The organism is Pseudochelatococcus sp. B33 (genome assembly GCF_053570585.1).
In genome coordinates, this window is record NZ_JBSEFH010000026.1 from 1 (window position 1) to 54,823 (window position 54,823).

General features: G+C 67.8%; 54 protein-coding genes and 1 riboswitch. Of the genes, 22 read left to right on the forward strand and 32 right to left on the reverse strand.

Annotated elements, in window-relative coordinates; all coding sequences use genetic code 11:
- Positions 1-194 precede the first annotated feature (194 nt).
- Positions 195-1,382, reverse strand: a complete 1,188-nt coding sequence (locus ACUSIJ_RS23605; RefSeq protein WP_449310874.1) for an ABC transporter substrate-binding protein — start codon at positions 1,380-1,382, stop codon at positions 195-197.
- Positions 1,383-1,585: 203 nt separating this feature from the next.
- Between ACUSIJ_RS23605 and ACUSIJ_RS23610 the strand changes: the two genes are divergently transcribed.
- Together ACUSIJ_RS23610 and ACUSIJ_RS23615 are read left to right on the forward strand one after the other, a co-directional pair.
- Positions 1,586-2,476, forward strand: a complete 891-nt coding sequence (locus ACUSIJ_RS23610) for an alpha/beta hydrolase (RefSeq protein WP_449310875.1) — start codon at positions 1,586-1,588, stop codon at positions 2,474-2,476.
- A gap of 206 nt (positions 2,477-2,682) precedes the next feature.
- On the forward strand, positions 2,683-3,108 hold the full coding sequence (locus ACUSIJ_RS23615; RefSeq protein ID WP_449310876.1) for a DoxX family protein: 426 nt from the start codon (positions 2,683-2,685) through the stop codon (positions 3,106-3,108).
- A 123-nt stretch (positions 3,109-3,231) separates the two neighbouring features.
- On the opposite strand, the gene ACUSIJ_RS23620 is transcribed toward ACUSIJ_RS23615, so the two are convergent.
- Positions 3,232-4,140 carry an alpha/beta hydrolase family protein gene (locus ACUSIJ_RS23620; RefSeq protein ID WP_449310877.1) on the reverse strand — a complete coding sequence of 303 codons (909 nt, stop codon included), beginning with the start codon at positions 4,138-4,140 and terminating at the stop codon, positions 3,232-3,234.
- 149 nt (positions 4,141-4,289) lie between these two features.
- On the opposite strand from ACUSIJ_RS23620, the gene ACUSIJ_RS23625 reads away from it, so the two are divergent.
- The 5 genes from ACUSIJ_RS23625 to ACUSIJ_RS23645 all read left to right on the forward strand — a co-directional run bounded on the left by ACUSIJ_RS23625 (position 4,290) and on the right by ACUSIJ_RS23645 (position 9,024).
- Complete coding sequence (locus ACUSIJ_RS23625; RefSeq protein WP_449310878.1) at positions 4,290-5,567, forward strand: ABC transporter substrate-binding protein; 1,278 nt, start codon at positions 4,290-4,292, stop codon at positions 5,565-5,567.
- 195 nt (positions 5,568-5,762) lie between these two features.
- Complete coding sequence (locus ACUSIJ_RS23630) at positions 5,763-6,644, forward strand: branched-chain amino acid ABC transporter permease (RefSeq protein WP_449310879.1); 882 nt, start codon at positions 5,763-5,765, stop codon at positions 6,642-6,644.
- Positions 6,645-6,646: 2 nt separating this feature from the next.
- Positions 6,647-7,528, forward strand: a complete 882-nt coding sequence (locus ACUSIJ_RS23635) for a branched-chain amino acid ABC transporter permease (RefSeq protein WP_449310880.1) — start codon at positions 6,647-6,649, stop codon at positions 7,526-7,528.
- Positions 7,529-7,531: 3 nt separating this feature from the next.
- Positions 7,532-8,311, forward strand: coding sequence for an ABC transporter ATP-binding protein (locus ACUSIJ_RS23640; protein ID WP_449310881.1), 780 nt, complete (start codon positions 7,532-7,534; stop codon positions 8,309-8,311).
- Positions 8,311-9,024, forward strand: coding sequence for an ABC transporter ATP-binding protein (locus ACUSIJ_RS23645; RefSeq protein WP_449310882.1), 714 nt, complete (start codon positions 8,311-8,313; stop codon positions 9,022-9,024). Before ACUSIJ_RS23640 ends, ACUSIJ_RS23645 begins: the two co-directional genes overlap by 1 nt.
- A 24-nt stretch (positions 9,025-9,048) precedes the next feature.
- On the opposite strand, the gene ACUSIJ_RS23650 is transcribed toward ACUSIJ_RS23645, so the two are convergent.
- The 8 genes from ACUSIJ_RS23650 to ACUSIJ_RS23685 form a co-directional block, all read right to left on the reverse strand.
- Positions 9,049-10,176, reverse strand: a complete 1,128-nt coding sequence (locus tag ACUSIJ_RS23650; protein WP_449310883.1) for an iron-containing alcohol dehydrogenase — start codon at positions 10,174-10,176, stop codon at positions 9,049-9,051.
- 50 nt (positions 10,177-10,226) lie between these two features.
- Positions 10,227-11,048, reverse strand: coding sequence for a shikimate dehydrogenase family protein (locus ACUSIJ_RS23655; protein WP_449310884.1), 822 nt, complete (start codon positions 11,046-11,048; stop codon positions 10,227-10,229).
- Entirely contained in the window at positions 11,045-12,619 is a 1,575-nt protein-coding gene (locus ACUSIJ_RS23660; RefSeq protein WP_449310885.1) for an aldehyde dehydrogenase (NADP(+)), read from the reverse strand. The genes ACUSIJ_RS23655 and ACUSIJ_RS23660 overlap by 4 nt, the downstream gene beginning before the upstream one ends.
- A 49-nt stretch (positions 12,620-12,668) precedes the next feature.
- The gene (locus ACUSIJ_RS23665; protein WP_449310886.1) at positions 12,669-13,847 is read right to left on the reverse strand and encodes a fumarylacetoacetate hydrolase family protein; all 1,179 of its coding nucleotides are present in this window, start codon (positions 13,845-13,847) and stop codon (positions 12,669-12,671) included.
- A 115-nt stretch (positions 13,848-13,962) separates the two neighbouring features.
- Complete coding sequence (locus ACUSIJ_RS23670) at positions 13,963-14,757, reverse strand: transporter substrate-binding domain-containing protein (protein WP_449310887.1); 795 nt, start codon at positions 14,755-14,757, stop codon at positions 13,963-13,965.
- A 73-nt stretch (positions 14,758-14,830) separates the two neighbouring features.
- The gene (locus tag ACUSIJ_RS23675; RefSeq protein ID WP_449310888.1) at positions 14,831-15,571 is read right to left on the reverse strand and encodes an amino acid ABC transporter ATP-binding protein; all 741 of its coding nucleotides are present in this window, start codon (positions 15,569-15,571) and stop codon (positions 14,831-14,833) included.
- Between the two features lie 75 nt (positions 15,572-15,646).
- Positions 15,647-16,291, reverse strand: coding sequence for an amino acid ABC transporter permease (locus tag ACUSIJ_RS23680; RefSeq protein WP_449310889.1), 645 nt, complete (start codon positions 16,289-16,291; stop codon positions 15,647-15,649).
- Between the two features lie 72 nt (positions 16,292-16,363).
- Positions 16,364-17,047 (reverse strand): amino acid ABC transporter permease, encoded by a 684-nt coding sequence (locus ACUSIJ_RS23685; RefSeq protein ID WP_449310890.1) that lies wholly within the window; start codon positions 17,045-17,047, stop codon positions 16,364-16,366.
- A gap of 201 nt (positions 17,048-17,248) precedes the next feature.
- Here ACUSIJ_RS23685 and ACUSIJ_RS23690 point away from each other — a divergent pair, with 201 nt between their 5' ends.
- The 4 genes from ACUSIJ_RS23690 to ACUSIJ_RS23705 all read left to right on the forward strand — a co-directional run bounded on the left by ACUSIJ_RS23690 (position 17,249) and on the right by ACUSIJ_RS23705 (position 21,243).
- Complete coding sequence (locus ACUSIJ_RS23690; protein WP_449310891.1) at positions 17,249-18,787, forward strand: UxaA family hydrolase; 1,539 nt, start codon at positions 17,249-17,251, stop codon at positions 18,785-18,787.
- Positions 18,784-19,797, forward strand: coding sequence for a GntR family transcriptional regulator (locus ACUSIJ_RS23695; protein WP_449310892.1), 1,014 nt, complete (start codon positions 18,784-18,786; stop codon positions 19,795-19,797). The genes ACUSIJ_RS23690 and ACUSIJ_RS23695 overlap by 4 nt, the downstream gene beginning before the upstream one ends.
- 211 nt (positions 19,798-20,008) lie before the next feature.
- Positions 20,009-20,884, forward strand: a complete 876-nt coding sequence (gene yghU, locus ACUSIJ_RS23700; protein WP_449310893.1) for a glutathione-dependent disulfide-bond oxidoreductase — start codon at positions 20,009-20,011, stop codon at positions 20,882-20,884.
- Positions 20,885-20,922: 38 nt separating this feature from the next.
- Positions 20,923-21,243, forward strand: coding sequence for a 4a-hydroxytetrahydrobiopterin dehydratase (locus ACUSIJ_RS23705; RefSeq protein WP_449310894.1), 321 nt, complete (start codon positions 20,923-20,925; stop codon positions 21,241-21,243).
- Positions 21,244-21,247: 4 nt separating this feature from the next.
- Here the strand turns inward: ACUSIJ_RS23705 and cysG are convergent, their stop codons facing one another.
- From cysG to ACUSIJ_RS23750, 9 genes are all read right to left on the reverse strand, one after another.
- The gene (gene cysG / locus ACUSIJ_RS23710; RefSeq protein ID WP_449310895.1) at positions 21,248-22,681 is read right to left on the reverse strand and encodes a siroheme synthase CysG; all 1,434 of its coding nucleotides are present in this window, start codon (positions 22,679-22,681) and stop codon (positions 21,248-21,250) included.
- On the reverse strand, positions 22,653-25,289 hold the full coding sequence (locus ACUSIJ_RS23715) for a nitrate reductase (RefSeq protein WP_449310896.1): 2,637 nt from the start codon (positions 25,287-25,289) through the stop codon (positions 22,653-22,655). The genes cysG and ACUSIJ_RS23715 overlap by 29 nt, the downstream gene beginning before the upstream one ends.
- Positions 25,290-25,300: 11 nt before the next feature.
- Positions 25,301-25,636, reverse strand: coding sequence for a nitrite reductase small subunit NirD (gene nirD / locus ACUSIJ_RS23720; RefSeq protein ID WP_449310897.1), 336 nt, complete (start codon positions 25,634-25,636; stop codon positions 25,301-25,303).
- 5 nt (positions 25,637-25,641) lie between these two features.
- Positions 25,642-28,092 (reverse strand): nitrite reductase large subunit NirB, encoded by a 2,451-nt coding sequence (gene nirB / locus ACUSIJ_RS23725; RefSeq protein WP_449310949.1) that lies wholly within the window; start codon positions 28,090-28,092, stop codon positions 25,642-25,644.
- Positions 28,092-28,895: an ABC transporter ATP-binding protein gene (locus tag ACUSIJ_RS23730; protein ID WP_449310898.1), complete on the reverse strand. Its 804-nt coding sequence runs from the start codon at positions 28,893-28,895 to the stop codon at positions 28,092-28,094. Before ACUSIJ_RS23730 ends, nirB begins: the two co-directional genes overlap by 1 nt.
- Before the next feature lie 14 nt (positions 28,896-28,909).
- Positions 28,910-29,800, reverse strand: a complete 891-nt coding sequence (ntrB, locus tag ACUSIJ_RS23735) for a nitrate ABC transporter permease (protein WP_449310899.1) — start codon at positions 29,798-29,800, stop codon at positions 28,910-28,912.
- A gap of 50 nt (positions 29,801-29,850) precedes the next feature.
- Positions 29,851-31,161 carry a CmpA/NrtA family ABC transporter substrate-binding protein gene (locus tag ACUSIJ_RS23740; RefSeq protein ID WP_449310900.1) on the reverse strand — a complete coding sequence of 437 codons (1,311 nt, stop codon included), beginning with the start codon at positions 31,159-31,161 and terminating at the stop codon, positions 29,851-29,853.
- A gap of 390 nt (positions 31,162-31,551) precedes the next feature.
- A complete protein-coding gene (locus ACUSIJ_RS23745; protein WP_449310901.1) occupies positions 31,552-32,700 on the reverse strand; it encodes a CmpA/NrtA family ABC transporter substrate-binding protein in 1,149 nt (382 codons plus the stop codon).
- Positions 32,697-33,290: an ANTAR domain-containing response regulator gene (locus tag ACUSIJ_RS23750; RefSeq protein ID WP_449310902.1), complete on the reverse strand. Its 594-nt coding sequence runs from the start codon at positions 33,288-33,290 to the stop codon at positions 32,697-32,699. Before ACUSIJ_RS23750 ends, ACUSIJ_RS23745 begins: the two co-directional genes overlap by 4 nt.
- Before the next feature lie 208 nt (positions 33,291-33,498).
- On the opposite strand from ACUSIJ_RS23750, the gene mobA reads away from it, so the two are divergent.
- Positions 33,499-34,128: a molybdenum cofactor guanylyltransferase gene (mobA, locus tag ACUSIJ_RS23755; protein ID WP_449310903.1), complete on the forward strand. Its 630-nt coding sequence runs from the start codon at positions 33,499-33,501 to the stop codon at positions 34,126-34,128.
- Between the two features lie 35 nt (positions 34,129-34,163).
- On the opposite strand, the gene moaA is transcribed toward mobA, so the two are convergent.
- From moaA to ACUSIJ_RS23790, 7 genes are all read right to left on the reverse strand, one after another.
- Positions 34,164-35,165 carry a GTP 3',8-cyclase MoaA gene (gene moaA / locus ACUSIJ_RS23760; protein ID WP_449310904.1) on the reverse strand — a complete coding sequence of 334 codons (1,002 nt, stop codon included), beginning with the start codon at positions 35,163-35,165 and terminating at the stop codon, positions 34,164-34,166.
- Positions 35,155-35,295, reverse strand: a riboswitch (molybdenum cofactor riboswitch). It overlaps the preceding gene by 11 nt.
- A 72-nt stretch (positions 35,296-35,367) precedes the next feature.
- Positions 35,368-36,567: a molybdopterin molybdotransferase MoeA gene (locus ACUSIJ_RS23765; protein WP_449310905.1), complete on the reverse strand. Its 1,200-nt coding sequence runs from the start codon at positions 36,565-36,567 to the stop codon at positions 35,368-35,370.
- On the reverse strand, positions 36,564-37,082 hold the full coding sequence (gene moaC / locus ACUSIJ_RS23770; protein WP_449310906.1) for a cyclic pyranopterin monophosphate synthase MoaC: 519 nt from the start codon (positions 37,080-37,082) through the stop codon (positions 36,564-36,566). The genes ACUSIJ_RS23765 and moaC overlap by 4 nt, the downstream gene beginning before the upstream one ends.
- Positions 37,079-37,615: a molybdenum cofactor biosynthesis protein B gene (gene moaB, locus ACUSIJ_RS23775; protein WP_449310907.1), complete on the reverse strand. Its 537-nt coding sequence runs from the start codon at positions 37,613-37,615 to the stop codon at positions 37,079-37,081. Before moaB ends, moaC begins: the two co-directional genes overlap by 4 nt.
- Positions 37,616-38,074: a molybdenum cofactor biosynthesis protein MoaE gene (locus ACUSIJ_RS23780; protein WP_449310908.1), complete on the reverse strand. Its 459-nt coding sequence runs from the start codon at positions 38,072-38,074 to the stop codon at positions 37,616-37,618.
- A gap of 3 nt (positions 38,075-38,077) precedes the next feature.
- On the reverse strand, positions 38,078-38,353 hold the full coding sequence (locus ACUSIJ_RS23785) for a MoaD/ThiS family protein (RefSeq protein WP_449310909.1): 276 nt from the start codon (positions 38,351-38,353) through the stop codon (positions 38,078-38,080).
- 243 nt (positions 38,354-38,596) lie between these two features.
- Positions 38,597-39,010 carry a VOC family protein gene (locus ACUSIJ_RS23790; protein ID WP_449310910.1) on the reverse strand — a complete coding sequence of 138 codons (414 nt, stop codon included), beginning with the start codon at positions 39,008-39,010 and terminating at the stop codon, positions 38,597-38,599.
- 347 nt (positions 39,011-39,357) lie between these two features.
- On the opposite strand from ACUSIJ_RS23790, the gene ACUSIJ_RS23795 reads away from it, so the two are divergent.
- The 5 genes from ACUSIJ_RS23795 (at position 39,358) to ACUSIJ_RS23815 (ending at position 43,113) form a co-directional block, all read left to right on the forward strand.
- On the forward strand, positions 39,358-39,699 hold the full coding sequence (locus ACUSIJ_RS23795) for a winged helix-turn-helix domain-containing protein (protein ID WP_449310911.1): 342 nt from the start codon (positions 39,358-39,360) through the stop codon (positions 39,697-39,699).
- Positions 39,700-39,894: 195 nt separating this feature from the next.
- Positions 39,895-40,659: a molybdate ABC transporter substrate-binding protein gene (modA, locus tag ACUSIJ_RS23800; RefSeq protein WP_449310912.1), complete on the forward strand. Its 765-nt coding sequence runs from the start codon at positions 39,895-39,897 to the stop codon at positions 40,657-40,659.
- 9 nt (positions 40,660-40,668) lie between these two features.
- Positions 40,669-41,349: a molybdate ABC transporter permease subunit gene (modB, locus tag ACUSIJ_RS23805; protein ID WP_449310913.1), complete on the forward strand. Its 681-nt coding sequence runs from the start codon at positions 40,669-40,671 to the stop codon at positions 41,347-41,349.
- 26 nt (positions 41,350-41,375) lie between these two features.
- Positions 41,376-42,458, forward strand: coding sequence for a molybdenum ABC transporter ATP-binding protein (gene modC, locus ACUSIJ_RS23810; RefSeq protein WP_449310914.1), 1,083 nt, complete (start codon positions 41,376-41,378; stop codon positions 42,456-42,458).
- Between the two features lie 61 nt (positions 42,459-42,519).
- A complete protein-coding gene (locus ACUSIJ_RS23815) occupies positions 42,520-43,113 on the forward strand; it encodes a nucleotidyltransferase family protein (RefSeq protein WP_449310915.1) in 594 nt (197 codons plus the stop codon).
- Between the two features lie 4 nt (positions 43,114-43,117).
- On the opposite strand, the gene ACUSIJ_RS23820 is transcribed toward ACUSIJ_RS23815, so the two are convergent.
- Entirely contained in the window at positions 43,118-44,125 is a 1,008-nt protein-coding gene (locus ACUSIJ_RS23820) for an XdhC family protein (RefSeq protein WP_449310916.1), read from the reverse strand.
- A gap of 154 nt (positions 44,126-44,279) precedes the next feature.
- The gene (locus ACUSIJ_RS23825; protein WP_449310917.1) at positions 44,280-45,728 is read right to left on the reverse strand and encodes an aldehyde dehydrogenase family protein; all 1,449 of its coding nucleotides are present in this window, start codon (positions 45,726-45,728) and stop codon (positions 44,280-44,282) included.
- Positions 45,729-45,865: 137 nt separating this feature from the next.
- Here ACUSIJ_RS23825 and ACUSIJ_RS23830 point away from each other — a divergent pair, with 137 nt between their 5' ends.
- The 5 genes from ACUSIJ_RS23830 to ACUSIJ_RS23850 all read left to right on the forward strand — a co-directional run bounded on the left by ACUSIJ_RS23830 (position 45,866) and on the right by ACUSIJ_RS23850 (position 50,803).
- On the forward strand, positions 45,866-46,654 hold the full coding sequence (locus tag ACUSIJ_RS23830; RefSeq protein ID WP_449310918.1) for an SDR family oxidoreductase: 789 nt from the start codon (positions 45,866-45,868) through the stop codon (positions 46,652-46,654).
- A gap of 127 nt (positions 46,655-46,781) precedes the next feature.
- Positions 46,782-48,440 (forward strand): thiamine pyrophosphate-binding protein, encoded by a 1,659-nt coding sequence (locus ACUSIJ_RS23835; protein WP_449310919.1) that lies wholly within the window; start codon positions 46,782-46,784, stop codon positions 48,438-48,440.
- 15 nt (positions 48,441-48,455) lie between these two features.
- Positions 48,456-48,788: a cupin domain-containing protein gene (locus tag ACUSIJ_RS23840; RefSeq protein WP_449310920.1), complete on the forward strand. Its 333-nt coding sequence runs from the start codon at positions 48,456-48,458 to the stop codon at positions 48,786-48,788.
- Between the two features lie 78 nt (positions 48,789-48,866).
- Positions 48,867-49,538 (forward strand): GntR family transcriptional regulator, encoded by a 672-nt coding sequence (locus ACUSIJ_RS23845; RefSeq protein ID WP_449310921.1) that lies wholly within the window; start codon positions 48,867-48,869, stop codon positions 49,536-49,538.
- Positions 49,539-49,624: 86 nt separating this feature from the next.
- Positions 49,625-50,803, forward strand: a complete 1,179-nt coding sequence (locus ACUSIJ_RS23850) for a diaminopropionate ammonia-lyase (protein WP_449310922.1) — start codon at positions 49,625-49,627, stop codon at positions 50,801-50,803.
- Between the two features lie 82 nt (positions 50,804-50,885).
- Here the strand turns inward: ACUSIJ_RS23850 and ACUSIJ_RS23855 are convergent, their stop codons facing one another.
- Genes ACUSIJ_RS23855 through ACUSIJ_RS23870 form a run of 4 tightly spaced genes read right to left on the reverse strand, consistent with a single transcriptional unit; the run spans position 50,886 to position 54,661 of the window.
- A complete protein-coding gene (locus tag ACUSIJ_RS23855; protein WP_449310923.1) occupies positions 50,886-51,527 on the reverse strand; it encodes an SRPBCC family protein in 642 nt (213 codons plus the stop codon).
- Positions 51,528-51,578: 51 nt separating this feature from the next.
- Positions 51,579-52,850 carry an ArgE/DapE family deacylase gene (locus ACUSIJ_RS23860; protein WP_449310924.1) on the reverse strand — a complete coding sequence of 424 codons (1,272 nt, stop codon included), beginning with the start codon at positions 52,848-52,850 and terminating at the stop codon, positions 51,579-51,581.
- Between the two features lie 60 nt (positions 52,851-52,910).
- Entirely contained in the window at positions 52,911-54,230 is a 1,320-nt protein-coding gene (locus ACUSIJ_RS23865) for a TRAP transporter large permease (RefSeq protein WP_449310925.1), read from the reverse strand.
- Positions 54,230-54,661 carry a TRAP transporter small permease gene (locus ACUSIJ_RS23870; protein WP_449310926.1) on the reverse strand — a complete coding sequence of 144 codons (432 nt, stop codon included), beginning with the start codon at positions 54,659-54,661 and terminating at the stop codon, positions 54,230-54,232. The genes ACUSIJ_RS23865 and ACUSIJ_RS23870 overlap by 1 nt, the downstream gene beginning before the upstream one ends.
- Between the last annotated feature and the right edge of the window lie 162 nt (positions 54,662-54,823).

Genomic DNA, 54,823 nt, shown 5'->3' on the forward strand with positions numbered 1-54,823 from the left:
GCATCGCGGGTTCACCGGCCCTATTGCATCGAACCAGAAAACGGGCACCGTTTTTGGTTTGATTTGATGCACAAACAAGCAGCTAGAGCAAAATATTGATTAATGTTCAAAGCATTTTGCTCTCGTCATGGCCTGCTGGAAGCAGCCGCGGCCGGAGGGACTTTCCCCTTCCGGCCGCGATCGTCATGCGGCGATCACAGCTTGCACTGGGAGGCGTAATTGTCCTGATAGTCTTCAAAGATCTTCTCGACGATCTCGGTCGCGAATTTGCCGTCCTCGCGCTTGACCACCTTCACCAGATAGAAATCCTGGATCGGATAGTGGTTGTGGCCGAAGCGGAAATTACCGCGCAGCGACTGGAAATCCGCCTTCTTCAGCGCCTCGCGCAGCTTGTCCTTGTCGTCGAGCTTGCCGTCGAGCGACGTCACGGCGGCATCGATGGCGAGCGCCGCGTCATAGGCCTGGATGGCATAGAGCGCCGGCACGCTGCCGTACTTCGCCTCGAACGCCTGCACGAACTCCCGCGACTGCGGGTTGTCGAGGTTCTGCGCCCAGTTCGCGCCGCCGAAAAAGCCGAGCGCGGCGTCCTGCTGGGCGGGCAGCGTGGTCTCGTCCACGGTGAAGGCGGAGAGGAAGGGGATGTTGTCGAGCCCCGCCTGCCGGTATTGCTTCACCAGATTGACGCCCATGCCGCCGGGCATGAAGGCGTAGACCGCATCCGGCTGGTCGGCGGCGATCTGCGCCAGTTCGGCCGAGAAGTCGAGCTGGCCGAGCTGGGTGTAGATCTCGTTCGTCACCTCGCCCTTGTAGGAATGCTTGAAGCCGGCGAGCCCGTCCTTGCCCGCCTGATAGTTGGGTGCGAGCAGAAAGACGCGCTTGTAGCCCTGATTCTCGGCATATTTGCCGAGCACCTCGTGCATCTGGTCGTTCTGGTAGGAGGTCACGAACAGATTGGGGTTGCACTCGGGACCCGCCAGATTGGACGTGCCCGCGTTGGTGCTGATGAGGAACGCCCCCGCCCCCGTCACGGGCTTGACGATGGCGTTGAGAACATTGGAAAAGATCGGGCCGACGACGAAGTCCACCTTCTCCCGCTCGACGAGCTCGCGCACCTTGTTGACGGCGATGTCGGGCTTCAACTCGTCGTCGACGACGACGATCTCGGCCTCGAGCCCGCCGAACTTGTTGCCGAGCTTCTCCGCCGCCAGCAGGAACGCGTCGCGCGACTGCTCGCCGAGCACGGCGGAAGGGCCGCTCAGCGTGTAGAGAAGGCCGATCCTGATCTTGCCGTCCGCCGCCTGCGCGGTGTGGGTGGCGATGAAAGACGAGGCCATTGATGCAACGGCGACCAACCCCGCAGCCGCTATCCGGTTCGACAACATGAAACGTTCCCCCTGGTCAAGCAACGATCCCCGCCCGCGGCGGACTGCGAACGACGCCGCCACGTGCCGGAAACCCTCAAGTTCTCTTATAGTTTGGTGCTTTTGCCGACAAGGAATAATCCCTCGCGCCGCAAGCTCCGACGTTGCGGAAACGGGCCTTTCGTCGTAGACAGCGGTTTCATGCCAATGCCGCTCGATGCCCCATGTCGTTGAATCAGCCCCTCTATCGCGGCCTGGACCGGGAGACGCTCGACCGCGAGTACAACGCGCGCGCGAGCGTGCCGTCCTTCGCCGCCGAGCATGCCCGGTACGTGGCCGAGAGCGCGCGCGTGAAACGGGAGATTCGGCACGTCGCCGACATCGTCTATGACCCGCTGAGCGGCCAGAGGCTCGATTTCTATCCGGCCCATCCCGGCGCGCCCGTCTTCGTCTGGATCCACGGCGGTTACTGGCGCGGCGGCTCGAAGGAGGACAACGCCTTCGTCGTGCCCGGCCTGAGAGCCCACGGCGTTTCCGTCGCGGTCATCGACTATGCCCTCGCGCCCGCCGTGTCGCTCGATGAAATCGTCCGGCAGGTCCGCTGCGCGATCGCCTATCTGCATGCCAACCGGGAGCGCCACGGCATCGCCGCCGGACCCATGGCCGTGGGGGGATCGTCGGCCGGCGGCCATCTCGTCGGCATGCTGCTCGCCCAAGGTTGCCACGGCGAAGACTGGCACGGCGAATGGAACCTGCCGCCCGACACCATCGGTGTCGCGCTCGCCCTGTCGGGCCTCTATGACATCGAGCCGCTACGCCACACCCATATCGACGCCTGGCTCGGCCTCGACGATGCCTCGATCGCGCGCAACAGCCCGATCCTTCACGTTCCGCGGCAATCCGCGGCCTGCCTGCTCGCCTCCGTCGGCGGGCTCGAAACAGGGGAATTCCGCCGCCAGACGACGGCCTATGCCGAGGCCTGGGAAAAGGCTGGCCACACCGGCCGCGTCATCGACATGCCCCGCCACAACCACTTCGATATCGCCCTCAGCCTGAGGGAACGGGACGGTGTCCTGACGCGGGCGGTGGCGCAGGCCATTCGCGAACGGCAATAGTCTTACGTGCAACGAATACGTGTACACGCAAACCTGTCGGCGGGGTGGTACTCCCTGCTTTACGGTGAAAACATTGCAAGAGCTTGTCTATATTTGAAGAGAGGAATTGAGCGGGACGAGGAGGCATGAAATGATGCGCCACGCTGCTCGAACGGCGGAGGAGGAAGCGCGCATCCTCCGCCGAAGACTTCAGAGGGGTAGTCCAAATGGAACGTGTTTTCGCTACGGGCTGGTTCGGGGTTATCGCCCGCGTAATTCTTACATTCATGTTCTGGGCAAGCGGCCTTGCCAAGTCGATCGACTTTTCCGCCGGAATGGCCGAGATGACACACTTCGGCCTGGAGCCGGCGGTGTTCTTCAATGCCGCTACCATCGTCGTGCAGCTCATCGGTTCCGCCCTCATCATCCTGAACATCTATGCCTGGGTGGGTGCTCTGGCGCTCGCTGCCTTTACGGCGGCGACCATTCCCATCGCGCATACCTTCTGGAGCATGGAGGAGCCGATGCGGACGCTTGAGTTCTACGTCGTCATGGAGCATATCAGCATCATCGGCGCCCTGCTGGTCGTCGCATGGGCCACGTCGCGCAAGGATCGGCTCAGCCGGGCGCCGATTGCCTGGAAAGCGGGCTAGGGTGCAACCGCTACGACCAAACCGAATGACGGGAACCCGCCGCGCTGCGGCGATGATCCGGTGCGGCAGCGTGTCCGTCTGGCGGGCGGGACTTGTCGGGCAAGCAAGCCTTCCGGCGGCGGATCAGGGATCGATGATGCGGTCGGGCCAGGGGTTGCGCCCCTCCTTCAGCCACAGCAGCGCATCGGTCCAGAACCCGCCGGCGTGGCTGTCATGGAAAAGGTTGAAATGGCCGATGGCGTCGCGGCCGTAGTCGGCCGGGGCGAGCATCACCGCCTGTCGTGGCGCGCCCGTGTAGTAGCGCAGCGTGCGGCGGATCGCCGGCACGGTACAGAACTCGTCGTCGCTGACGGACACGGCCAGGATCGGCGCCGTCACCGCCGCCATGCGGGCGACCGCCGAGGCCCGCTCCCGGCGCGGATGGCTGCGCTCGAAACGGGGCCCGCGAAAACTCCATTCGTTGGCGATCCCGGCCGGCAGGTCCTCCAGCCAGCCGAGCCTGCGGCCCGGAAAGTAGCCGCAGACCATCGTGGCGGCGGGCATGGCGACATGCCATTTCAGGAACAGGTCGAGCCTGCGGCGGGGCGCGTAATCGGGCCACCACGCGTATTGCGCGCCCACAGTCAGGATGCGGTTCACCGATGGGGCGCTTTCGGCGAGCCCCGGCAGGAAGCCGCCGATGCTGTGGCCCACGACGATCAGCGGCGCGTCCGGCGCCCGCGCGCGCATGAAGCGCACGGCGGCGTCGAAATCGCGCTCGCCCCAATCCCGCCAGCGATAGCCGCAGCCGCGCAGGCGTTCGGGCCGCGACAGGCCGATGCCGCGATAGTCGTAGGTGAGCACGTCGAAGCCATGCGCCGCCAGAAACCGCGCATAGCGATGGTAGTATCGCGCGAGAACCCCGGTCGCGGGGTTGACGATGACCCCGGCGGGCGCCTCGTCCGCGCCGCTCCATAAATGCCCGCCGAGCCGCACGCCGTCGCGGCAGGGAATCGCGACCGCCTGTCCATGTTCCGTCGAGAGAGGGCGCATGAGTTCGTTCATGCCGGGGACAATAGCGGCTGCCCATGACCATGTACATGCGTCTGCAACCGATCGGCGCCCGGACGAAAGCGGCTGCCTGATCCTTGGCCTCCCGTCCTGATCCATGTTTGCGCAAATGTCTTGACGGAAGGCAGCGGGTGATCGACAACGATGATCCGGACGCGATTTTACGTCCCGTTCCGGCGGCGGCCTGCCTCGATATCGGGCAGATGCACGCGCTGCCCGGAAGCGGCTTCCACAACCAGACCGACCCTGGGGAGAGTTCGATGCGGTTCATGAGATCGGCGATCGTTGCGCTTGCTGTCAGCGCCGGCGCTGTGGCGGCACAGGCGGCCGAGGTCAAGCTCGGCGTCGCGGCGGCGTTGAGCGGCGGGGCCGCCCAGTATGGCGCGGCGATTCGCAACGGCTTCGAGCTCGCCGCCGAGGAGATCAACGCTGCCGGCGGCATCAACGGCAACACCATCCGGCTCGTGATCGAGGACGAACAGGGCAAGAAGGAAGAGGCGATCAACGTCTTCAAGAAGTTGATCTTCCAGGACAAGGTGCTGCTGGTGTTCGGCCCGACACTGTCCAATTCCGGCTCCGCCGCGCATCCCGTCGCGCAGGGTGCCAAGACGCCGGCGTTCGCCACCTCCAACACCGCCGACGGCATTACGGCCGTCGGCAACTACGTCTTCCGCAACTCCGTCACCGAGGCCGACGTGCTGCCCGTGACGCTGCGCAAGGTGGTCGAGAAGGAAGGCGTCAAGAAGGTCGCCGTGCTCTACGGCAACGACGACGTGTTCACCAAGTCCGGCTACGACAACTTCGCCAAGGCGCTCAAGGATCAGGACATCCCCGTCACCACGACGGAGACCTTCGCCAAGGGCGACGTCGATTTCAAGGCCCAGCTCACCAAGATCAAGGCGAGCGAGCCCGACGCCATCGTCCTCTCCGCCCTGCTGGCCGAGGGCGCGCCCATCCTCGTGCAGGCGCGCCAGCTCGGCATCGACCTGCCGTTCATCGGCGGCAACGGCGTCAACTCGGTCAAGATCTTCGATCTCGCCAAGGGGGCGTCCGACGGTCTGTGGGTCGGCAGTCCCTGGTCGGCGAGCAACGATGCGCCCGAGAACGCGAAGTTCATCGAGGCCTACACGAAGAAATTCGGCTTCCCACCGGACCAGTTCGCCGCGCAGACCTATGACGCCCTTCACATCGTCGCGGAAGCGCTGAAGAAGGTCGAGCTTTCCGGCGATCTCGCCAAGGACCGCGCGGCGCTGCGCGACGCCCTGCCCGACGTGACGTGGACCGGCGCGACCGGCCCCTTCAAGTTCCGCCAGGCGCAGGACCGGAGCGGCAAGCCGGCCGGCTACGACGCCGATCAGGAAGCGATCGTTTCGGTGACGAAGAACGGCGTCTACGAAATCGTCAAGTGACCGGCCGCGCCCGGCATTATTGCCGGGCGCGCCTTCCCTCAAGGATCATCCCCTCGGCACGGGCCGGCTGCAGTATGACCCCAGAAGTGGGTATCGCTTTTGGGAAAAGATCGTGCTCATCGAATGGATGGATCAGGAGGGCTTTCCGGCGGAAAGTCGTCCCGATCCATCCCGGCCGCGGAAACTTTTTTGACGATGCTTGCCCAACAATTCATCAATGCGTTGTCGCTCGGCAGCGTCTATGCGCTGTTCGCGCTGGGGTTCACGCTGATTTTCGGCGTGCTCGGCGTCATCAACCTCGCACACGGGGCGGTGTTCATGGTCGGCGCCTATGCGGCGCTGCAGACCGTGGTGCTGGCCGGGCTGCCGATCTGGGCGGCGCTCGTCGCGGCCTTTGTCGTCAGCGGCTTCCTCGGGCTCGCCATCGACATCCTGGTCCTGTCGCCGCTGCGCAAGCGCGATGCGCCGCATCTCATCCCCATGATCGCCACCATCGGCGTCGCCATCGTGCTCAACAGCGCGACGCAGGGCATCTTCGGGGCCGACAACCTGCGCTTTCCGCCGGGCGTGGTGCCTGAGGCATCGATCGAGGCGGCGGGGCTGCATGTCACCGTGGTCGAGATCGGCATCGTCGCGCTGACGCTCGTCATCATGGTGACGCTGCTCGTGGGGCTGCGGCGCACCGCCGCCGGCAAGGCGCTGCGGGCGGTGGCCGAGTCGCCCAGGGCGGCGGCGCTGCTCGGCATCGACGTCGAGGGCCTGTTCCGCAAGACGTCGTTTCTGGCCGCCGCGCTCGGCGGGGTCGCGGGCGTCATGATCAGCCTCTATTCCAACGCCGTCTACCCGCTGATGGGTCAGCCGATGCTGCACAAGGGCATCGCGGTCATCATCCTCGGCGGCATGGGCGACATCCGCGGCGCGCTCATCGGCGGGCTGTTTCTCGGCTTCGCCGAGGTGTTCGCGGTGGCCTATGTCGGCTCGACCATGCGCGATGCGGTGGCTTTCGGCCTGCTGTTCCTGATCCTGCTCGTGCGGCCCACCGGCCTGTTCGGCAGGGCGAGCGAGCGGAAGGCCTGACCATGGATGGATTCTCGGGCTGGGACGCATTCCTGGTGTGGTTCGACGAGTTCTGGGCCGTCTATTCCAACCTCGTGCTGACGCTCGGCATCAACGCGCTGCTGGCGCTCTCCATCTGGCTGACGCTCGCCTGCGGCGTGCTGGCGCTGGCCAACGCCGCCTTCATGGGGCTTGGCGCCTATGCCGGGGCGCTGGCGACGATGAACTACGATTCGCCCTTCACGCTGTCGCTCGCCGTCGCGATGGCGGCGCCCTCGCTCGTGGCGCTCGCCATCGGCCTGCCCGTGCTGCGGCTCGGCGGCGTCTATCTCGCCATGGCGACGCTCGGCTTCGGCGAGGTCGTGCGCGTCGTCATCCTCAACACCGATAGCATCACCGGCGGCGCGCTGGGGCTGAACGGCATTCCGCAATATACGCAGTGGTGGCACGTGGCGCTCGCGCTCGCCATCGTGGTGTTCGTGCTGGCGCGTCTCCACCGCTCGAAGACCGGCCGCGCGTTCGAGGCCATCAAGGTGGACGAGACGGCGGCGAGCCTGATGGGCGTCGACCTGCGCGCCCACAAGCTTCTCGCCTTTGTGCTGGGCGCGGCCATCGCCGGGCTCGCGGGCGCGCTCAACGCCCACCTCACCTTCTTCATCGGCCCGCAGGAATACGGCTTCGACCGCGGCGTCGAGATCCTGACCATGGCGATTCTCGGCGGCATCGGCTCGCTCATCGGGCCGATCATCGGCGCGGTGTTCCTCACCCTGCTGCCGGAGCTGCTGCGCGGGCTCGCCGACTTCCGGCTGATCGTCAACGGGCTCATTCTGGTGACCGTGGTGCTGTTCCTGCCCACCGGCCTGTGGGACCCGGCGCGCCTGCGCCACTGGTTCGGCGGGAGGTAGGCGATGCTCGAACTCACCTCCATCTCCAAGTCCTTCGGCGGTCTCAAGGTGCTGGACGACGTCAGCCTGAAGGTGCCGCAGGGGGCGATCTTCGGCCTCATCGGCCCCAACGGCGCTGGCAAGACGACGGTGTTCAACCTGGTGACGGGGCTCATTCCGCCGACGAAGGGCACCATCGCCTTCGGCGGCACGGACCTCGCCGGGCTTCCCCCGCACCGCATCACCCGGCTCGGCATCGCGCGCACCTTCCAGAACATCCGCATCTTCAAGGAGATGTCGCTGCTGGAGAACGTGCTCGTCGGCCGGCACCGGCATATCGACTACGGCATCGTCCAGATGCTGTTCTCGCTGCCGGACTACCGGGCCCAGGAGGCGGCGGCGCAGGCGCGGGCGCTCGAACTGCTGGACTGGGTCGGCCTCGGCGCCAAGGCGGGAGAGATCGCCGACACGCTCTCCTATGGCGAGCAGCGCCGGCTGGAGATCGCCCGCGCGCTCGCCACCGAGCCGCGCCTGCTGCTGCTCGACGAGCCGGTGGCGGGCATGAACCCGAGCGAGAAGACCGACCTCATGAAAGTGGTGCGCGCCATCAACGAGCGCGGCTACACCGTGTTCCTGATCGAGCACGACATGCGCTTCGTGATGGGCCTGTGCGAGGAGGTCGCCGTGCTGAACTTCGGCCGCATCATCACCAGCGACAGGCCCGAGGCGGTGCGCCGGAACCACGACGTCATCGAAGCCTATCTCGGGCGCGACGACGACGCCGACACGCGGGAGACGGCCTGATGGGCGCGCTTCTGGAGGTCGCCGGCCTCAAGGTCAACTTCGGCCATGTCGAGGCGGTCAAGGGCATCGATTTCGTGCTGAACGAGGGCGAGATCACGACACTCGTCGGCGCGAACGGCGCCGGCAAGTCCACGACGCTGCTGGCGCTCTCGGGCCTCGTGCGCAAGGCGGCGGGCAGGGTCGTCTTCGCCGGGCGGGACATCACCCGTCTGCCCTCGCACCGAATCGTCCGTCTCGGGCTGTCGCAGGTGGCGGAGGGGCGCGCCATCCTGACCAGGCTCACCGTGCGCGAGAACCTGGAGCTCGGCGCCTGGCATCGCAGCGACCGGGAAGCGATCGCGGCCGATTTCGAGCACGTGCTCGGCCTGTTCCCCCGCCTCGGCGAGCGGCTCGACGGCCTCGCCGGCAACCTCTCCGGCGGCGAGCAGCAAATGCTGGCGATCGGCCGCGCGGTGATGGCGCGCCCGCGCATCCTGCTGCTCGACGAGCCGTCGATGGGCCTCGCGCCGCTGATCGTGCAGGAGATCTTCCGCATCATCAGGACGCTCAACGAGGGCGGGCTGACCATCTTCCTCGTGGAGCAGAACGTGCGCCAGGCGCTGAAGATCGCCCACCGCGCCTATGTGATCGAAACCGGCGAGATCGTGCTCAACGGCACCGGCGAGGAGCTGCTCGACCACCCGCGCGTGCTGGAAGCCTATCTGGGCATCTGACGGCGGTGCGCCTCGCGTCCTCGTTCAGGCCAGCACCGATTGCAGGATCGCCCGGTAGTCGTCCAACGTGGGCGTGCGCGGATTGGTGGCATGGCTGTGGTCGGCGAGCGCACGTTCGCAGACGAGCGGCACCACCGCCTCGGTCACGCCGAGGTCGGAAAGCCGCGCCGGTATGCCGAGCCGCTCGTTCAGGGCCTCCAGCTCCGCCGCGAGATCCGCAGTCGCATCGAGCCCGGCGGCGGCGGTCAGGCGCGCGATCTTCCCGGCGGCCACCGGCGCGTTGAAGCGCAGCACCTGCGGCATCAGGATCGCGTTGAGCGTGCCGTGATGCAGCGCCGGCTCCTTCAGCCCGCCCAGCGCATGGCTCAGGGCGTGAACGGCCCCGAGCCCCTTCTGGAAGGTGAGGCCGCCTTCGAGCGCCCCCATCATCATTTCCGTGCGCGCCTCGACATCGCCGCCGTTCTCCCACGCAGTCGGGAGATTGCGCCAGATGCGGGCGAACCCGTCGAGCGCGATGGCCTCGGCGGGGGGATTGAAGCGCGGCGACAGATAGGTCTCGATGCAGTGCGACAGGGCGTCGAGACCCGTCACCGCCGTCAGGAACGGCGGCAACGCCAGGGTGACGTCGGGATCGCAGATGGCGAAGCGGGGAATGAGGTGCGGGCTGATGAAGCCGAGCTTGCGCCCGTCGTCGAGCGTGATCAGCGCCGCCCGCCCGACCTCGGAGCCGGTCCCCGCGGTCGTGGGAATGGCGATGAGCGGCGCCACTCCGGGCGTGATCCGCCCCACGCCGCCGAGGATCGCCGCATACCCCTCGAGCGGCCCCGGATGCGTCGCCAGCAGGGCGACGCCCTTGGCGAGGTCGATGGGCGAACCGCCGCCGAAGGCGACGATGCCGTCGCAGGCGTGCGCGCGGTAATGCGCGAGCGCCGCGAGCACCGCCGCCTCCGTGGGGTTGGAGGGCACGTCGATGAAGGGCGGCACCACGGCCGGCAGGAAGGGCGTCAGGCGGTCGGGCAGCCCGAGCCGCGCCAGCGCCGCGTCGGTGACGACCAGCGGGCGGCGCACGCCGAGCGCTTCCAGCGCGGCACCCAGGGAGGACAGCGCCCCGGTACCGAAATTGATGGTCGTCAGATATTGGATGACGTGCATTTCTTCTCCTCCCGCCCGGCTTATTCGGCTGCTTCGCACCCGTCCGGGTGTCAAAGACCGAAGAAATCGGCCATCAGCGACAATTGCCGGTCCAGCATGGGGCGGCCCGGGTGGATCCGGCACCCCTTGTCCCTGGCGATGTCCAGCAGGGGCGTGATTTCCGGCTCCATGACGACCTCGGCCACGGTCATGTCGGGGGCGAGGCCCGCGCCGTCGAGGGGCAGCGGATCGCCGGGGCGCATGCCGAGGGACGTGCCGTTGATGACGAGATCGTGGCCGGAAGGGTCGGCGCCGCCGATGCGCACGTCCGCGCCGGGGTGTCCGGCCAGAATGCGCCCGCGCAGGGCCGCGGCCTTGTCGCGGGTGCGGTTCGCCAGCGTCAGGCGCGCCACGCCCGCGTCGACGAGCGCGAAGGCGATGGCGTTCGCCGCCCCGCCCGCGCCGACGAGATAGGCCGAACGCCCGCCGACGTCGATGTCCGCCGCCAGAAGACCGGCGACGAAGCCGATGCCGTCGAGCGCATCGCCGACGATGAGCCCCTCCGGCGTGCGCCGGATCACGTTCACCGCCCCCACCGCGCGGGCGGCGGGGCTGATGTCGTCGCACAGCCGGACCGCTGCCGTCTTGTGCGGGACGGTGACGATCCCGCCGTCGAAGTTCTTCAGGCGGCGCAACGCGTCGAACGCCCCGGCGAGGTCCTCCGGCGCGACCTCGAAGGGCACCATGACTGCGTCCTTCCCGCGCTCGCGCGCGATGCGGTTGATGGCCGGCGGCGCCTTAACGTGCACCACCGGATCGGCCAGAATGGCGAGGACCCGCGTGCGGCCGGTGACGCCGGCCTTGTCGGCCGGCAACGCAAGGTCCGCACTCACAGCCGCACCTTGCCGTCGAAGCGGCGCGGCACGCCGTCGGGCCCCTCGCCTCTCAGTTCCGGCGGGAGCAGATCGTCGGGCAGATCCTGATAGCTGACCGGGCGCAGGAAGCGGGCGATGGCGAGGGTGCCGACGGACGTCGTCCGGCCGTCGGAGGTCGCCGGGAAAGGCCCGCCATGCACCATCGCAGGGGCGACTTCCACGCCGGTGCCGAAACCGTTCACCAGAATGCGGCCGACCTTCTTCTCCAGCACGGGGATCAGGCCGGCGGCGGCGGGATAGTCCTCCGGCACGATGTGCAGCGCTGCGGTCAATTGTCCGGCGAGACTGTCGACGACGCGGCGCACCTCATCGAGATCTGCGGCGACGACGACGAGAGCCGCCGGCCCGAACACCTCCTCCTGAAGGGAAGGATCGGCGAGGAACGCCGATGCGGGCGTCCTGAACAGCCGCGCCGACGCCTTGAGCGGCGCTTGCGCACCGGCGGCCGCGACTTCGGTCACCGCCGCGTGGCCGGCGAACGTCGCGGCGCCCTCGCGATAGGCCTTGCAGATGCCCGGCGTCAGCATGGTCGCGGGCGCAGCCTCGCGCACCTTCTCGGCGGCGGCGGCGAGAAACGCGTCCAGTCCCGGACCTTCCACGGCGATGACGAGGCCGGGATTGGTGCAGAACTGCCCCACGCCCAGCGTCAACGACGCGACGAACGCGTGGCCGATTTCCGCCCCGCGCGCCGCCAGCGCGCCGGGTAAGAGGATTACCGGATTGATGCTGCTCATCTCCGCGTAGACGGGGATCGGCACCGGCCGCGCCGCGGCGATGGCGGCGAGCGCCAGGCCGCCGGCGCGCGAGCCGGTGAAGCCCACGGCGGCGATGCGCGGATCGGCGACAAGGCCCTGCCCGATGCTCCGCCCGCTGTCGAACAGGAGCGCGAACACGCCCTCGGGCAAGTCCAGATCCCGCACGGCGGCCTGCACGGCCGCGCCGACCAGCGCCGAGGTGGCGGGATGCGCCGAATGCGCCTTGACGATGACCGGACATCCGGCAGCGAGCGCCGAGGCCGTGTCGCCGCCGGCGACCGAGAACGCCAGCGGGAAATTCGACGCCCCGAACACCGCGACCGGCCCCACGGGGATATGGCGCAGCCGCAGGTCGACGCGCGGCAGGGGCTTGCGGTCCGGCTGGACGGGGTCGATGCGCAGATCGAGGTATCCCCCGTCGCGCACCACGGCCGCGAACAGCCGCAACTGGCCGACCGTCCGCGCCCGCTCGCCCTCGAGCCGGGCGCGCGGCAGGCCGGTTTCGCGGGAGGCGACCTCGATCAGCTCGTCGCCGATGTCGAGGATGTTCTGCGCGATGCGCTCCAGAAACGCCGCCCGTTCCTCGCGCGGACGGGCGCGGTAGTCGTCGAAGGCTGCCTGCGCCAGCGCGCAGGCACGGTCGAGCTGGTCCGCGGACGCGCCGGAGAACGTGATTCCCGACGGCTCCCCGGTTTCTGCGACGATGGAACGGATCGTCCCGTTGGTGCCGACGATCCGCTCGTGGCCGATCAAAAGGCCGTCCTCAACAGTCATTGCAGTCTCCTTGACAGGCGAAATTCCTTACAACAGACGCGCTCTAGATCTAGAGAAGACCCCTCCGGGCGAGATTGCGCATCAGGTGGCTGACGCCGAACGTCCATGGCGGGCACTGGTCCGTCGGCCGCACGCGGTTGGCGAGCGCGCCGAGCCGTGCGCTGGCGATGCGCACCGCGTCGTCGGTTCTGTGGGTGAAGCCGAGACCGGGGCCGTCGCGGTCCTGGGTGGGAGCGAAGAGCGTGCCCAGAAACAGCACCAGCCCGTCGGGATAGGAATGGTGCGCGTTGACGGCCTGCGCGACGATGTCGGCCGGATCGCGGCTGATCTGCGCCATGTCGGACGCGCCCTCGAGACGGAAGCCGTCGGGCCCCGTCACCGTGAGCTCGACCTGCGCCGTGCGCACGTCGTCGAGCGAGAATCCGCCGTCGAAAAGCCGCAGGAACGGGCCGACGGCGCAGCTTGCGTTGTTGTCCTTGGCCTTGGAGAGCAGCAGGGCCGAACGGCCCTCGAAATCGCGCAGGTTGACGTCATTGCCGAGTGTCGCGCCGACGATGCGGCCCGAGGACGCCACCGCGAGCACGATCTCCGGCTCGGGATTGTTCCATGAGGAATCCGGCCGCACGCCGATGTCCGCGCCCCAGCCCACGGCCGAGAGCGGCTGTGCCTTGGTGAAGATCTCCGCGTCCTTGCCGATGCCGACTTCGAGATACTGGCTCCAGATGCCCTGCGCGGTGAGCACCTCCTTCATCCGGTCCGCCTCTTCGGAGCCCGGACGCAGCCGCCGCAGATCGTCGCCGATCACGGCCGCGATGTCGCGGCGGATGGCGACGGCGGCGGCCGGGTCGCCCTTGCAGCGTTCCTCGATCACGCGCTCCAGCATGGAGACGGCGAAGGTCACTCCCGCCGCCTTGATCGCCTGCAGGTCGATGGGCGCGAGCAGCCACGGCCGGCCGGGATCGCGGCCATCGGGCGGGGTATTGGCGAGCACCGGCGCGAGCGGGCCGATCGCCTCCCCGGCCGCGCCCGCCAGCGCTGCCGGCGGGTCATCCGTCTCGCACAGGTCGCGCACGGTGGGGAACGCGGCTGTGATGTCGACGAGTTGCCCACCGTCGAGCCTCACCACCGATGGCCCCTCCCGGTCGGGGCGCCAGATGCGCCCCACGAGCGAGGCCGCGGCGTGGTCGGAAGGGAGGATGTCGGCGATGGATGCTGTTGCTTCAGTCATGTTTCCTCTTTCCTCCCGTCCGGACCGTGCTCTAGCTGTTTGATTTAGCGCGTTTTCTTCACGCAAACCGGTGTCCACTTTGCTTGAAAACGCTTTAGAAGATACCGGCCGGCGGTCAGTCCGCCAGATCGGCCGGCAGGGATTGCCCGAAATGTTTCTCGTAAATGGCGTTCAGCTTGCCGTTCTTCAGGTTGGCCAGCACCCATTCGTCGAAGGCCTCGCGCAGCTCCGGCTCGTTCTTGCGCAGGCCGATCGCCATCGGATAGGCGGCCATCTCGATGCGCACCTTGAGGCCGCGGTTGGGGTTCTGTTCCGCGACGGAGTTCGCCGTGGACAGGGCCGCCGCGAACACCCTCTGCTGGCCGGTGGCGATCGCGGTGTTGGTCGTCGCCTCGTCCTCGTAGCGGACGATGTTGGCGGACACGGCAGCCTCCTTCACGGTGCGGGTCAGCTCGATGTCGGCGGTGGTGCCGCGGGCGACGGCGATGGCCTTTCCGGCGAGATCCTTCGGCTCGGCGATGCCTTCGCCGTCGGGGGCCGTGATCACCACGGGCACGACGCCGTAGGGGCGCGAGTAGTCGATGACCTTCTTGCGCTCTTCCGTGATGGAGAACGAGGCGATGATCGCATCGACCTTGTTCGACAGCAGGAAGGGAACGCGGTTCGCGCCCGAAACTGGAACGAGCTGCAGCTTGACGCCGAGATCGTCGGCCAGGAGCTGCGCGGTTTCCACGTCCGATCCCGCCTCCTTGGCGGCCGAGTCGAGATATCCGTAAGGCGGATGGCTGACGTCGACGCCGATGATGATCGTGCCGCGCTGCTTGATGTCCTCAAGAGCGTTCGCGTTCGCGATACCCGTGCCCAGGGCGAGCGAGAGCAGCGTCGCGCCCAGCATGCGTGCAAATTTCATACTTTCCTCCCGATTCGATAATAACGATGTGCAGGTGAATATCCATTCGTATGACGCAGACCTGGAGTGCTCCTCAGAGGCCGTTGCCGACGAATTGCTGGAGTTCGGGTGTCGTCGGGGACACGAGCATCTCGCCGGTGCCCGTTTCCCAGATCTTGCCGTGATGCATGAAGACCACCTTGTCGGCGACGGAGCGCGCGAAGGCCATCTCGTGCGTCACGATCATCATGGTCATCCCGCCCGCCGCCAGGCGCTCGATGGTGCGCAGTACCTCGCCGGTGAGCTCGGGATCGAGCGCGGAGGTGACCTCGTCGAACAGGATGAGCTTCGGCTTCATGGCAAGCGAACGGGCGATGGCGACGCGCTGCTGCTGCCCGCCGGACAACTGCTCGGGATAGTTGCCGGCCTTTTCCAGGAGCCCGACCTGCGCCAGCACCTCGGCGGCGAGATCGTGCGCCTCCGCCTTGCCGATCCGGTAGACCTTGCGCGGCGCGAGGGTGACGTTCTGCTCCACGGTCAGGTGCGGGAACAGGTTGTAGCTCTGGAAGACGATGCCGACGTCCTTGCGCAGCTCCCGCAGATCGACGGCGCCGGCATGCAGCGCGCGGCCGCAGACGATGAGCTCGCCGGCGTTGATCTTTTCGAGGCCGTTGACGCAGCGCAGCGCGGTGCTCTTGCCCGAGCCGCTGCGCCCGATCAGCGCCACGACCTCGCCCTGGCGAATCTCGAGATCGATACCCTTGAGAACTTCGAGATCCGCGAAGCGCTTGTGCACGTCGCGAAAGGATACCAGCGGCAATTCGGACTCTGTCATGCGCATTTCCTTGGGCGGGTGATGGGACGCCGGCTGACCGCGCCGGGGCGGGGCGATGGCGACGCTGTTCATGGATCAGCCTCTTTGCAGGTGCTTCTCGAACCGGCTCGCGAGACGGGACATCGGGAAGCAGATGACGAAATAGATCAGGGCGGCGATGGTGAAGACGGTGAACGGCATGTAGGTGGAATTGTTGATGACCTTCGCCGAATAGGTCAGATCGAAGAAGCCGATCACCACCGAATACGACGTGTTCTTCACGATCTGGACCATGAAGCCGACGGTGGGCGGAATGGCGATGCGCGTCGCCTGCGGAAAGATGACGTACCAGAACCGCTGGGCCGAGGTCAGCGCCAGGCACTCGCCCGCCTCCCACTGGGTGCGCGGAACCGCCTGGATGCAGCCCTTCCAGATCTCGCCCATGTAGGCGGAGGCGTAGAGCGTCATCGCGATGCCGGCAGCGACCAGCGCTGGAACACTGAAGCCGCCGATGCTCATGCCGAAATACACCACGAACATGATCACCGGCAGCGGAATGCCCTGAATGAGCTGGACGTAAAGCCCCGCCGCCACCGATGTCGGCTTGTTCCGGGAGGCGCGGGCGAGCGCGACCGGCAGCCCGACGATGGTGCCGCCGACGAAGCCGAGCAGGGACAGGACGACGGTCCAGCCCGCACCGCGGAAAAGATAGAACAATTGATCGACAGTCAAACCAAGCATCGTCATTCTCATACGGGCTGAATGGGTGCAACGCCGCCCGCGATCGCCGCGAACCGGCGATCGCGGGCGAGCCTACAAGGGGGTGCGCAGACGGCGCCGGCGCGGAAAGGACACTTCCGCGAGACCGAGCAGCGTCAGGCGCAGGAACGTCGCCAGACCAAGGTAAACGACGGCGACGACGAGATAGACCTCGAAGCCGCGGAAGGTGAAGGACTGGATCATGTAGGCGACGCCGGTCAGCTCCTCGGCCGAGATCTGCGACATGATCGACGTCGCCAGCATCATCAGCACGAACTGGCTGACGAGTGCCGGATAAACTCTCTCGACCGCCTGCGGCAGCTCGACGCTCAGCACGGTCTGGACCGGCGAGAGCGCCAGGCACGACGCCGCCTCGCGCTGGCCCCTGGGAATGCTCTGGAACCCGGCACGCATGATCTCGGCCGTGTACGCGCCCACGTTGATTGTCAGCGCGATGACCGCCGCGAAGAAAGGCCCGGTGTGGATCTGCAGCACCGCCAGACCGAAAAACAGCCAGAAAACCTGGATGATGAGCGGCGTGTTCCGGATGGCCTCGACATAGAACGTCGCCGCGCGCCGGAGACCGGGACCGCCGTAGAGACGCGCCAGCGCGCAGGCCGTGCCGAGGATGAAGCCGGGGATGATCGACGCGAAGGTCATGCCCAGCGTCAGCCATATGCCGTGTACCAGGTCCGGCAGATAGCCGCTCAGGAATGAGAAATCGAATTCATAGGACAAGATATGCGTCCTCCCGGACAGAAAGGCATTCGGGCTCGGAGGGAGTGCACTGCCCACCCTCCCCGGTTCCGGACAGCGCAGATTGCCTGCGTCACGCCGCCCGACCGGGCCGATCAGCCTGTCTGGAATTTTTCTTGACAGAATCCGTACCATATTCGAATATTGCACGCAACAATCATTTTTCAATAATAAGTGGTCGCCATGCAAACCGATGTCTCTCCCGCCATCCTCCTGAATTCGCTGGACAATGTGGCCGTCGCCCGCGCCGCGATTCCGACGGGGACGGAGATTTTTCTGAACGACCGCAGGGTCGTCGCCGAGGACGATATCCCGAGCGGCCACAAGATCGCGCTGGAGCCGATCGAGGCGGGGCGGCCGGTGCTGAAATACGGTCAGACGATCGGCATCGCGAGCCACCCCATCGCCGCGGGACAGCACGTCCACCTGCAGAATCTGGCCATGCAGGAAAGCAACGTCGAGCATCATATCGCGGAGGCCGCGGCCCGCACGCCGCTGCTGCCCGAATCGCAGCGGCGCACGTTCCAGGGCTATCGCCGCGCCGACGGCCAGGTGGGCACCCGCAACTATATCGGCGTCATCTCGTCGGTGAACTGCTCGGCGACCGTCTCGCGCATCGTCGCCGACATCTTCAACCGGCAGGGCGGGCTCGACGGCTTCGACAATGTCGACGGGGTCGTCGCCCTCACCCACGGCACGGGCTGCGCGATCAACACCAGGACCGAGGGCTATCTCTACCTGACGCGCACGCTCGCGGGGTATGCGCGCAATCCGAATTTCGCCGGCATCCTGATGATCGGCCTCGGCTGCGAGACGAACCAGATCGACGCCATCACCTCCCGGTTCGGGCTCAAGGAAGGACCGCTGCTGCGGACCATGACCATCCAGCAGCTCGGCGGCACGCGCAAGACGGTGGAAACGGCGGCCGCGATCATCCGCGAGATGCTGCCGCTCGCCAACGCCGTGGCACGCACGACGCAGCCGCTCGCCGGCATCAAGCTCGCCCTCGAATGCGGCGGGTCGGACGGCTATTCCGGGATCTCCGCCAACCCGGCGCTGGGCTTTGCGGCGGATCTGCTCGTGCGCCACGGCGGCACGGCCGTTCTCGCCGAGACGCCCGAGATCTACGGCGCCGAGCACCTACTGACCCGGCGCGCGGTCACGCCGGAGGTGGCGCAGAAGCTCCTCGACCGCATCGCGTGGTGGCGGGTCTATACCGAGCGCAACGGCGCGGAGCTCAACAACAACCCCTCGCACGGCAACAAGGCCGGCGGCCTGACCACCATCCTCGAAAAGTCGCTCGGCGCGGTTGCCAAGGGCGGCACGATGCCGCTCGAAGCCGTCTACGAATATGCCGAGATCATCGACCGCTCCGGCTTTGTGTTCATGGACACGCCCGGTTATGATCCCGTCGCCGTGACCGGGCAGCTCGCCGGCGGATGCAACGTCGTGGTGTTCACGACCGGCCGCGGCTCGGTCTCCGGCTTCAAGCCCGCGCCCACGATCAAGGTTGCGACCAATACCCCGATGTACGAGAGGATGAGCGAGGACATGGACATCAACTGCGGCGAGATCGTCACCGGCAAGGATACGATCGAGGCCGCGGGCGAGCGCATCTTCGAGAAGGTGGTCGCCATCGCCTCGGGAGAGCGGACGCTGAGCGAGCTTTACGGCTACGGCGACAACGAGTTCGTGCCGTGGCAACTTGGGGCTGTGACTTGACGGAAAGACCCTCCGCGCGCGGTATCGACCGGACTCCCGCCTACGCGACGATCGCGGCCCATCTGCGGTCCCGCATCGCCGATGGCGCCCTGCCGCCCGGCACCGTGCTGCTGGAGGGGCCGCTCGCCGAGATCTTCTCCCTGAGCCGCATGCCCGTGCAGCAGGCGCTCGCCGTGCTGGAGACGGAAGGCCTCGTCGGCCGCTTCAAGGGCCGTGGCCTGCTCGTGCAGGACGTGAACGGCAGCAAGGCGGAGAACGCGTCGCTGACCCCGAGGCGCGTCAAGATCACGGCGCAGATGCTCGGGCTCGGGGAAAGCCCGGCCACGCGCAATTTCGCCTGGGAGACGCTCTATTACGAGTTCGAACGCGGGATCATCCTGAATTCCGTGTTCGGCCGCTTCCGGGTCAACGAACTGGCGCTGGCGCGGCATTTCAACGTCGGGCGGACCGTGGCGCGGGATCTGCTCATCCAGGCGCAGCATACCGGCATCGTCCAGAAGGGCGAGAAGGCGCACTGGTGGATCGTGCCTCTCGACAGGGACCGCTTCCGCAATCTCTACGAGTTGCGCGTGCTGCTGGAGCCCGCGGCCCTCAAGGGCGCGCTGCCGAGAATGTCCGAAGATGCGCTCAAGGCCATGGAGCGGCGTGTGCTCGCGGTGATCGAGACCTATCCGAACAACGAGATTGCAGTGCTCGACCGGCTGGAGAACGACCTGCACCTCGATTGCCTCGGGCACTCGCCCAACGTCGAGATCATGGCCGCCCTCAACCGCACGCAGTGCCTGCTGGTCGCGGGCAAGCACATTCAGGTCGCCCTCGGGCGCACGCCCGATCCCTTCATGGAGGAGCATCTGCAGATCTTCCGCGCCGGCCTCGACGGCGATGTGGACGGCGCCTGCCGGGCGCTCGTCGCGCATCTGCGGGCCTCGGCGGAAAAGGCCGAGGAACGGCTCGAGTCGTTCCACAGGAGCACATCGCCCACCCCGCCGCCCTACATTGTCACCGGCTGACGGCGACGCCAGCCCGGCCGGGCCGCCCCGCGCCGACATTGACTTGTGGCCTCGACCGCAGGATATCTTATGCGCGTCGGCGCCAGGGAGCGGCCGATGGAAAATCGGAAACGCACAGCCGCTCTGTCCCTTTGAATTCATGCGTCAAGCCTGTCCGGAAAGCGGTACCCGCGGCCTGATGCACCAGAGCGAAAGATGCTGGAGGCTCGATATGACCGAATCATCCGAATACACGCCACCGAAGATCTGGACCTGGAAGAAGGACAACGGTGGCGCATTTGCGAGCATCAATCGCCCGATCGCCGGACCGACCCACGAGAAGGAGCTGCCCGTCGGCAAGCATCCGCTGCAGCTCTACTCGCTGGCGACGCCCAATGGCCAGAAGGTCACGATCCTGCTCGAGGAATTGCTCGCCCTCGGCCATGCGGGGGCGGAGTACGACGCCTGGCTGATCCGGATCGGCGACGGCGACCAGTTCGGCAGCGGCTTCGTCAAGGTCAACCCCAATTCCAAGATCCCGGCGCTGCTCGACAGGAGCGGCCCGGAGCCGATACGGGTGTTCGAGTCCGGGGCGATCCTGCTCCATCTGGCGGAAAAGTTCGGGGCTTTCCTGCCGAAGGAGCCGGGAGCGCGGGCGGAGACGCTGTCGTGGCTGTTCTGGCAGATGGGCAGCGCGCCCTACATCGGCGGCGGCCTTGGCCATTTCTACGCCTATGCGCCGGAGAAGATCCGCTACGCCATCGACCGGTTCGCCATGGAGGCCAAGCGCCTGCTCGACGTGCTCGACCGGCGTCTCGGCGAGGCGCCCTATCTGGCGGGGGACGACTACACCATCGCCGATATCGCCGCCTTCCCTTGGTACGGCGGTCTGGCGAAGGGCTGGCTCTACGGCGCGGGCGAGTTTCTGCAGGTGCAGGACTACAAGAACGTCCAGCGCTGGGCGGATGCGATCCTCGCGCGCCCAGCCGTGCAGCGCGGGCGCAAGGTCAACCGCATCAACGGCGATCTGGCCGACCAGCTCCACGAGCGCCACGACGCGAGCGACTTCGACACCAGGACCCAGGACAAGCTGATCGCCACGACATAAAGGCGGCCGGTGATCAGGGATCGACGAAAGGACAGGTCATGGCCGCTTCCCCTTCGCGCTTGACGCCCGAGCAGGTGGACGGACTGGCGCAGAGCCTGCCGCAATGGCATGTCGTCGATGACGGCAAGGCCATCCGGCGGGCGCTGAAGTTCCGGGATTTCCGGCAGGCGTTCGCCTTCATGACCGCGATCGCGGCCGTGGCGGACGAGACGGACCACCATCCCGACTGGTCCAACAGCTACAACCGCGTCGACATCAGCCTGACGTCCCACGACGCCGGCGGCCTCAGCGAGCGGGACATCCGTCTCGCCGAGGCCATCGACGCGGCCGCGGCCCGTTTCGGCGCGGTGGCCGGTTGATGCGCTAACCCACGACGGCAGCGTGCCGGGAAGCCCCGGCCGCCGCCGCGCCGGCCGCCAGCGCGTTGCCGGTGGCCATGATGGTCGGCGCGTCGATGTCGAACGCGCCGGCTGCCGCCGTCAGGCCGCGGAGCGGGCCCTGCCAGACCCTTTGATCGGGCCGCGCGACCGATGTCGCGAGCACGGCCGGCGTATGCGGGGCCGCGCCGTGGGCGAGGAGATTGTCCACGATCGCGGACAGCGTGCGGCGGGGCATGTACCAGACATGGGTCGTCGCCGGATCGGCGAGCGCGCGCCAGTCGAGATTCGCCGGCAGGTCCCCCTTGCGCGAATGGCCGGTGACGAAGCGCACCGACTGGGCGCAATCCCGATGCGTCAGCGAAAGCCCGAGGCTCGCCGCGAGCGCAAAGGCGGTGGAGATGCCGGGCACCACGGAGACGGGGATGCCTTCGGCCTCGAGCCGGGCGATCTCCTCCCCTGCCCGGCCGAAGATCATCGGGTCCCCGGCTTTCAGACGCACCACGTGCCGGCCCCGCCGCGCGAGCGACACCATCAGATCGTTGATGTCCTCCTGCCGGCAGCTCTCGCGCTTTCCCCGCTTGCCGACGAGGATGCGCCGGGCCTCGCGCCGTGCGAGTTCGAGCACCTCGGCGGACACCAGATCGTCGAACAGGATCACGTCGGCCGATTGCAAGGCGCGCACGGCCTTCAGCGTGAGATACTCGGCGTCGCCGGGCCCGGCGCCGACGAGCGTCACGCGCCCTGCCCGCGCATTCCGCGCTTCGGCGATGAGGGCGTCCGCGTCCGGCGCGGAGGGGGCGCCGGTGAAGCTCATGTCGGCGAACCGCTCCCAGAACGCGCGCCGCTCCGCGCCGGGCCGGAGCGCATCGCATACCCGCGCGCGCACGGATTGCGCCAGTTTCGCCCAGCCGCTCAGCGCGCCGGGCAGGAGCGTCTCGATGCGCCGGCGCACGGCCTGCGCGAGAATCGGGGCCGCGCCGTTGGTGGAGATGCCGACGACCAGCGGCGAGCGGTTGACGATGGCGCCGAACTGGAACTGGCAGAACGCCGGCCTGTCGATCACGTTGACCGGCACGCCGTGGGCGCGCGCTGTCGCGGCGAACGCAGCCGCCTCATCCTCTCCGCAGTCGCCCACCGCGAGGGCGAGGCCAGACCAGTCCGCCTCCCGCCAATCCCGGCCGGTCAGCCTCACCATGCCGCGCGCGGCCAGCGCCTCCATGTCGGGGCAGGCCTCGGCCGCGTGGACGGTGACATCGGCGCCGGCGGCGGCCAGAAGCTCGGCCTTCCACGCCGCCGGCTCCCCGCCGCCGCTCACCAGCACACGCCTGCCCTTCAGGTCGAGGAAGACCGGCAGCACGTCGAGGGCACCCGTTCTGGGGCGTTCGGCCTCACTCGGCCGCCGCGGGACGATATGCATCGATGAGCCTCCTGATCTCCGTGCGGCAGGAGCCGCAATTCGTTCCGGCCTTGAGAGCGGCCCCGACCGCCTCGACGCTCCGGCATTGGCCGAGGGTTATGGCGTCGGCGATCTGGTTGGCGCCGACGCCGAAGCACGAGCAGACCAGCGCGCCCGGATCCGGTCGGTCGGCGCCGGGGCGGCCGGAGAGCAGTTCGGCCCGCCGCAGCGGGTCGGCATGGACTGCGCCGAGCTGCTCGACCGCCCATTGCCGCGACACGAGCACCGGATCGGGCGAGAGATAGAGTGCGAAAGCAAGCCGCTCGTCCTCGAACAGCGCCATGCCGACCCGGCCGAAGCGGGCGTCGCGGCTGACGGCCGGCGTGAGGGCGTCGGACAGGCCGAACATCCGCCGCGCGGTCTCGATCAGATCGTCCGGCCGCGCGAAAAAGGCCAGTTCCGCCCGCCATCCGCCGGGCGCGGGCGCGAGCGCCCAGTAGTCGGCACCCGCCAGCGACGGCCGCTCGCGGGACACGGCGAAGCCATAGAGCGCGACATCGACCGGGCTCAGGCTGGCCCGGCCCATCTTGAGCGCCGGCTGGCCGGAGGCGGGATCGGCGAAGGCGCCCAGCAGGGCGTTGACGCGGCCCGTGGAGGCGGTCTCGCCGGTCCAGTGCATGGGCACGAACACGCTGCCCCTGCGCACCCGGTCGGTGATGAGCGCGCGCACCACGGCCGCGCCGTGGCGGTTCTCCAGCCGCACGAGCTGCGTGCGCCTCACGGCGAAACGCTCGGCGTCGTCGGGGTGGATCTCGGCGAAGGGTTCGGCGTAGTGCGCTGACAGGCGCGCCGTCCTGCCGGTGCGGGTCATGGTGTGCCAATGATCGCGCACGCGGCCGGTGTTGAGCAGCAGTTGCCCGGGCGCAGCGCCTTTGGGCGGCGGGGAAGCGAGCGGCAAGAGCCGCGCCCGGCCGTCGGGCGTATAGAATCCGCCCCCGGTGAAGAAACGCCGCCGCCGCGGGCCCGAACGCGGGACCGGCCACTGGACCGGCGCGAGCGTCTCGTAATCGGCATCCGCCAGCCCGGATATGTCGAGGTCGCGGCGGCCAGCGTTCTCGAACCCGGTGAGGCGCGCATATTCGGCGAAGATATCGGCGGGAGAGGTGAAATCGAACGCCTCGCCGAAGCCGAGCCTCCTGGCGACCTCGCAGATGATCCACCAGTCGGGCCGCGCGTCTCCCGGCAGGGGCAGAAAGGCGCGCTGGCGCGAGATGGTGCGCTCGGAATTGGTGACGGTGCCTGCCTTCTCGCCCCAGCCGGCGGCGGGCAGGAAGATGTCGGCGCAGCGCGCCGTATCCGTGGTGGCGAACATGTCCGACACGATGACGGTGTCGCAGGACTTGAGCGCCCGTTTCGCCGCATCGGCGTCGGGGAGCGAGACCACGGGATTGGTCGCCATCACCCAGACCGCCTTGATGCGGCCTTGCGCAATGCTCCTGAACAGATCCACCGCCTTGAGGCCGGGCTTGCGCGCGATGCGGGGCGCGTTCCAGAAGCGGGCGACGAGATCGGCCTCGGCGAAATCGATATGTGCGGCGAGCATGTTGGCGAGGCCGCCCGTCTCGCGTCCGCCCATGGCGTTGGGCTGGCCGGTGATGGAGAACGGCCCCGTGCCGGGCCGGCCGATCCGCCCGGTGGCGAGGTGGCAGTTCAGGATCGCGTTGACCTTGTCCGTCCCCGAGGTCGACTGGTTGACGCCCTGCGAGAAGACGCTCACCACCTTTCCGGTCCGCGTGAAGAGGTCGAAAAAGAGCTGGACGTCCTGCCGCGCGAGGCCCGTCGCCTCCGCGACGCGTGCCGGGGTCCAGCCGCGCACGGCGTCGAGCGCCTGCGCAAGGCCGGTGGTGTGGTCGGCGATGAAGCGCCGGTCGAAGGCGCCCGCCTCGGCGAGATGCGCGAAGAGCCCCGAGAACAGCGCCACGTCCCCGTCCGCCGCGATCGGCAGGTGCAGGTCCGCGCCTTCGGCGGCGTTGGTGCGGCGCGGATCGATGACGACGAGGCGCATGCCCGGCCGCTTCTCGCGCGCGGCGAGGATGCGCTGGTAGAGGACCGGATGGCACCAGGCGAGGTTGGAGCCGACCAGCACGACGAGATCGGCCAGCTCCAGGTCCTCGTAGCACCCCGGAACCGTGTCCGAGCCGAAGGCGCGCTTGTGGCCGGCCACGGACGAGGCCATGCACAGGCGCGAGTTGGTGTCGATGTTGGCGGTGCCGACGAAGCCCTTCATCAGCTTGTTGGCGACGTAGTAATCCTCGGTCAGCAGTTGCCCGGAGCCGTAGAGCGCGATCGCGTCGCGCCCGTGCGCCTCGATCGCCGCTGCAAGGCGTGCCGCGACCGCGTCGAGGGCCGCCTCCCAGCTCGCCGGCCTGCCGTCGATGAGCGGCGTGAGCTGGCGGCCCTCCAGCGAGAGCGTTTCGCCCAACGCCGAGCCTTTCGAGCACAGACGCCCGAAATTGGCCGGGTGATCGGGGTCGCCGGCAATCGTGACCGTCCCGTCCGGCCGGGGAGTGGCGATCACGCCGCAGCCGACGCCGCAATAGGGGCAGGTGGTTCTGACAGAAGCCGTCAAGTCGCGTCCCCTCACTCGGCCGCGATCGCTACGGCGAGCCCGGCGGCCATGAGGATGCGGCCGCCGTCGAGCCGCAGGGGAACCGTGCGCACGCGCCCTTCGTCCGCGCCCTGGGCCTCGCCCGTCTCCAGCGAGAACACCCAGTTGTGCAGCGGACAGGTCACCGCCGCGCCGTGCACGATGCCCTGGCTCAGCGGCCCGCCCCGGTGCGGGCAGCGGTCCTCGATGGCGTAGACCTTGTCGTCGATGGTGCGGAACACGGCGATGGTGCCGGCGGGCGTCTTCACGCACCGCGCGCCGCGGCGCGGGATATCGGTGATCGCGCCGATGTCGATCCAGTCGTTCATGCTCGTCACTCCGCCGCCTGAAGGGGCACGCCGAACTCGGCCATGGCCGCGAATTCGTGGGCGTCCTTGCCGTTGACCCGCTCTCTCCAGGGATCGACCTGCGCGAATGTCTGTGAATGGACGAAGCGCTCGAAATAGTGGCGGCGCCTGTCCCTGTCCTCGACGATATTGGCGCGGATGGAGTCCGTCCCGACACGCTTCGCCCACTTGTAGATGCGTTCGAGATAGCGCCCCTGCTCCCGGTAGAGCTGGACGAGCGCCGCGATGATCTCCACCGCCTCGTCCTCGGTCCTGGCGTGGCAGAGGACCTCGGTGCCCTTGATGTCGAGCCCGGCCGCGCCGGCGAAATGGATCTCGAACCCCGAATCCACGCAGATCACGCCGACGTCCTTGCAGGTGGCCTCGGCGCAGTTGCGCGGACAGCCCGAGACCGCCATCTTGACCTTGGCCGGCGTCCAGCTCCCCCACATGAACTTCTCGATCCGCACCCCGAGCCCGGTGGAATCCTGCGTGCCGAACCGGCACCAGTCCGACCCCACGCAGGTCTTGACCGTGCGCAGCCCCTTGGCATAGGCCGCGCCCGACACCATGCCGGCGGCGTTGAGATCGGCCCACACGGCGGGCAGGTCCTCCTTGCGCACCCCGAGCAGGTCGATGCGCTGGCCACCGGTGACCTTGATGGTGGGGATGGCGAACTTGTCCGCCACATCCGCGATGGCACGCAGTTCGCGCGGGCTGGTCAGCCCGCCCCACATGCGCGGCACCACCGAATAGGTGCCGTCCTTCTGGATGTTGGCGTGGACGCGCTCGTTGATGTAGCGCGACTGGCTGTCGTCGTCGTACTCGCCCGGCCAGGTGGAGAGCAGGTAGTAGTTGAGCGCCGGGCGGCACTTGGCGCAGCCGCAGCTCGTCTTCCATTCGAGCTCCTGCATCACCGCCGGAATGGACTTCAGCTCCTTGGCGACGATCAGGCGGCGCACCTCGTCGTGGCCGAGATCGGTGCAGAGGCAGACCGGGGTCACGGCGGCGGGGTTGTAGGCGTCGCCCAGCGTCGCCGCGAGCAGTTTCTCCACCAGCCCCGTGCACGACCCGCAGGAGGCCGAGGCCTTGGTGTGGGCGCGGACATCATCGAGCGAGGTCAGGCCCCTGCTGATGATCGCGCCGGTGATCGTCGATTTGCACACGCCGTTGCAGCCGCAGATTTCCGCATCATCCGGCAAGGCTGCAACGGCCGCCATAGGGTCCAGTTGAGCGCCCCCCTGATAGGATTGCCCGAAGATCAGCGTATCGCGCATGCCGCCGATATCGGTGCCGCGCTTCATCAGGTCGAAGAACCACGCGCCGTCCGACGTCTCGCCGTAGAGCACCGTGCCGATGATCCGGTCGTCCTTGATGACGAGCCGCTTGTACACGCCAGCCGAGGCATCGCGCAGCACGATCTCCTCGCGGTCGTCGCCCTCGGTGAAATCGCCGGCGGAGAAGAGGTTGACGCCGGTGACCTTGAGCTTGGTCGAGGTGACCGAGCCGTGATAGGCGGCGGGCTCGCCGCACAGCGTCGCGGCCAGCACCTTGGCGGATTCGTAGAGCGGCGCGACGAGCCCGTAGACCATGCCGCGGTGCTCGGCGCATTCCCCGAGCGCGAAGACGTCGGGGTCGGACGTGCGCATCCGGTCGTCCACCACGATGCCGCGGTTGACGGTGAGCCCGGCGGCCTTCGCCAGGGCCGTCGACGGGCGGATGCCCGCCGCCATCACCACGATGGAACACGGGATGACGGTGCCGTCGGCGAGTTCGACGGCCTCCACCGCGCCATTGCCGAGAATGGCCTTCGTGTTGGCCTTGCAGCGGATGTCGATGCCGCGCGTGGCGATGTCCTTCTCCAGCAGGTAGCCCGCGGCGGGGTCGAGCTGGCGCTCCATGAGGGTCGGCATGATATGCAGCACGCTCACGTCCATGCCGCGCATCTTCAGCCCCGCCGCGGCCTCCAGCCCCAGCAGCCCGCCGCCGATGACCACTGCCCTGCCCCCTTTCCCGGCGGCGGCGAGCATCCGCTCCACATCGTCGAGATCGCGATAAGCCAGCACGCCGTCGAGATCATGGCCGGGCACCGGGATGATGAACGGCGTCGAGCCCGTGGCGATGACGAGCTTGTCGTAGGCCGCGACGATGCCGTTGGCCGATGTCACCCGCCGCGCTTCGGTGTCGATGGCGGTGACGGGCGCGCCCTTGTGGAGCGTCACGCCGTGCGCCGCGTACCACGCATCGGGATGGATGACGATGTCCTCGAAGGTCTTCTCGCCGGAGAGCACGGGCGAGAGCATGATGCGGTCGTAGTTGACGCGCGGCTCGGCGTTGAAGACCGTCACCGCATAGCGGCCGGGAGCGGTCTCGAACAGATGTTCGAGCATGCGGCCGGGGGCCATGCCGTTGCCGATGATGACCAGTTTCTCGACCATCATGCCGCCTCCACGAACCTGTGGCGCTCATAGAGGAACTTGAGCACCGCCTCGCGGCATCTGAGATAGGAGCGGTCCGACGCGAGCTCGATGCGCCGGCGCGGGCGGACGAGCGGCACGTCGAGCACCTCGCCGACGGTCGCGGCCGGGCCGTTGGTCATCATCACGATCCGGTCGCTGAGCAGCACCGCCTCGTCCACGTCATGGGTGATCATGATCATGGTGTTGCGAAGCCGCGCGTGGATATCCATGATCTGGTCCTGCAGATGGGCGCGGGTCAGCGCGTCGAGCGCGCCGAAAGGCTCGTCGAGGAGCAGGATCTTGGGCTCCATGGCGAGCGCCCGGGCGATGCCGACGCGCTGCTTCATGCCGCCCGAGATCTCGCCGGGGCGCTTGTCCTTGGCGTGGGCCATCTGCACGAGGTTCAGGTTCTCCATGATCCACGCATGGCGTTCGGCGGCGGACCGGCGGCCGAAGACCTTGTTCACGGCGAGCTTGACGTTGTCGTAGACCGTGAGCCACGGCAGCAGCGAGTGGTTCTGGAACACCACCGCCCGCTCCGGGCCGGGGGCGTTGACTTCCCTGTTCTCCAGGATCACGCCGCCGCTCGTCACCTCCACGAGGCCGGCGATGAGGTTCAGCAGCGTCGATTTTCCGCAGCCGGAATGGCCGATGATCGAGACGAACTCGCCCTTGTCGATGACGAGGTTGATGTCGCGCAGGACATCGCTCTGCCGCCCGCCGCGGCTGAAGGTCTTGCAGATGTGGTCGAGCTTGAGATAGGCGTTCGGATAGGCGTTCATGGGGGCGCGCTCCATCAGCTGGCGGTGGTGCCGCGTGTGACGATGGCGCCGGCAAGGCCCACGAGCTTGTCGAGCAGGAAGCCGACGAGCCCGATGTAGACCAGCGCCACGATGATGTCGGTCAGGCGCGAGGAATTCCACGCGTCCCAGATGAAGAAGCCGATGCCCACGCCGCCGGTCAGCATCTCGGCCGCGACGATGGCGAGCCACGACAGCCCCACGCCGATCCTGAGCCCGGAGAAGATGTAGGGCGCTGCGGCGGGCACCATGATCTTGAAGAAGAACTCGGCCTGGTTGAGCCTGAGCACCCGCGCGACGTTGCGGTAGTCCTGCGGGATGTTGCGGATGCCGGTGGCGGTGTTGATGATCACCGGCCAGATCGCGGTGATGAAGATGACGAAGATCGCCGATGGCGCCGAGTCCATGAACGCCGCCAGCGACAGCGGCAGCCACGCCAGCGGCGGCACGGTGCGCAGCACCTGGAACACCGGATCGAGCCCGCGCATCATCCACACCGACTGCCCGATGACCGCGCCGACCAGCACGCCGGCCACGGCCGCGAGGCCGAAGCCGTAGGCCACGCGCTCCAGCGAGACCAGCACGCGCAGCCCGAGGCCGATGTCCTGCGACCCGTTGACGAAAAACGGGTCGATGATGAGGTCCGCGCTCTGGGCCCACACTTCCGAGGGCGGCGGCAGCGAGGAGCCAGGGGCGGAAAACGCCATCTGCCAGACGATGAGCAGCACGGCGATCACGAGGAGCGGCGGCACGACGTTGACCGCCGCGGCAGTCAGGAAGGCCTTGGCGTCGAATCCCTTGGGGATGGCGCGCTGGAGCGCGACCACGGTCGCGGGCTTCGTCGGAAAGGCCGCCACCGCGTCGTCTTTGGTTGCTGGGAGGGACATGAAGCTCACCCGTTCGTTCATGAGGTTTCGTGAGGATCGAGGGAGTGCCCTCAGACGAGCGCCTTGATGTCGAGGCTGTCGAGATAGGCGGCGGGATTTTCGGGATCGAACACCTTGCCGTCGAAGAACGTCTCCAGCCCGCGGCTGTCGCCCTGGGGCAGATTGGAGAGCCCCAGCACCGTCGCGGCCTCGAGCCAGAGGTCGGAGCGGTTGGTGCGGTCGATCAGCGCCTTGACGTCGGTGTCGGCGGGGAAGCCGCCCCAGCGGATGCTCTCGGTCATGAACCACAGGTCGAGGCTCTTCCAGGGGTAGGAGCTTTCCCCGCTCTCGCCCCAGAACCGCATCAGGTAGTCGGTTCCCTCGGCGGTGCGGCCGTTGCCGTAGTTGATGTCGCCCTTGATGCGGCCGATGATGTCGGCGACCGGCACGTTGTACCACTGGCGCCGGCCGACGATCTCGGCCATCTCCTGCTTGTTCTCCATCTTCTCGCACCACTGCTGCGCTTCCATCACCGCCATCAGGATGGCGCGGGTGGCGTTGGGATGGGCATCGACCCAGTCGGCGCGCATGTTGAGCACCTTCTCGGGATGGCGCGGCCAGATTTCGCTGGTGGTGGTCGCGGTGAAGCCGATCTTCTGGTTGACGAGCTGTTCGTTCCACGGCTCGCCGACGCAGAAGGCGTCCATGTTGCCGACCTTCATGTTGGCCACCATCTGCGGCGGCGGCACCACGATCAGGTTCACGTCGCGGGTGGGGTCGATGCCGCCGGCGGCGAGCCAGTAGCGCACCCAGAAATCGTGCGTGCCGCCGGGAAAGGTCATGGCCACGGTAGGCTCGCGCCCCTCGGCCTTCCGCTTGGCGAAAGCCTCGCGCAACGGGCTGGAATCGAGCCCGACGCCCGTGTCGGCGTAGGTGCTGGCGACGGAGATGCCCTGGCAGTTCTCGTTGAGGTTGAGCAGCGTGTAGGTCGGCAGCGGCACGTTATTCTGCGTCACCGCGCCCGCGGTATAGAGGAGAGAGTTGGGCCGCAGGCTGTGCGCGCCGTCGATGCCGCCGGAGGCGCCGCCCAGGAAGAAGTTGTCGCGCAACGCGCCCCAGCTCGCCTGCTTCTCCACCGCCACGTCGGGCACGCCGTGCTTGGCGAAGAAACCCTTCTCCCTGGCGATGATCAGCGGCGCGGAGTCGGTCAGCGCGATATAGCCGAGCTTGCAGCCGCTGACCTCCGGCCCCGCGCCTTGCGCGAAGGCGCCGGACGGAAACTGGGTCCTGGCGGCGAGCAGTGTCGCCGCGGTCGCCCCCGCGGCTTTGAGGAACTGGCGGCGGGTGGCCGGCGGGGCGGAAATCTTGGTCCCGGTGGTCATGTGTCGTTGGTCTCCAGCGTTGGCATCACGGGGACCGGCGCGGGGGAGCGCTGCCCGACAAAAACAAAAAGGCTGCCAACCAGTCCGCCGCGGGGGAGATGAGCCCGCGTGCTTCAACCAGTCGGCAGCCTTGCCATGTCAGGAGCGCCCGCCTTTGGACGCCAGTCTCGTCGTGAGCCGTTGGGGAGGGAGGAACGGCCCACTCGGGAGATCAATAAGCAGATATCATGCCAACTCGGAAAAAAGCCATCAAGCACATGAAATCATTCGATTCCGATCGATACGCCGTTTTCGTCTCGCGGATGGGGAGTGCCCACGAAACGGGCGATCGGCGCGTCATTGTGATTAATTAATATAAATCGAGCTTTGCGCCCGGGCGGCCGCACTCCCTCAGCGGCGCTGGCTGTGCACATAGGCCTCGAGATCGTCCGGATCGAAGGCCACCCCGTCGAAAAAGCCCTCGTCGCGCCTGAAATCGGCGTCAGGCAGGTCGAAACCCAGCGTCGCCACGGCGGCACGGTAGAGATCCGGACGGAAACAGGCTGCCGCGACATCGGCGCCGGCGTGCGACCACGGCGCCTCGCCCCAGCGCACCATCTGGGCGTAATACCAGAGCGCATGGCTTTTCCAGGGGAAGTTGGCGTTGTGCGCCGAGGGGATGAAGTGCCCCTCCACCTCGGCCTGCGCGCCGTGCCCAAGATCGAGGCGGCCGGAAAGGCCGTGCATGACGATGTCGGCCGGGACGGCGAGGTAGTGCGGCCGGGCGAGGATCGCCGCGATCTCGGGCAGGTTCTCGGCCTGCGAGGCCCATTGTCCGGCGCGCGCGATGGCGCGGATGAGGGCGGCGAGAACGTCGAGATTGTCCTGCGCCCAGTCGGCGCGCAGGCCGAGGACCTTGTCGGGCGACCGGCGCCAGATCCTGTGCTTGACGGTGATGATGCGGCCGCCGATTGTCTCCACGCCGTAGGAGTTCCACGGCTCGCCGACGCAATAGCCGTCGATCCCGCCACTGCCCAGGGCTTCAGGCAGGTACTGGGGCGGCAGCACGACGATCTCGACATCCTCGTCGGGGCGGATGCCGGAGGCGGCCATCCAGTACCGCAGCTCGTAATTGTGGCTGGAAGTCTGATGCACCACGCCGAAGCGCAGGCGGGCAGGCCATTTCCGGATCACCTTGGCCAGCGCGGCGCCAGTGCCGGCCGCATCGAGATCGGCGGGGGCGCCCTCCTCGGCCATGGCCTGCCAGAGCCGGCCGCTCACCGTGATGCCGTTGCTGCCGAGCCCGAGCGTCATCGGCGCGATCATGGGCACCGCGAGCGGCGTCAGCCCGAGGCTCGCGGCGATCGGCATGGGGGCGAGCATCTGGGCGACGTCGAAATGGCCCAGCGCCGCCCGGTCGCGGATGTTGGCCCACGAGGTCTCCCGCACCAGATGCAGGTCCAGCCCCTCGTCGGTGGTGAAGTCCTTTTCGTGCGCCAGCACCAGCAGCACACTGTCGAGCAGGGGCATGAAGCCCGCGGCGAGACGCGTTCTTGTCATTTGTCTGGCCCCAATAGCTCGGCGGCGGTGATCAGGCTGCGCGCCACGTCGATCAGGCGCTGGTTGCCGTTCATGGCGGTGGTGCGCAGCAGCTTGTAGGCCGCGGCCTCGTCCAGACCGCGGGTCTTCATCAGAATGCCCTTGGCCTTGTCGATGATCTTGCGCTCCTCCAGCTCGCTGCGGGCGTCCTCCAGCTCGCGGGTGAGGCGCGCGAAGGCGTTGAAGCGCGAGACCGCCATTTCCATGATCGGCTTGATGCGCTCCTTCCTGAGGCCGTCGACCACGTAGGCCGACACCCCGGCCTCGACCGCCTGCTCGATCATCGTGCGGTCCGACCGGTCGACGAACATGGCGATGGGCCGCCGGACAGCCCTGGAGAGCGAGAAGAAATGCTCGAGCGTGTCGCGGTTGGGGTTTTCGAGGTCGATGATGATGACATCGGGCGCGGCCTCGCCGATACGCCGGGCCACGGCGGTGAAGTCGTGGATCACTTCCACCTGCCCATAACCCGCCTCTCGCAGCCCCTCCTCGATGATGGAGGCGCGAATGCGATTTTCATCGACAACCATGATCGAGAGACAGAGCGCCATATCCGGCTTATCGCCGATGGCAAAATGCTTGGCAATGGGAGGCGCTGATGACTCTATAGGCAACTGCCCGGCAACGCCGCACGGCCCGATGATCCCGGCCGGCGCACCGGCTTATCAGCCTCTTTCCGCATTCGCTGTTTCTGCATTAAATTTGGTCATGCTTAAATTTGGTCATGCAATGACGCCTCCGCACCGTGGTCACAGCTCCATGACGCAGCCCGCATACCCATCGGCGAACAGCTTGTGCGTCGTCGTCCTCGCCGGCGGCGCAGGAAGGCGCATCGGCGGCGGCAAGCCGCAGCGGACGCTGGCGGGCGAGAGCCTGCTCGCCCGCGCCGTCGCGCTGGCGAGGCAATGGACGACGGACGTGGCCGTGGCCGTGAAGGAAAGGCCCTCCGGACAGCCGCACCCCGATGTCGCCATCGTCACCGACGATCCCGCTGTCGACGGCCCGCTGTCGGGCCTCCTCGCCGGGCTTCGGTGGGCTCGGTCGCGGGGGTGCGGCGCCGTCCTGACAATTCCGTGCGACACGCCGTTCCTGCCCCGCGACCTCGTCGGGCGGCTGTCGGCGGCGCTTGCTGGCGTGGCGACGCCCGCCGTCGCCGTGGCGTCGAGCGCCGGACGTCTGCATCCCGCCTGCGCGCTGTGGACGGTGGATGCGGAAACGGTGCTGCTGCGGGAGGCGAACGCGGGGCGGCTGTCCCTGACCAACCTCGCCGGAAGGCTCGAACGGCGGATCGTGGAATGGCCGGTCGAAACCATCGATCCGTTCTTCAACATCAACACGCCGGACGAGCTTGAGGCCGCCCGATCCTGGCTCGCGAAGCCGGAGCGATAGACCGAGAACGGCGACGCCGAACCCGGCCCCCGAACTCAGCCCCCGACCTGGGAGAGATTGCCCGTCGCGCCCGGATCGTTCTGGTGCAGGAAATGGGTCGCGGCCTTGCCTGTGAGGGCGCTCCTCACCCGCATGCGCAGCTCCGCGATGTCGGCGTCGTCCTGCAGCAGGTCGCGCAGGTCGAGCCCGCCGTCGCCGAACAGGCACAGGCGCAGCTTCCCGCGCGCCGTCACCCGCAGCCGGTTGCAGGTATCGCAGAAACCCGGCGCGTAGGGCGCGATCAGGCCGATCCGCCCCTTGTGATCCGGGTGGGTGTATTCGATGGCCGGCCCGTCGTCGAACCGCCGCTCGGCCCTCTCCCAGCCACGCGCTTCGAGCCATTCGCGCAGCACCGCGCCGCGGACATGGTGGCCGGCGAAATAGTCCGCATTGTCGCCGGTGCGCATCAGTTCGATGAAGCGCACCGCGATCGGGCGGTGCCGGACGAACCCGGCCCAGTCGTCGAACCCCTTGGCCGCCGTTTCCTTGAGCAGCACCGCGTTGACCTTGACCGACGGCACCTGCATCTCGATGGCGAGATCGAGCCCGGCGAGCACCTCGGCAAGCCGGTCATGCCCGGTGATGGCGTGGAAATCCCGCGCCACGAGCGAGTCGATGCTGATATTGAGATTGGTGAGCCCGACCGCACGCCATTCCGGCAGATGCCGGCGCAGGTTCCAGCCGTTGGTGGTCAACGCGACGGTCTCGATGCCGGGGACAGTCGCCACCGTGGCGATGATCTCGCCAAGATCCTTGCGCACGCTCGGCTCGCCGCCCGTCAGCCTGATCTTGGAGAGGCCGAGACCGGCGAATGCCCGCACGAGCCGCGCTATCTCCTCCACCGCCAGATACGACGGCGGATAGGCTCCGTCGGCCTTGCGCCATCCGTTCGGCAGGCAATACGTGCAGCGGAAGTTGCACACCTCGGTGATCGAGAGGCGCAGATAGTGAAAACGACGACTGTGCCCGTCCACCAGCACGGGCGGTTGAAAGTTCATGGAAGCTCCTTTCCAAACACGGGAGGCGCGCGGGTTTCCCCGTGCACCCTCGGCCCATCGGGGCCCGGCCCCGGATCCATGGCGCTTTGGGGGGCGCTTTAGGACACGGGGCTCGGAGCAGATGCCGTGGTCATTCTATAGCGTTTTCAAACAAAGTGGACACCGATTTTTCAGGGGCGACAATATGCTGCTGCAACGGACATCAGATCGGCAGAATGCGCACGTCCTCTCCCGCGGGCAGCACGTCCTGTTCCGCCGCGCGCCGGATGAGAATGCGGCTCAGGCCCAGAGCCGCCTGCGCGCCGGAATCCTGATTGCCGACGAAAAAGACCTTGCCGTCCCGCAGCCGGCCGCGGAAGAAGGTCTCGCGGTCGCCCACGGCCGGCGCGTCTTCGCCGAGGCGCGCCGTTTCCCAACGCCACGCCTCCTCCGGGTCGCGCCCGGAAAGGCCCGCCGCCAGCGGCGCCAGAAACAGCCGCGCCGTCACCAGCGCCGATCCGGGGTTGCCGGGAAGGCCCACGACGAGGCGGCCTTTCGCCCGGCCGAGCCACGCCGGCTTGCCGGGCTTGACGGCGACCTTCGAGAAGACCAGATCGAGCCCGTGCCCGCGGAACATGTCGCGCGCATGATCGCGATCGCCGACCGAGGCGCCGCCCGTCACCACGACGATGTCGCTATCCGCCAGCGCCTCGCCCGCGCCCTGTTCGAGCATGTCGAGCGAATCCGCCAGGCGGCGGCGGCGGACGACCTCCCCGCCGAAGGATTGCGCCAGTGCCGCGATGCCGATCGACACGCTGTCGGGCACCAGTCCGGCTTTCAGATGCGCCGCGCCGGGGGGCGCGAGTTCGTCCCCCGTGGGGAGAACCGAGATCCTGGGGCGGCGCGTGACCATAACCTCGCCGACATCCGCGCCGGCGGCGGCGACCAGCGCCTGCGGCGTGAGCAGGGTGCCGGCGGGCAGGATCGTCTCGCCCGCCGAAAAATCGGAACCGGCGGCGCGGATGTGGCGGCCCCCCGACGGGACGCGGTCGAAGACCGCGAGCCCCTCGGATCGGCGGACGTGCTCCTGAATCACCACCCGGTCGAATCCGGGCGGCACGATCGCACCGGTGAATATCCGCACGCAGGTTCCCGGCTCCGCCTCGCCGGCGAACGGCCCACCGGCATAGGATTCGCCCACGACCGGCAGCCCGACGGGCCGCTCGGCCGATGCCCCGGCGAGATCGGCCTCGCGGACGGCGTAGCCGTCCATGGACGAGGTCTCGGCGGCGGGCGCGGTGCGCAACGCCGTTATCGGCCGGGCGAGAACGCGGCCGGCGGCACGCTCCACCGGCACGTGCTCCGCACCAAGCGGCACGGCATGCTGCCGGATCAGGGTGACGGCTTCGTCGAACGAGATCATGGCTCCACCTGCCAGTCGCCGGAGCGCCCGCCGGATTTGGCGAGCAGCCGCACGTCGCCGATCACCATGTCGCGGTCGATCGCCTTGAGCATGTCATAAAGTGTCAGGCACGCGACGCCGACGGCGGTCAGCGCCTCCATCTCGACGCCCGTCGGGCCGTTGGTGCGCGTCTCGGCGCGGACGCGAAACCCCGGCAGCGCCGCATCGGGCTCTATCGAGACCTTCGCCTTGGTGAGAAAGAGCGGGTGGCAGAGCGGGATCAGCTCGGATGTGCGCTTCGCGCCCATGATGCCGGCGATCTCGGCGGTGGTGAGCACCGCTCCCTTGGGCGCGCGCCCTTCGAGCACCGTCTCGACGGTCGCCGGCAGGCAGCGCAGCACCCCCTCGGCCACCGCGACCCTGTCGGTCGACGCCTTGCCGGAGACGTCGACCATGCGCGCCCGGCCCGCATCGTCGAGATGGGTCAGGGCCGGGGCATCCTGCGGCGGCGCGGCGGTTCCCGTCCCGGCGCTCATGCGCATGTCCCCCGGTAGCGCGGGATCTGTCCCGCGAGGGAGCACGGGCGGAAACGGCTGTCGAGTTCGAGCGCCAGCACGCCGTCCCACGCGTCGCGGCACGCGCCGGTCGAGCCCGGAACGCAGAAGATGAACGTCTCGCCGATCTGTCCGGCGAGCGCGCGTGACTGCAGGGTCGATACCCCGACCGTGCCGAGGCTGACCTGGTGGAACACCACCGCGAAGCCGTCCATCGTCCGCCGCAGCAGCGGCGCGACGGCCTCGGGCGTCACGTCGCGCGGCGCGAAGCCCGTTCCGCCGGTGGTGATGATGACGTCGACGCCCGGGTCCTCGGCCCAGGCGGAGACGACGGCGCGGATGGCGTCGACATCGTCCGTGACGATTTGGCGGTCGGCCAACGTGTGGCCCGCCGCCGTCAGCCGCGCCGCCAGCAGGCCGCCGGAGGTGTCGCTTTCCGCGTCGCGCGTGTCGGACACCGTCAGCACGGCGATGTTGAGGGGGAGGAAGGGAAGGGTTTCGTCGATGCCTGCCATTCATTTGCTCCAGCGGGACCGGTCGTCGTGGTCGCGGTCGGTCGGTTCGATCCATTGCGCGCCGTCGGGGCCGACTTCCTTCTTCCAGAACACGGCCTCGGTCTTGAGGCGGTCCATCATGTAGTCGGCGGCCCGAAACGCCTCGCGGCGGTGGGCGGAGGCGGCAGCGACGAAGACGATGGGCTCCCGCACGGGCACGACGCCGCAGCGGTGCACGATGGTGGCCGCCGCAATGTCGAACCGCGCCAGCGCGTCCGCGCCGATATCCTGGATGGACCGTTCCGTCATGCCCGGATACCAGTCGAGTTCGAGACGGTCGAGCGTTGCGCCGGCGGCGTTCTCGGCCCGCGCCAGACCGGTGAAGGAAACGATCGCCCCCGCGCCCTGCGTCGCCCGGGTGAAGCGGTCGAGCTCGGCGGCGGGATCGATGGCGCGCTCCTCAAGACGAAACGGTTCCACGAGTCAGCCTCCGGACACGGCGGAAAAGAACGCGATTTCCTGCCCCGGACGCACCGGGGTGTCGTCGGTCGCGATCACCTTGTCCACCGCCGCGCGCGTGCCCGCGCCGAGCGGCGGCGGCTCGCCGGCGGAGCCGGACATTGCCTCTAGCCGCGCGCGCAGAGCGCCGACCCGTGTCCCGGACGCGGGAATGGCGAGGCGGATGCTCCTGCCGAAGCGATCCGACACGCGCCCGAAAAACAGCACGGTTATGGATGTTTCACCACCGGCACCCGACATGTCTTCTCCGCTGTTGTGTGCGCTTGCGCCGGTTGCTGCGTCGCGCATCGCCTGACCGTATCATCCTAGAGCATTTCTCCTTTTCGTTGAAACGGGAATTACTCTATCTCTTTGTTTTTACGCAATTCCGGACGCAAAATTGGTTCCCGATTTTGCTGGAATTGCGTGAGAGACTGCCGGCGGGAAGTGGAACCGCTTTGGCGGCATCGCCGCCTGTGGGCAATCGACGCGCGCCGGCCATGGTCAGCCCAGCCCCCAGATCCGGCCTTCCGCCACCTCCACCGAGTTGCCGGCAGGGTCGCGGATGTAGACCGAACGCCCGCCGGAACTCTTCCATGTCTGATCGTGTTCGATCGCGATTCCGAGGCCGAGGAAATGCTCGCGCCACCATTCCACGTCCCGCGCATCCGTGGCGCGAAAGCACAGATGCCCCGGCCCGGAAGCGCCGTGGCGCGGGATCGGGTTGTGGCCGCAGGGCCGCACCGACTCGTCCGGGTTGAACACCAGCAGCATCTGCTGCCCGCAACGCAGGAAGACGAACTTGCCATCGAGCTTCGACACGACCTCGAGTCCGAAAACGTCGCGATAGAACGCCTCGGCCGCGTCGAGGTCCTCGGCGTAGATCGACGTTTCCAGGATTGCCTGCGGGGGTTTCATGAACACCTCCCCTGTTCGGAACCGCTCGCCCTGCGCCGGAACCCGCCCGCCCTCCGGAACAATGCATTGTCGCTGTATCGGGCGAGGACGCGCCCGTCCTGTCACCGAATGGTACGGCCGGCCGCCGCGATGTCAATGAGCCAGCGACGGCATTCGCTATTTCTGAATGAATATGACGAAAGCGCCGTCGGAGACGGCAGGCCTGGCCGGATACGGGTACCATCGATCTGAAAAATAGATGATACCGGGCGGGAATCCCTCTTGCTCCGCCGTCGCTTCCTATAGTTATATGACTATAATGCCCGGCCGGAGACCTGAAGGGCGGGCGCGAATGCCTGGAGGCGTCCATGCCGTCGCTGAGTGTGAGGGTGGACCTGTCGGCCGGTCGGCGCATCGGCCCCGGCAAGGTCGAACTGCTCGAACAGATCGCCGCTTTCGGCTCCATCGCGGGCGGGGCGCGGCGCATGCATATGTCCTACAAGCGCGCCTGGGAGCTCATCCATGACCTGAACGAGACGTTCGGCGCGCCCGTCGTCACCGCTGCCGCGGGCGGCAGGAAGGGCGGCGGCGCGCAGCTCACGCCGCTGGGGCTTGCCATCGTGAGCCGGTTTCGCGCCATCGAGCGCGCGGCCAACGAAGCGGCGACGGCGCACCTTTCCGCGCTGGAGGCGGAAGCGATCAGGCTATAGAGCAAAATGCATTTTGCTCTATCTCCTTGTTTATGCATCGAATCTATCCAAGAAGCGGTGTCCGTTTTCCGGTTTGATGCAAGATTTGATGCAAGAGCAGACCGGCACTTCACCGATCCCGATCTTTCGGCAAGACCACATCCGGCCGATCCGCCGGCATGCCAAGGGAATGCCCTTATCACAGAGGAAACAACGATGCGATTTCGCGTGCTGACAACAGCCTTCCTCGCGGCGTTCGTCGCGCTGGCGGGTGCCGCCCAGTCCCAGGCCCAGACGATCTTCGCCGCCGCGAGCATGACCGACGCCATCCGCCAGGTGAACGAGCTCTGGACCGCCAAGGGCAATGAGCCCTTCAGCTTCAGTTTCGCGTCCTCCTCGACGCTGGCGCAGCAGATCGAACAGGGGGCGGAGGCCACCATCTTCATTTCCGCCGACGAGCGCTGGATGGACTGGCTGCAGGAACGCGGCCTCATCGCCGAGGACACGCGCGTTTCCGCCCTCGGCAACCGGCTGGTGCTCGTCGCGCCGGCGGACAGCGACATCAAGGTCGAGCTCGGCAAGGACACCGACATAGCCGCGCTGCTCGGCGCGGACGGGCGTCTTGCGACCGGCGATCCCCAGCACGTGCCCGTCGGGCGCTACGCCGAGCAGGCCCTGACCGCGCTCGGCCAGTGGGATGCGCTTGCGCCGAGGCTGGCGCGGGCGGACAGCGTGCGTTCCGCCCTTCTGCTGGTGGAGCGCGGCGAAGCGCCGCTTGGCATCGTCTACGCGACGGATGCGGCAATCTCACAGGGTATCAAGGTCGTGGGCGTGTTTCCTGAGGATCTGCATGAACGGGTGACCTATCCGTTCGCCGTGGTCAAGGCTGCCGACAGCCCCGCCGCGCGGGAAGCGCTCGCCTTCCTCACGGGCGACGAGGCCGCGCAGGTGTACGCCCGTCTCGGCTTCTCCAAGCCGTAATCGCCGCCGATGCCCGTCTTGACGGTCGAAGAATGGCAGGCCGTCCGGCTCAGCCTCATCGTGGCGGCGAAGGCGGTCGCGATGGGGCTGCCTCTGTCCATCGCCGCCTCGCTGCTGTTGCACCGGCGGTCGCTGCCCGGCTGGTCGCTGCTGAACATCCTCATCCATCTGCCGCTCGTCCTGCCGCCGGTGGTGGTGGGCTGGCTGCTGCTCATCACGTTCGGGATACGCGGCTTCGCCGGGCAATTCCTGCATGAATGGTTCGGCATCCGGCTGGTGTTCACGGCCAACGGCGCGGCGCTCGCCTGCGCGGTGATGACCTTTCCGCTCATGGTGCGCGCGATCCGGCTGTCGCTCGATTCGGTCGACAAGGGGCTGGAGGAGGCGGCGAGCACGCTGGGCGCGGGCGCGATCGACCGTTTCCTGACGGTGACGCTGCCGCTGATCACGCCCGGCGTGATTTCGGGGGCGATCATCGGCTACGCGGCGAGTCTCGGCGAGTTCGGGGCCGTCATCACCTTCGCCTCCAATGTGCCCGGCCAGACGCAGACGCTGCCGCTGGCGATCTTCACCGCCCTGCAGACGCCCGGCGGCGAGGCCGCGGCGGCGCGTCTCGCCGCGATCTCGATCACGCTCGCGGTCGCCGGACTCCTGTTCGGCGAATGGGCGGGCAGGCGCGCGCGTCCATGACGGATTCGGCCATGATGTCTTCAGCCATGACGTTTCCAGCCACGACGCTCGACGTGCGCCTCCGGCACCGGTTTCCGGGGTTCTCGGCCGACATCCGGTTTTCCGCGCCCTCCCCTGGCGTCACGGCGCTGTTCGGCCCCTCCGGCTGCGGCAAGTCGACGACGCTGATGGCCATAGCCGGCCTGCTGAAGGCCGATGAGGCGCGGGTGACGCTTGACGGCGTATCGCTCTCGGACCTGCCGCCGGCGAAGCGGCGCATCGGCGTGGTGTTTCAGGACGGGCGGCTGTTTCCGCACCTGTCGGTCGACGGCAACCTGCGCTATGGCCTGCGCCGCGCGCCGCCCGGCCCGATCGCGTTCGACAGGACGGTGGACCTGCTCGGCATCGGGCATCTGCTGGCGCGCCGGCCGGCGACGCTTTCCGGCGGCGAGCGCCAGCGGGTCGCCATCGGCCGCGCGCTCCTCTCCCAGCCGCGCCTGCTCGTCATGGACGAGCCGCTCGCGGCGCTCGATGGGGCGCGCAAGGCGGAAATCCTGCCGTTCCTGATGCGCCTGCGGGACGGGCTGCAACTGCCCATCCTCTACGTGTCGCATGCGATAGAGGAAGTCGCGAAACTCGCCGACACGCTGGTGCTTCTGGAGGCGGGAACCGTGGTCGCCGCGGGGCCGGTCGGCGAGATCGCGGCGCGCGCCGATCTGCCGTTCGCGAGCGGCGGCAATGCCGGCGCGATCATCACGACCGTCGTCGCCGGGCATGACGAGGCGCGCGGGCTCACCCTTCTCGTCGCCGGCGGCGATCCGGACGGCCCGCGCCTCCTGGTGCCGCGCACGGATATTGCCGTCGGCAGCAGGGTGCGGGTGCGCATTCCGGCAAGCGACGTGGTGCTTGGCACCCACGCGCCGCAGGGCATCAGCGCCAACAACGCCCTGCCGGGGGAGGTCCGCGCCACGCGCCAGACCCCCGACGGCCGGCTGGCGCTGGTCGAGGTCGGTATCGGCCGGGACCGCCTGCTCTCGCAACTGACGCCCGATTCCGTGTCGCATCTGGGGATTGTGCCGGGCAAGCGCGTGCACGCAATCTTCAAATCCATCGCCGTGCAGGTTCTGTAAGCGCTACCGACGATGGGCGGGGATATGTATCCTGCATGAAGAGCCGCAGGGAGGCCGGACAATGACTGTCGCCGTGGCGCTGCTCGCCGCCGGAAGCTCCAGCCGCATGGGCGCGGGGCGCCACAAGCTGCTGGCCCGTTTCGGCGATACGCCGCTCATCCGGCGCTCCGCGCTCGCCGCGCTCGATAGCGGCGGCACGCCGGTGATCATCGTTCTCGGCCATCGCGCCGACGAGTTGCGGGCGCCCATCGCCAACCTGCCGGCGACCGTCGTCATCAACCGCCAGTTCGGCGACGGGCTGTCGTCGTCCCTCAAGGCGGCGGTGACGCACGTGCCCGCGAGCGCGGGCGGGCTGCTGGTGCATCTGGCGGACATGCCGGCGATCACGGCGGCGGATCTGAAACGCCTGATCGACGCTTTCGACGGCAACGCCGTGGTGCGCGCGACATCGGGCGGCCGGCGGGGGAACCCCGTCATCCTGCCCCGGGCGTTGTTCGCAGGCATTGCGGAGCTTGAGGGTGACGTCGGGGCGCGGCAACTCATCGCCGACTCCGGCCTGCCGGTCATCGACATCGATCTGGGGGCCGCCGCAGCGATCGACGTCGACACGCCGGAAGCCCTGCAGCGGGCCGGCGGCGTCTGGACGAAGGACTGAAACGTCACACGACCAGGTGCCCGGCGCGGGCGCGGTCGAGGATCTCGGCCAGAATCCCGACGGCGATCTCGGTGGCGTTGCGGGAACGGCGCACGAGGCCGGCCGGCATGCTGATGCGGTCTATCTGCGCCTGCGGGACGCCCTCCCCCAGGAGCGCGTGGGTGCGCAGCTCGCAGACGCGCTTGCTGCCCACGGCCCCCAGATAGAAGCCGGGCTGGCCGGCCAGTTGCGTCAGCAGCGGAATCTCGCGCTCGTGCTCGTGGAACATCAGCACGGACGCCGTCCACGGATCGGAAGCCGGGACCCTGAAGCTGGCCGAATGGATCGTCTTCGTCGCAATGCCCATGGCAGCCGCGGCGGCGCGCGTCACGTCGTCCACGGTGTGGAAATCGACGCCGATCCCGGCGGCGCGGGCGAGATGCGCCAACTGCACGGCAGCAAGGCCCGCGCCATAGAGGTCGAGCCTGATGGCGGGCTTGACCAGCCGCTCGAAGACGCCGTCGCGGATGTCCGCGATGGGCGCGTGCACCTCCTCGGCGGTCAGCGGGCGGATGGCGGACCAGCCCGTGTCGAGATCGGTGCGCAGGCAGACGGGCCGGCGCATCGCAATGGCGTGCGCGGCCTCGAAGACGACCTCGTCCGCGATCGCCTGATCGAAATAGATCTCGATGCCCGAACCGCACGGCAGCCTGAGATCGATATAGGGCGAGCCCTTGCCGTAGCGCCGGATCTCGTTGCGCCCGTTCAGGATCACCTCCACGCCGACGCGGGCGAGATCCCGTTCGAGGCATCCGCCGGTCAGATAGCCGTAGAGCGCGCCGCGCTCGTTGACCACCATCTGCGCGCCGAGCGACCGCGGGCTCTTGCCATCGATGCTGACGATGGTGAGCAGCGCCGAGCGAAGCCCCGCCCTGCGCCAGTCGGCAAGGACGAGCAGCGGCGCGAGATCGATGGCGCGGCAGGCGGCCAGCTCACGGAATTCACGATCGATCGTGACGGTTTCGTCCAGCATCGCGGCTCATGGTCGTTCTGGAGCATGCCTCGATTTCACGAAATCGCGTCATGCTCCGCAAGTCTTTGATTTTGAGCGAATTCTGATCAATCAAATGATTCCATGCGATCGGAAAGCGCTTTCGTGCCGCCGGGTCGGCATCCAGCCTGAAGTATCAGGCCAGCGGGTGGTGGATGCAAATGTTTTTGATCTGCTGGTAGGCGCCCAGCGCCTCGAGCCCCTTCTCGCGGCCGTAGCCGGACAGCTTGTAGCCGCCGAACGGGAACTCCACGTCGAGCCCGACGCCGAAGCTGTTCACCCATATCTGCCCGGCGCGCAGACGCTGGCCGAGCCCGAGCGCGCGGTTGACATTGGTGGTATGCACCCCCGCGACGAGGCCGAAGGCGGTATCGTTCGCGAGCGCAACGGCCTCCGCCCCGGTGTCGAACGGGATGACGGTCAGCACCGGCCCGAAAATCTCCTCGCGCGCGATCCGCGCATCGTTGCCGGCGCCGACGACGAGCGCCGGACGCACGAACGCGCCGCCCGCCAGCGCCGGATCGGCGGGCAGCGGCGCGCCGAGCAGCAGCTCCCCGTCCTGTTTGGCGACGTCGTAATAGGCCAGAACATCCCGTTGGTGCGGCTGGCTCACCAGCGGCCCCATGTCGGGATCGTCCACCCCCGCGCCGAGCGTCATGCCCTGGATGCGGGCATGCAGTTTCCCGACCACCGCATCGTGGACCGGCCGCTCGACGAGGAGCCGCGTGCCGGCGTTGCAGACCTGCCCCGCATGGGTCAGGAAGCCGCCGGCGATGATCGGCAGGGCCTTGTCCATATCCGCGTCGGCGAACAGGATCTGGGGCGACTTGCCGCCGAGCTCCATGTTGCATGGCACGGCATGCGACGCCGCCGCGACCAGCACTTTTTCACCCGTCGGCACGGAGCCGGTGAACGTGATCTGGTCCACCCCGCGGTGGCGCGCCAGGAGATCGCCGACGAGCGAGCCGCGGCCGTTGACGAGATTGACCTGCCCGGCGGGCAATCCGGCTTCGAGGCATATCTTCAGGAATTCATAGGCGGTGACCGGCGTTTCGGTGGCGGGCTTGATGATCACGGCGCATCCGGCCGTAAGCGCCGGTGCGACGCCGCGGGCGATGAGCTGGAACGGGTAGTTCCACGGAATGATGTGGAGGGATACGCCGATCCCCTCCTTCACGGTCCAGTCCGACCAGTCGGGACCGATGGGAATGGACGAGCCGTGCTGCTTGTCGGCGACGCCGGCATAATATTCGAAGAACCGGGCCGAGCAGTCCACCTCCCAGTAGGCGTCGCGCAGGGGCTTGCCGCTGTCCTGGCTCTCGAGCCGCGCGATCTCGTCGCGCCGCGCCAGGATGAGCTCGCCGATGCGGTGCAGGACGCGGCCGCGCTCGAACGGGCGCAAGGACGTCCACGGGCCGTTGTCGAACGTGGACCGGGCCGCCTGCACGGCGAGATCCACCTCCCGCGCGCCCGCCTTCGCGAAACTGGCGATGACCTCGCCCGTGGCCGGATCGCGCGTCTCGCCGACGCCGTCGGACGCCTCCGGGATCTCACGATTACCAATGACAAGCGGAATATGTCGCATGGCCTTCAAGCTCCCCAATCTGGCGACACGCGCCGTTGTTTCCTTGAAATGTATACAATCAATTTGTTATTGTCGACATAAATTGACATAAAAAATTTTAGATGCTATCTGAAATCGGAAACGAGGGGGAGGATTGTATGGATCTTGGTTTGAGGGGAAAGCGCGCACTGATAACCGCCGCCTCCCGCGGGCTCGGCCGGGCCACGGCGCTGGCCCTGGCGGCGGAAGGCGCCAGCGTTGCCGTCGCCGGGCGGAACGTCGAGGCCCTTCAGGACCTTGCCGCCGAGCTCGCGGCGAAGGGCGCGGAACAGGCGGTGGCGGTGGAGATCGACCTCGCCCGGCGCGAGACGCTGGCTGCCGGCGTGGAGGCGGCCGTGGCGGCGCTCGGCGGGCTCGACATCTTCGTCGCGAACACCGGCGGACCGGCCTCCGCGCCCTTTCTGGACATCCGCCGCGAGGACTGGGAGGCGTCCCTCAACGAAAGCCTGCTGCCGCTCGTGGACCTCTGCCATGCCGTCTTGCCCCCGATGCGGGCGGCGAAAGGCGGCCGCATCATTTTCATCACCACCGTCGGCGTGAAGATCGTCCAGCCGAACATGGTCCTTTCCGATGCGATCCGGCTTGCCGTCGTCGGCATCGCGAAGTCGTTGTCGATCGAGTTCGCCCGCGAGGGCATCACGGTCAACTGCCTGTGCCCCGGTCCGTTCGCGACGGACCGCATGGAATATCTCGTCAATGCGAGCATGGAGCGCGAAGGCATCTCCCGCGCCGAGGCAGAGGCCATCTGGCTCGACGAGGTGCCGATCGGCAGGTTCGGCGATCCGGCCGATTTCGGCGCCGTGGCGGCCCTGCTGGCGTCGCGCCACGGCGGCTTCATCACCGGCGCCGCGATCGCCCTCGATGGCGGCAAGTCCCGCGCCTACTGATCGCGCGACAGCCGGACACTGGAGCCTGCGCTGGACGTGACGCATCGGCGGGCCGAACGAACGGCATACCCACGCGCGGCTTGCCGGGCGTGGCTTCCATCCCGCGCCTGAACAACGGAACACCATCATGACAAATGCAGCGGAACAAACCGCAGGGGAACGGCTCGACGGCGGCGGCGCCGTCGTCAAATGGCTCAAGGGCGCCGGTGTGCGGCACGTCTTCTCCGTCTCCGGCGGCCCCATCAACCCCGTCTACAGGGCCTGCAAGGAACAGAACCTGCAACTCGTCCACGCCCGCCACGAGGCGGCGGCGTGCTACATGGCCGAGGCGGCCTTCCGCGTGACCGGCGCGGCCGGCGCGGCCGTGGTCACGCTCGGCCCCGGCGTGACCAATACGGTGACGCCGGCGATCGTCTCGCATCTCGGCGGCACGCCGCTGATCATCATCGGCGCGCAGGCTTCCACCGCCAATGCCGATCGGGGCGCGGGCATGGCCTATGAGGTGCTGCCCGCCATGCGCGCGGTGACGAAATGGGCCGGCCGCTGCACCGATCCGGCGAGACTGCCCGAATATCTCGACATCGCCTGGCGCAAGATGTGGGCGGGCCGCCCCGGACCGGTGTTCCTGGAGGTGCCCACCGACGTGCTGCACGCTGCCGTTGCCGCGCCGGCGCGGACGTCGGCGCCCCCGCCCCGTCCGGCCGCTCCCGGCCTCGACGCCGGCGACCTTGCCGCCTTCCTGGCGGTCTTTTCGCACGCCCGCCGTCCGATCCTGCTCGTGGGCGACGACACGTTCGTGAGCGGCCCCGGCAGGCTCCAGGAGGCGATCGAGCGGCATCGCCTGCCCTTCTTCACCCTGCGCCTGGCGCGCGGCATCGTGGACGAGCGCCACGCGCTGTGGGCCGGTCCCGGCTACGCCCCCTGCAACGGCGCCCTGCGGCGGGCGCTGCGCGAGGCCGACACCATCATCCTGCTCGGCCATCACTTCGAGTTCGATCTCGATTTCGGCAACAGCGTCGGCGCGGGCGCGCGGGTGGTGCAGGTCGCCGCCGATCAGGAGCTTCTGCACCGCAACCGGCGGGCGGACGTCGCGATCAACACGGCAGCGCCGCGCTTCGCCGACGCGCTGGCCGACACCCCCGTCGGGGAGAAGGACGACGCATGGCGCGACGCGCTCATCGCCGAATGGCGGGCGGAACGCGACGGCCAGGCGGGCGCTGACAGCACCGAGGGGCTGCATCCGATCACGGCGATCGACACCGTCGCGGACAGCGCGCCGGAGAACACGATCTTCATCTCCTCGCACGGCAACGTCGACTTCTGGGCCGATGCGCGGCTGCGCGTCAACGCGCCGGGCCGCTATCTGCGCGCCGGCCAGGCGGGCGCGCTGGGCGCCGAGGTGCCCTACGGCGCGGGCGCGAGCTTCGCCGCGCCCGACGCGCCGGTGGTGGTGTTCGTCGGCGACGGCGGCGTCGGCTTCCACATCGCCGAGCTCGACACGGCGGAGCGCTACGGCCGCGCCTTCATCATCGTGGTGCTGGACGACGAGCTGTGGGGTGCGATCGCCCTGCCCCAGGAACGAAGCTACGGCGAAACCTTCGAGATGCGCCTGCCGCGCCGCGACTGGGCGCGCGTCGCCGAGGGGCTCGGCGGCAAAGGCTACCACGCCCGCACCCCGGCCGAGATCGCGACCGCCCTCGCCGACGCCATCGCGAGCGGAAAACCCGCCATCGTTCAGGTGCCGGTGCGCAGTGTCCTCAGCCCATACATGGCCTACATCTCGTGAACAGGGAGCAGCGGAATGATCATCTGGAACAATGAGGACGGCGCCGGCGTCACCCCGCCCAACCACTTCGGCGGCCTGACGGTGCGGGACATCGTGCCCTTCGGCGGCCGCAACTTTTCGGTGCAGGTCTCGCGCGCCCCCAAGGGCGGCGGCGGCGAACTGCATCACCACGACGACTGGTCGCAGGTATTCTATGTCGTCGAGGGCGCGCTGACGTTCGATACCGGCAAGGAACGTTTCACCCTCGTCGCCGGACAAGCGGTGTTGTTCGAACCGGGAGATCCGCACTATACGATCAATGAACGCGAGGAGGATTCCGTCAGCCTCGTCATCACGATCAAACAATAGCCCCGCGCCCCGGGGCCGCATGCCGGCGAGACGCCGGCCATGCATCCGGGAGCAACCAGAGCACGAGACAGAGCCATCATGAGCGCGCAAGAAGATCAGGTATCCACTGCAGGCAATATGATCCAGGTGCTGGAGAACGACATCCTCAGTGGTCTGCTGCGCCCCGGCGACCGTCTCGACGAACAGGCCCTCGCCAAACGTTTTCAGGTGTCCCGCACGCCGGTGCGGGAAGCCCTGCGGCACATGGCGTCGAGCGGGTTCGTGGAACTGCGCCGCAATCAGGGGGCCGTCGTCAAGACGCTGACCACATCGGAAGTGGTGGAGATGTTCCAGGTGCTGGGGGAACTCGACGGACTGGCCGCGCGCCTGTGCGCGCGCCGCATGACGAAGGCCGAGATCGCAGCCGTGCGCGAGCAGAACGCCGAATGCCTCGCCCACGCGCAGGCCGGCGAGGAAAGCGGCTTCCTCGCCGCCAACACCGCCTTCCACGGCCTGATCCAGAAAGGCTCGCAGAACAGCTACCTCATGGACGAGGCCACGCGCCTCGCCCGGCGTCTGGAAGCCTACAGGCGCTACATCACCCATCCCCGCCGGATGCTGCCGTCGTGCGACGAACACGCCGCGATCGCCGATGCCATCGAGCGCGGCGACGAGGATCTGGCGCACAGCCTGATGCGCGAGCACGTCAATCTGATCGCCGGCTCGGCGGCCGATGTCGTGGTCGCGCTCGAACAGGGGAACAGGGGCTGACGCCCCGAAGCGAAGCCCGTCGTCAATCCGGGAACCGGGCGCGCCTCGCGCGCCGACGCGGGCGCGTGTCCGCAGGAGGGACAATCATGATCGAGACATCTCTTGTCGCCAACATCTCGCCGCATATCGGGCAGCCGCTGACACCCGCCGAATCGCAGATAGGCGGCCTTGCCGCCCCCGCGCAAGTGAAGGCCTTTCTGGGCGCGTTCCCGGACTACGCGCCGACGCCGCTCGTGCCGCTCGACGGCCTCGCGCGGGAGCTCGGCGTCGCCGGCATCGACATCAAGGACGAGAGCGGCCGCTACGGCCTGTCCAGCTTCAAGGCCCTTGGCGGCGCCTACGCGGTGGCGCGCCTCGTGCACCGCTTCGTCGAGGCGCGGCTCGGTCGCAAGGTCGACCCGGCGGAGCTATTGTCGGACGAGAGCCGCTCGCTCGCCTCCGGCCTCACTGTCTGCTGCGCCACGGACGGTAACCACGGCCGCTCGGTCGCAGCCGGAGCGCGGATGTTCGGCTGCCGCTGCGTCATCTATCTGCACGCCGGAGTGAGCGAGGGCCGCGAGCACGCCATCGCGGGTTTCGGAGCGCGGATCGTGCGCATCGCGGGCAGCTACGACGATTCCGTCGCCGAGGCGGCGGAGGCGGCCCGGCGCGAGGGCTGGCTGACGGTGTCGGACTTCTCCTGGCCGGGATACGAGGAGATCCCCGGCCTCGTCATGCAGGGCTACACGATCATGCTCGACGAGATCGCCGCGCAGGCGGCCGCGCCCTATACGCACATCTTCGTGCAGGCGGGCGTGGGCGGGCTCGCGGCGGTGGTCGCCGGTTATTTCCACGAGCGATATGCGGGCAAGGGTCCCCGGACGATCGTCGTGGAGCCGGCGCTGGCGAATTGCCTGCAACGCAGCGCCCTCGCCAACGAGAGACGCGCGATGCCCGCCGGTGAAGCGACCGTCATGGCGATGCTCGAATGCTACGAGCCTTCCCTGATCGCCTGGAACATCCTGGAAAAGAGCGCCGGTTTCTATCTCGGCGTCGATGACGGTTGGGCCGTTGCGGCCTTGAAGCGGCTCGCCCGCCCTGCCGGCGGCGACCCGGCGCTGACCATCGGTGAATCGGGCGCGGCCGGCCTCGCCGGCCTCCTCGCGGTGGCGCAGGACGAGAAACTGCGGTCCGCGCTGGGGCTCGACGCCGCATCGCGCATCCTGCTCATCGGAACCGAGGGCGCGACCGATCCGGAGGTCTACCAGGCGCTGCTCCAGTCGTGACGCCCAAAAGCCGCGGCGCTGCCCGGTTCGGCCGGACGGCGCCGCCCGTTCGGCAACCCCTTCCCATAAGGGCCGGGCGCCCTCACCCGCCGCCGAACAGCCGGCGGATTTTCCTCTTGATGATGGTCCAGAGCAGCAGGAACACGTTGAGCTCGCGCTGCGGGGCAGCCGGGCGCGCCGCCGGCTGCTCGACTGGGGCAGCCTCCGCAGGCGATGCGTCCGCCGCCTCGTCCTCCCCGGCGACGGCCGCGGGCACTGGCGCCGGCGCGTTCGCCGCCAACAGTTCGGCTTCGAGATTGGCGACGAAGTCCTGGCAGATCTGGTCGGCCACCGCCTCCACGATGCCGCCGCGCGCGAATTGCGCCAGCGATCCCGACAGCGTGTAGTCGACGACCACCGTGACCTCGGAGGTGTCCGCCCCGGCCTCGGACACCACGTAGGTCACCTTGCCCTTGGCGCGCGAGCTGTGGCTCTTGTCGATCCCGACGCCGGTAATGGTGCCGGTATGGTTCGCCTCGTCGTATTCGACCGTCGCCTCGCCGCCGAAATTCGCCTTCACCGGGCCGAGCTTGACGGCGATCTGCCCCCTGGCGACGTTGTCGACGGGAGCTTCGGCAAGCGACGCGCCCGGAATGCATCCGACGACGGACGGCAGGTCCTTGAATTTCCGCCAGACGGTTTCCCTGCTGTGGTTGACCTTGAATACCTGTCGAATCTCAGCCATTCGGCTCTCCGTTGCTGCAACTTTGCCCGACGCGGGACGACTATCGGCGCCCTACGCCTCGGCCCCGCACCAGTCGTAGATGCTCAGCGCCATGACCTTGATGGCGGTGATGTAGTCGTCGATAGAGACATACTCGTCATTGGCGTGCATCACGGCGGTCGAGCCGGGGCCGAAGATGACCGTCGGCGTATCGGCGTAGAGGTTGAGGAAGCGCGTGTCCGCCGCGCCCTGCCGGCCGCTGATGACAGGTTCTCTGCCGGTGATTTCCGTGTAGGCGCGCGATACCAGATCGACCACCGGATGATCGACGGGTATCTCCGACGCCTCTGCGTCGTAGCCGACGAAGCGCACCTGCGGCGGGTGATCCTTCAGCCACGGATCGCTCTGCGCGAGTTCGGCGATCTTGTCGACGAGGCTCTGCTTCACGCCCTCGTGGTCCTCGCCCGGCACGGTGCCGATGCTGCCTTTCAGCAGGGCGCTGTCCGGAAAGGCGCTCGGATAGTTGCCGGCCTGGAAGCTGCCGATGATGCACGGCAGTGAATCGAGCGTGTTGGGATAGAGCGGGTGGCTGACGGTCGCGACACGATGCGCCTCCAGCTCGCGCACCGCCTCCACGACCTTGTTGCCGAGGTCGATGCCCGAGATGCCCTGGTAGCGCTTCTGGATGCCGGCCGGCTTGCCCTGCACGGCGATCTCGAACCAGATGCGCCCGATGCACGCCGGCTGCACCGCGAGATCGCTGGTTTCGCCGGAGATGCCGGCATCGGCCCTATAGCCGCGGATGACGGTGTCGAGGGTGCCGTGGCCGGAGACCTCCTCGTCGATGACGACGTTGATGAGCACGTCGCCCTTCAGCCTGATCCCGGCCGCCTTGATGAACTCGACGGCGAGGATGTGGCTGGCGACGCCGCTCTTCATGTCCGCCGAGCCGCGCCCGTAGATGCGCCCGTCCCTGATCGCCGCCGACCACGGGTCGTCCGTCCACCCCTCGCCGCCGCCCACCGGGATGACGTCGGTGTGGCCGTTGAGAAGCAGCGACCGGCCGCCGCCGCTGCCCTTGAGGGTCGCGACGATGTTGGGGCGCCCCTCATAGCCGCGCGACACCGGCCTGTATCCCGGATGCTGCTTGAGCTTTTCCCAATCGGTTTCCCACACGTCGACGTCGAGGCCGAGGCCGTTGAGATAATCGGCGAGGAAGGCCTGGATGGCCGCCTCGTCGCCGGTGACGGAGGGAATGGATATCATCTTCTGCAAAAACGCGACCGCCTTGTCGCGGTTCACTTCGATGCTGTCGATGAGCGCCTTGCGGACAGGATCGGACATTGTGACAGTTCCCCTTGCGAGCGTGGTTCGAAGATGCTGGCGGACGCGGCCGCCCGCGCGTCAGGTCATGAGGTTCGGAAGCCAGAGGACGAGCCCCGGGAACGCGATCATCAGCACCATGAGCAGGATGTTGATGAGGATGAACGGGATCGCGGCCATGTAGATGTCGCCCATGGTCGTGCCGGCCGGCGCGACGCCCTTCATCACGAAGAGGGACAGGCCCGCAGGCGGCATGATGGTGTCCATCTCCAGATTGACCATCATGATGACGGCGAACCAGATCGGGTCCCAGCCCATGGCGTGCACCACCGGCAGGAAGATGGGCATCGACACCAGCACCATCGACGTCTGCTCCAGGAACACGCCGATGACCATGACGATGAGCATCATCATCATCATGAGGACGATGGGATGCACCGGCAGCTCCGTCGCCCACTGGGTGATGGCGGACGTCGCGCCCGAGAAGCTCAGCAGCTGGCCGAAGCCGGCGGACCCGGTGAGGATGATCAGGATCATCACCGACAGCTGCATGGCGGAACTGACGCCCTTCTTGAGCACCGCCCAGTTGAGCTTGCCGTAGAAGAACGTCAGGGCGAAGGTCATGAACGTGCCGAGCGCCGCGGATTCGGTGGGCGTGGCATAGCCGAAGAAGATCAGGACGATCGTGATGACGACGATCGAGACCGGCGGCACCAGATAGATCAGCGTATCGCGCAGCTTCTGGCCGAACGGCACCGGCTTGATCTCGTAGGCCGGCGCGATCTCCGGCTGCAGCGTCGCGCGGATCACGATGTAGAGGACATACATGATCGCCAGCAGGACGCCGGGAATGATGATGGCGACGAGCGTCTTCGCGACCGAGAAGCCGCCGACGCTGGCGAGAATGATCGCGAGGGTGCTCGGCGGAATGAGGATCGCCAGCGCGCCGCTGCCGAGCACCGGGCCGATCGACATGGACTTGGCATAGCCGCGCCGCTCCATCTCCGGGGTCAGCGTGGAGCCGAGCATGGCGACGCTGCCCATGGCGACGCCGGTCAGCGTGGCGAGCACCGCGCCCGCGCCCACCGTCAGCACCGCGAGCCGCCCGGCGATGAAGCCGAGCCAGTGGTCGAGCACCTGGATCATGCGCGGGGCGATCCCGGCATGGAACATGACCGAGCCCATCAGGATGAACATCGGCACCGGCACCAGAACGAAGGTGGCGATGGAGCTGTCGATGCTCAGGACGAGCTGGCTGAGCCCGAAGACGCCGCCCCACAGGAAATAGGCCGCGACCATGTTGACGAGCATGAAGGCGATGGCGACGGGCACGCCGGCCAGCATGAACACGGCAAGGCCGGCGAAGAACAGGAGCAGGAATTCCCACCATTCGACCATCATCAATGCTCCCGGAGTTCCGCTGGTATCTGCTCGGCAATGCCCAGGTAGTATCGGCGCGCCCGGCGGATGAACTCGATGCCGAGCAAGGCGCAGCCGAGCGGAATGACCGCGAGGTTGATCGCACGCGGGATCTCCAGCTCCGCCGCCACCATGACGCCCCGCTGCAGCGACAGCCTGACGGTGACGAAGGAAAAGTAGGTCATGGTGAAGCACACCGCCGCCGCGACGATCGAGGCCACCACATGCAGCCCCCGCTCGACGCGGGCCGGAACGGCGGAGGTCAGCAGATCGACGGAGACGTGCCCCTCGTTGCGCAGGACCCAGGCGGCACCCAGAAACGTCAGATAGACCATCATCGTGCCGCTGATCTGGTCGACTCCAAGAATTCCGTAGTTGAAGATAGAGCGCAGGACGACCTTTATAACCGTCAAAAGCATCATCGACACAAGTATGACGCTTGCGATGAACGCAAGTAGAGCACAGAAAAAATCGAATACTTTCCCGATGGCTGTCATTTTGATTTGACTTTCCACTGGTCGCCTTCGCGTGCGGACGCGAGACGCGATATCGATGGATGGTGCGGCGACGCCTTC

What these genes read in the sequence shown, in the direction of transcription:
- ACUSIJ_RS23605 (WP_449310874.1), bottom strand. Translation starts at nt 1,382, where the DNA reads ATGTTGTCGAACCGGATAGCGGCTGCGGGGTTGGTCGCCGTTGCATCA.
- ACUSIJ_RS23610 (WP_449310875.1), top strand. Translation starts at nt 1,586, where the DNA reads ATGTCGTTGAATCAGCCCCTCTATCGCGGCCTGGACCGGGAGACGCTC.
- ACUSIJ_RS23615 (WP_449310876.1), top strand. Translation starts at nt 2,683, where the DNA reads ATGGAACGTGTTTTCGCTACGGGCTGGTTCGGGGTTATCGCCCGCGTA.
- ACUSIJ_RS23620 (WP_449310877.1), bottom strand. Translation starts at nt 4,140, where the DNA reads ATGCGCCCTCTCTCGACGGAACATGGACAGGCGGTCGCGATTCCCTGC.
- ACUSIJ_RS23630 (WP_449310879.1), top strand. Translation starts at nt 5,763, where the DNA reads ATGCTTGCCCAACAATTCATCAATGCGTTGTCGCTCGGCAGCGTCTAT.
- ACUSIJ_RS23635 (WP_449310880.1), top strand. Translation starts at nt 6,647, where the DNA reads ATGGATGGATTCTCGGGCTGGGACGCATTCCTGGTGTGGTTCGACGAG.
- ACUSIJ_RS23640 (WP_449310881.1), top strand. Translation starts at nt 7,532, where the DNA reads ATGCTCGAACTCACCTCCATCTCCAAGTCCTTCGGCGGTCTCAAGGTG.
- ACUSIJ_RS23645 (WP_449310882.1), top strand. Translation starts at nt 8,311, where the DNA reads ATGGGCGCGCTTCTGGAGGTCGCCGGCCTCAAGGTCAACTTCGGCCAT.
- ACUSIJ_RS23650 (WP_449310883.1), bottom strand. Translation starts at nt 10,176, where the DNA reads ATGCACGTCATCCAATATCTGACGACCATCAATTTCGGTACCGGGGCG.
- ACUSIJ_RS23660 (WP_449310885.1), bottom strand. Translation starts at nt 12,619, where the DNA reads ATGACTGTTGAGGACGGCCTTTTGATCGGCCACGAGCGGATCGTCGGC.
- ACUSIJ_RS23665 (WP_449310886.1), bottom strand. Translation starts at nt 13,847, where the DNA reads ATGACTGAAGCAACAGCATCCATCGCCGACATCCTCCCTTCCGACCAC.
- ACUSIJ_RS23670 (WP_449310887.1), bottom strand. Translation starts at nt 14,757, where the DNA reads ATGAAATTTGCACGCATGCTGGGCGCGACGCTGCTCTCGCTCGCCCTG.
- ACUSIJ_RS23675 (WP_449310888.1), bottom strand. Translation starts at nt 15,571, where the DNA reads ATGACAGAGTCCGAATTGCCGCTGGTATCCTTTCGCGACGTGCACAAG.
- ACUSIJ_RS23680 (WP_449310889.1), bottom strand. Translation starts at nt 16,291, where the DNA reads ATGCTTGGTTTGACTGTCGATCAATTGTTCTATCTTTTCCGCGGTGCG.
- ACUSIJ_RS23690 (WP_449310891.1), top strand. Translation starts at nt 17,249, where the DNA reads ATGCAAACCGATGTCTCTCCCGCCATCCTCCTGAATTCGCTGGACAAT.
- yghU (WP_449310893.1), top strand. Translation starts at nt 20,009, where the DNA reads ATGACCGAATCATCCGAATACACGCCACCGAAGATCTGGACCTGGAAG.
- ACUSIJ_RS23705 (WP_449310894.1), top strand. Translation starts at nt 20,923, where the DNA reads ATGGCCGCTTCCCCTTCGCGCTTGACGCCCGAGCAGGTGGACGGACTG.
- cysG (WP_449310895.1), bottom strand. Translation starts at nt 22,681, where the DNA reads ATGCATATCGTCCCGCGGCGGCCGAGTGAGGCCGAACGCCCCAGAACG.
- nirD (WP_449310897.1), bottom strand. Translation starts at nt 25,636, where the DNA reads ATGAACGACTGGATCGACATCGGCGCGATCACCGATATCCCGCGCCGC.
- nirB (WP_449310949.1), bottom strand. Translation starts at nt 28,092, where the DNA reads ATGGTCGAGAAACTGGTCATCATCGGCAACGGCATGGCCCCCGGCCGC.
- ACUSIJ_RS23730 (WP_449310898.1), bottom strand. Translation starts at nt 28,895, where the DNA reads ATGAACGCCTATCCGAACGCCTATCTCAAGCTCGACCACATCTGCAAG.
- ntrB (WP_449310899.1), bottom strand. Translation starts at nt 29,800, where the DNA reads ATGTCCCTCCCAGCAACCAAAGACGACGCGGTGGCGGCCTTTCCGACG.
- ACUSIJ_RS23740 (WP_449310900.1), bottom strand. Translation starts at nt 31,161, where the DNA reads ATGACCACCGGGACCAAGATTTCCGCCCCGCCGGCCACCCGCCGCCAG.
- ACUSIJ_RS23745 (WP_449310901.1), bottom strand. Translation starts at nt 32,700, where the DNA reads ATGACAAGAACGCGTCTCGCCGCGGGCTTCATGCCCCTGCTCGACAGT.
- ACUSIJ_RS23750 (WP_449310902.1), bottom strand. Translation starts at nt 33,290, where the DNA reads ATGGCGCTCTGTCTCTCGATCATGGTTGTCGATGAAAATCGCATTCGC.
- mobA (WP_449310903.1), top strand. Translation starts at nt 33,499, where the DNA reads ATGACGCAGCCCGCATACCCATCGGCGAACAGCTTGTGCGTCGTCGTC.
- moaA (WP_449310904.1), bottom strand. Translation starts at nt 35,165, where the DNA reads ATGAACTTTCAACCGCCCGTGCTGGTGGACGGGCACAGTCGTCGTTTT.
- ACUSIJ_RS23765 (WP_449310905.1), bottom strand. Translation starts at nt 36,567, where the DNA reads ATGATCTCGTTCGACGAAGCCGTCACCCTGATCCGGCAGCATGCCGTG.
- moaC (WP_449310906.1), bottom strand. Translation starts at nt 37,082, where the DNA reads ATGAGCGCCGGGACGGGAACCGCCGCGCCGCCGCAGGATGCCCCGGCC.
- moaB (WP_449310907.1), bottom strand. Translation starts at nt 37,615, where the DNA reads ATGGCAGGCATCGACGAAACCCTTCCCTTCCTCCCCCTCAACATCGCC.
- ACUSIJ_RS23785 (WP_449310909.1), bottom strand. Translation starts at nt 38,353, where the DNA reads ATGTCGGGTGCCGGTGGTGAAACATCCATAACCGTGCTGTTTTTCGGG.
- ACUSIJ_RS23790 (WP_449310910.1), bottom strand. Translation starts at nt 39,010, where the DNA reads ATGAAACCCCCGCAGGCAATCCTGGAAACGTCGATCTACGCCGAGGAC.
- ACUSIJ_RS23795 (WP_449310911.1), top strand. Translation starts at nt 39,358, where the DNA reads ATGCCGTCGCTGAGTGTGAGGGTGGACCTGTCGGCCGGTCGGCGCATC.
- modA (WP_449310912.1), top strand. Translation starts at nt 39,895, where the DNA reads ATGCGATTTCGCGTGCTGACAACAGCCTTCCTCGCGGCGTTCGTCGCG.
- modB (WP_449310913.1), top strand. Translation starts at nt 40,669, where the DNA reads ATGCCCGTCTTGACGGTCGAAGAATGGCAGGCCGTCCGGCTCAGCCTC.
- modC (WP_449310914.1), top strand. Translation starts at nt 41,376, where the DNA reads ATGACGTTTCCAGCCACGACGCTCGACGTGCGCCTCCGGCACCGGTTT.
- ACUSIJ_RS23815 (WP_449310915.1), top strand. Translation starts at nt 42,520, where the DNA reads ATGACTGTCGCCGTGGCGCTGCTCGCCGCCGGAAGCTCCAGCCGCATG.
- ACUSIJ_RS23820 (WP_449310916.1), bottom strand. Translation starts at nt 44,125, where the DNA reads ATGCTGGACGAAACCGTCACGATCGATCGTGAATTCCGTGAGCTGGCC.
- ACUSIJ_RS23825 (WP_449310917.1), bottom strand. Translation starts at nt 45,728, where the DNA reads ATGCGACATATTCCGCTTGTCATTGGTAATCGTGAGATCCCGGAGGCG.
- ACUSIJ_RS23830 (WP_449310918.1), top strand. Translation starts at nt 45,866, where the DNA reads ATGGATCTTGGTTTGAGGGGAAAGCGCGCACTGATAACCGCCGCCTCC.
- ACUSIJ_RS23835 (WP_449310919.1), top strand. Translation starts at nt 46,782, where the DNA reads ATGACAAATGCAGCGGAACAAACCGCAGGGGAACGGCTCGACGGCGGC.
- ACUSIJ_RS23840 (WP_449310920.1), top strand. Translation starts at nt 48,456, where the DNA reads ATGATCATCTGGAACAATGAGGACGGCGCCGGCGTCACCCCGCCCAAC.
- ACUSIJ_RS23845 (WP_449310921.1), top strand. Translation starts at nt 48,867, where the DNA reads ATGAGCGCGCAAGAAGATCAGGTATCCACTGCAGGCAATATGATCCAG.
- ACUSIJ_RS23850 (WP_449310922.1), top strand. Translation starts at nt 49,625, where the DNA reads ATGATCGAGACATCTCTTGTCGCCAACATCTCGCCGCATATCGGGCAG.
- ACUSIJ_RS23855 (WP_449310923.1), bottom strand. Translation starts at nt 51,527, where the DNA reads ATGGCTGAGATTCGACAGGTATTCAAGGTCAACCACAGCAGGGAAACC.
- ACUSIJ_RS23860 (WP_449310924.1), bottom strand. Translation starts at nt 52,850, where the DNA reads ATGTCCGATCCTGTCCGCAAGGCGCTCATCGACAGCATCGAAGTGAAC.
- ACUSIJ_RS23865 (WP_449310925.1), bottom strand. Translation starts at nt 54,230, where the DNA reads ATGATGGTCGAATGGTGGGAATTCCTGCTCCTGTTCTTCGCCGGCCTT.